The sequence below is a fragment of the Varibaculum cambriense genome, assembly GCF_032557235.1.
GTDB lineage: Bacteria > Actinomycetota > Actinomycetes > Actinomycetales > Actinomycetaceae > Varibaculum > Varibaculum cambriense_C.
On the sequence record NZ_JAWGMB010000010.1, the window covers coordinates 1 to 57671 of the forward strand.

General features: G+C 53.6%; 53 protein-coding genes and 1 tRNA gene (1 of these 54 running past the window's edge). 39 read left to right on the forward strand and 15 right to left on the reverse strand.

Annotation, left to right across the window (positions count from 1 at the left end; translation table 11 throughout):
* Positions 1-442: rRNA adenine N-6-methyltransferase family protein (locus E6072_RS07660; protein WP_399335630.1), on the forward strand; the 442-nt coding region annotated here is incomplete at its 5' end.
* A gap of 70 nt (positions 443-512) precedes the next feature.
* On the opposite strand, the gene E6072_RS07665 is transcribed toward E6072_RS07660, so the two are convergent.
* The 3 genes from E6072_RS07665 to E6072_RS07675 form a co-directional block, all read right to left on the reverse strand.
* Entirely contained in the window at positions 513-866 is a 354-nt protein-coding gene (locus E6072_RS07665; protein WP_016423158.1) for a type IIL restriction-modification enzyme MmeI, read from the reverse strand.
* A gap of 672 nt (positions 867-1538) precedes the next feature.
* Positions 1539-1781: a hypothetical protein gene (locus E6072_RS07670; protein WP_316694878.1), complete on the reverse strand. Its 243-nt coding sequence runs from the start codon at positions 1779-1781 to the stop codon at positions 1539-1541.
* 2 nt (positions 1782-1783) lie between these two features.
* Positions 1784-2029, reverse strand: coding sequence for a ribbon-helix-helix domain-containing protein (locus tag E6072_RS07675; protein WP_288335782.1), 246 nt, complete (start codon positions 2027-2029; stop codon positions 1784-1786).
* 118 nt (positions 2030-2147) lie between these two features.
* On the opposite strand from E6072_RS07675, the gene E6072_RS07680 reads away from it, so the two are divergent.
* Positions 2148-2429, forward strand: a complete 282-nt coding sequence (locus tag E6072_RS07680) for a type II toxin-antitoxin system RelE/ParE family toxin (RefSeq protein ID WP_288291740.1) — start codon at positions 2148-2150, stop codon at positions 2427-2429.
* Complete coding sequence (locus E6072_RS07685; RefSeq protein ID WP_288291741.1) at positions 2416-2718, forward strand: HigA family addiction module antitoxin; 303 nt, start codon at positions 2416-2418, stop codon at positions 2716-2718. Before E6072_RS07680 ends, E6072_RS07685 begins: the two co-directional genes overlap by 14 nt.
* Positions 2719-2782: 64 nt before the next feature.
* Here E6072_RS07685 and E6072_RS07690 read toward each other — a convergent pair whose 3' ends face one another.
* Positions 2783-3070, reverse strand: coding sequence for a YciI family protein (locus E6072_RS07690; RefSeq protein ID WP_288291742.1), 288 nt, complete (start codon positions 3068-3070; stop codon positions 2783-2785).
* A gap of 122 nt (positions 3071-3192) precedes the next feature.
* Between E6072_RS07690 and xerD the strand changes: the two genes are divergently transcribed.
* The 8 genes from xerD to der all read left to right on the forward strand — a co-directional run bounded on the left by xerD (position 3193) and on the right by der (position 11311).
* Positions 3193-4146: a site-specific tyrosine recombinase XerD gene (gene xerD / locus E6072_RS07695; RefSeq protein WP_288291743.1), complete on the forward strand. Its 954-nt coding sequence runs from the start codon at positions 3193-3195 to the stop codon at positions 4144-4146.
* 518 nt (positions 4147-4664) lie between these two features.
* Positions 4665-5501 carry a ParA family protein gene (locus tag E6072_RS07700; protein WP_101930077.1) on the forward strand — a complete coding sequence of 279 codons (837 nt, stop codon included), beginning with the start codon at positions 4665-4667 and terminating at the stop codon, positions 5499-5501.
* On the forward strand, positions 5488-6369 hold the full coding sequence (locus E6072_RS07705) for a ScpA family protein (RefSeq protein WP_316694883.1): 882 nt from the start codon (positions 5488-5490) through the stop codon (positions 6367-6369). The genes E6072_RS07700 and E6072_RS07705 overlap by 14 nt, the downstream gene beginning before the upstream one ends.
* Complete coding sequence (scpB, locus tag E6072_RS07710; RefSeq protein WP_288291745.1) at positions 6362-6934, forward strand: SMC-Scp complex subunit ScpB; 573 nt, start codon at positions 6362-6364, stop codon at positions 6932-6934. The genes E6072_RS07705 and scpB overlap by 8 nt, the downstream gene beginning before the upstream one ends.
* A gap of 176 nt (positions 6935-7110) precedes the next feature.
* Entirely contained in the window at positions 7111-7860 is a 750-nt protein-coding gene (locus E6072_RS07715) for a pseudouridine synthase (protein ID WP_316694959.1), read from the forward strand.
* An 18-nt stretch (positions 7861-7878) separates the two neighbouring features.
* The gene (locus tag E6072_RS07720; RefSeq protein ID WP_399335669.1) at positions 7879-9000 is read left to right on the forward strand and encodes a prephenate dehydrogenase; all 1122 of its coding nucleotides are present in this window, start codon (positions 7879-7881) and stop codon (positions 8998-9000) included.
* Between the two features lie 122 nt (positions 9001-9122).
* A complete protein-coding gene (cmk, locus tag E6072_RS07725) occupies positions 9123-9833 on the forward strand; it encodes a (d)CMP kinase (RefSeq protein ID WP_316694886.1) in 711 nt (236 codons plus the stop codon).
* A 41-nt stretch (positions 9834-9874) separates the two neighbouring features.
* On the forward strand, positions 9875-11311 hold the full coding sequence (der, locus tag E6072_RS07730; RefSeq protein ID WP_316694887.1) for a ribosome biogenesis GTPase Der: 1437 nt from the start codon (positions 9875-9877) through the stop codon (positions 11309-11311).
* Between the two features lie 239 nt (positions 11312-11550).
* Here der and E6072_RS07735 read toward each other — a convergent pair.
* Positions 11551-11636: transfer RNA gene (locus tag E6072_RS07735), tRNA-Leu, on the reverse strand.
* Positions 11637-11685: 49 nt separating this feature from the next.
* Between E6072_RS07735 and E6072_RS07740 the strand changes: the two genes are divergently transcribed.
* The 8 genes from E6072_RS07740 to tgt all read left to right on the forward strand — a co-directional run bounded on the left by E6072_RS07740 (position 11686) and on the right by tgt (position 22069).
* Positions 11686-12294: a response regulator gene (locus E6072_RS07740; RefSeq protein WP_316694888.1), complete on the forward strand. Its 609-nt coding sequence runs from the start codon at positions 11686-11688 to the stop codon at positions 12292-12294.
* Between the two features lie 78 nt (positions 12295-12372).
* On the forward strand, positions 12373-15036 hold the full coding sequence (gene polA, locus E6072_RS07745) for a DNA polymerase I (protein ID WP_316694890.1): 2664 nt from the start codon (positions 12373-12375) through the stop codon (positions 15034-15036).
* 223 nt (positions 15037-15259) lie between these two features.
* Entirely contained in the window at positions 15260-16717 is a 1458-nt protein-coding gene (rpsA, locus tag E6072_RS07750; RefSeq protein ID WP_022865380.1) for a 30S ribosomal protein S1, read from the forward strand.
* A gap of 177 nt (positions 16718-16894) precedes the next feature.
* Positions 16895-17386, forward strand: coding sequence for a hypothetical protein (locus E6072_RS07755; RefSeq protein WP_316694891.1), 492 nt, complete (start codon positions 16895-16897; stop codon positions 17384-17386).
* Between the two features lie 29 nt (positions 17387-17415).
* Complete coding sequence (locus tag E6072_RS07760; RefSeq protein ID WP_316694893.1) at positions 17416-18975, forward strand: hypothetical protein; 1560 nt, start codon at positions 17416-17418, stop codon at positions 18973-18975.
* Positions 18976-19086: 111 nt separating this feature from the next.
* Positions 19087-19749, forward strand: a complete 663-nt coding sequence (gene coaE / locus E6072_RS07765; protein ID WP_316694895.1) for a dephospho-CoA kinase — start codon at positions 19087-19089, stop codon at positions 19747-19749.
* 366 nt (positions 19750-20115) lie between these two features.
* Positions 20116-20844 (forward strand): queuosine precursor transporter, encoded by a 729-nt coding sequence (locus E6072_RS07770; RefSeq protein ID WP_316694897.1) that lies wholly within the window; start codon positions 20116-20118, stop codon positions 20842-20844.
* Entirely contained in the window at positions 20831-22069 is a 1239-nt protein-coding gene (gene tgt / locus E6072_RS07775; protein WP_316694899.1) for a tRNA guanosine(34) transglycosylase Tgt, read from the forward strand. Before E6072_RS07770 ends, tgt begins: the two co-directional genes overlap by 14 nt.
* Positions 22070-22105: 36 nt before the next feature.
* On the opposite strand, the gene gluQRS is transcribed toward tgt, so the two are convergent.
* On the reverse strand, positions 22106-23059 hold the full coding sequence (gene gluQRS / locus E6072_RS07780) for a tRNA glutamyl-Q(34) synthetase GluQRS (protein ID WP_316694901.1): 954 nt from the start codon (positions 23057-23059) through the stop codon (positions 22106-22108).
* A gap of 77 nt (positions 23060-23136) precedes the next feature.
* Here gluQRS and thrS point away from each other — a divergent pair, with 77 nt between their 5' ends.
* From thrS to E6072_RS07860, 16 genes are all read left to right on the forward strand, one after another.
* The gene (gene thrS / locus E6072_RS07785; RefSeq protein ID WP_316694903.1) at positions 23137-25146 is read left to right on the forward strand and encodes a threonine--tRNA ligase; all 2010 of its coding nucleotides are present in this window, start codon (positions 23137-23139) and stop codon (positions 25144-25146) included.
* 3 nt (positions 25147-25149) lie between these two features.
* Positions 25150-25713 carry an HIT domain-containing protein gene (locus tag E6072_RS07790; protein ID WP_316694904.1) on the forward strand — a complete coding sequence of 188 codons (564 nt, stop codon included), beginning with the start codon at positions 25150-25152 and terminating at the stop codon, positions 25711-25713.
* Positions 25714-25727: 14 nt separating this feature from the next.
* Entirely contained in the window at positions 25728-26342 is a 615-nt protein-coding gene (pgsA, locus tag E6072_RS07795) for a phosphatidylinositol phosphate synthase (protein ID WP_316694908.1), read from the forward strand.
* Positions 26343-27293: a phosphatidylinositol mannoside acyltransferase gene (locus tag E6072_RS07800; RefSeq protein WP_316694910.1), complete on the forward strand. Its 951-nt coding sequence runs from the start codon at positions 26343-26345 to the stop codon at positions 27291-27293.
* On the forward strand, positions 27290-28417 hold the full coding sequence (locus tag E6072_RS07805) for a glycosyltransferase family 4 protein (RefSeq protein WP_316694912.1): 1128 nt from the start codon (positions 27290-27292) through the stop codon (positions 28415-28417). Before E6072_RS07800 ends, E6072_RS07805 begins: the two co-directional genes overlap by 4 nt.
* 77 nt (positions 28418-28494) lie before the next feature.
* The gene (locus tag E6072_RS07810; RefSeq protein ID WP_316694913.1) at positions 28495-29835 is read left to right on the forward strand and encodes a PrsW family intramembrane metalloprotease; all 1341 of its coding nucleotides are present in this window, start codon (positions 28495-28497) and stop codon (positions 29833-29835) included.
* 1 nt (position 29836) lies between these two features.
* On the forward strand, positions 29837-30424 hold the full coding sequence (locus E6072_RS07815; protein ID WP_316694915.1) for an NUDIX domain-containing protein: 588 nt from the start codon (positions 29837-29839) through the stop codon (positions 30422-30424).
* Positions 30425-30512: 88 nt separating this feature from the next.
* Positions 30513-31274 carry a YebC/PmpR family DNA-binding transcriptional regulator gene (locus tag E6072_RS07820; protein ID WP_316694916.1) on the forward strand — a complete coding sequence of 254 codons (762 nt, stop codon included), beginning with the start codon at positions 30513-30515 and terminating at the stop codon, positions 31272-31274.
* A 9-nt stretch (positions 31275-31283) separates the two neighbouring features.
* Entirely contained in the window at positions 31284-31922 is a 639-nt protein-coding gene (locus E6072_RS07825) for a crossover junction endodeoxyribonuclease RuvC (protein WP_316694917.1), read from the forward strand.
* A 39-nt stretch (positions 31923-31961) separates the two neighbouring features.
* The gene (gene ruvA, locus E6072_RS07830; RefSeq protein ID WP_316694918.1) at positions 31962-32561 is read left to right on the forward strand and encodes a Holliday junction branch migration protein RuvA; all 600 of its coding nucleotides are present in this window, start codon (positions 31962-31964) and stop codon (positions 32559-32561) included.
* A 9-nt stretch (positions 32562-32570) separates the two neighbouring features.
* A complete protein-coding gene (gene ruvB / locus E6072_RS07835; protein WP_316694919.1) occupies positions 32571-33695 on the forward strand; it encodes a Holliday junction branch migration DNA helicase RuvB in 1125 nt (374 codons plus the stop codon).
* Between the two features lie 47 nt (positions 33696-33742).
* Positions 33743-34183, forward strand: coding sequence for a preprotein translocase subunit YajC (gene yajC / locus E6072_RS07840; RefSeq protein ID WP_316694921.1), 441 nt, complete (start codon positions 33743-33745; stop codon positions 34181-34183).
* Between the two features lie 41 nt (positions 34184-34224).
* On the forward strand, positions 34225-36108 hold the full coding sequence (secD, locus tag E6072_RS07845; RefSeq protein WP_316694922.1) for a protein translocase subunit SecD: 1884 nt from the start codon (positions 34225-34227) through the stop codon (positions 36106-36108).
* Complete coding sequence (secF, locus tag E6072_RS07850) at positions 36105-37193, forward strand: protein translocase subunit SecF (protein WP_316694923.1); 1089 nt, start codon at positions 36105-36107, stop codon at positions 37191-37193. The genes secD and secF overlap by 4 nt, the downstream gene beginning before the upstream one ends.
* Positions 37190-37729, forward strand: coding sequence for an adenine phosphoribosyltransferase (locus E6072_RS07855; protein ID WP_316694924.1), 540 nt, complete (start codon positions 37190-37192; stop codon positions 37727-37729). Before secF ends, E6072_RS07855 begins: the two co-directional genes overlap by 4 nt.
* Before the next feature lie 83 nt (positions 37730-37812).
* The gene (locus E6072_RS07860; protein WP_316694926.1) at positions 37813-40140 is read left to right on the forward strand and encodes a bifunctional (p)ppGpp synthetase/guanosine-3',5'-bis(diphosphate) 3'-pyrophosphohydrolase; all 2328 of its coding nucleotides are present in this window, start codon (positions 37813-37815) and stop codon (positions 40138-40140) included.
* Here E6072_RS07860 and E6072_RS07865 read toward each other — a convergent pair.
* A complete protein-coding gene (locus tag E6072_RS07865) occupies positions 40084-40677 on the reverse strand; it encodes a hypothetical protein (protein WP_316694928.1) in 594 nt (197 codons plus the stop codon). The genes E6072_RS07860 and E6072_RS07865 overlap by 57 nt on opposite strands.
* 89 nt (positions 40678-40766) lie before the next feature.
* The gene (locus E6072_RS07870) at positions 40767-41522 is read right to left on the reverse strand and encodes an MBL fold metallo-hydrolase (RefSeq protein ID WP_316694929.1); all 756 of its coding nucleotides are present in this window, start codon (positions 41520-41522) and stop codon (positions 40767-40769) included.
* A 131-nt stretch (positions 41523-41653) separates the two neighbouring features.
* Between E6072_RS07870 and E6072_RS07875 the strand changes: the two genes are divergently transcribed.
* Together E6072_RS07875 and E6072_RS07880 are read left to right on the forward strand one after the other, a co-directional pair.
* Positions 41654-42994 (forward strand): DUF349 domain-containing protein, encoded by a 1341-nt coding sequence (locus tag E6072_RS07875; protein WP_316694930.1) that lies wholly within the window; start codon positions 41654-41656, stop codon positions 42992-42994.
* A gap of 28 nt (positions 42995-43022) precedes the next feature.
* Complete coding sequence (locus tag E6072_RS07880) at positions 43023-44402, forward strand: UTP--glucose-1-phosphate uridylyltransferase (RefSeq protein WP_316694931.1); 1380 nt, start codon at positions 43023-43025, stop codon at positions 44400-44402.
* Between the two features lie 123 nt (positions 44403-44525).
* Here the strand turns inward: E6072_RS07880 and E6072_RS07885 are convergent, their stop codons facing one another.
* Complete coding sequence (locus E6072_RS07885; RefSeq protein ID WP_316694933.1) at positions 44526-46403, reverse strand: DEAD/DEAH box helicase; 1878 nt, start codon at positions 46401-46403, stop codon at positions 44526-44528.
* Positions 46404-46568: 165 nt separating this feature from the next.
* On the opposite strand from E6072_RS07885, the gene aspS reads away from it, so the two are divergent.
* Positions 46569-48353 carry an aspartate--tRNA ligase gene (gene aspS / locus E6072_RS07890; RefSeq protein ID WP_316694961.1) on the forward strand — a complete coding sequence of 595 codons (1785 nt, stop codon included), beginning with the start codon at positions 46569-46571 and terminating at the stop codon, positions 48351-48353.
* Positions 48354-48443: 90 nt separating this feature from the next.
* Here the strand turns inward: aspS and E6072_RS07895 are convergent, their stop codons facing one another.
* The 3 genes from E6072_RS07895 to proC form a co-directional block, all read right to left on the reverse strand.
* A complete protein-coding gene (locus E6072_RS07895) occupies positions 48444-49412 on the reverse strand; it encodes a bile acid:sodium symporter family protein (protein ID WP_316694935.1) in 969 nt (322 codons plus the stop codon).
* A gap of 106 nt (positions 49413-49518) precedes the next feature.
* Complete coding sequence (locus E6072_RS07900) at positions 49519-49845, reverse strand: YciI family protein (RefSeq protein ID WP_316694938.1); 327 nt, start codon at positions 49843-49845, stop codon at positions 49519-49521.
* 94 nt (positions 49846-49939) lie between these two features.
* Positions 49940-50755 (reverse strand): pyrroline-5-carboxylate reductase, encoded by an 816-nt coding sequence (gene proC, locus E6072_RS07905; RefSeq protein ID WP_316694939.1) that lies wholly within the window; start codon positions 50753-50755, stop codon positions 49940-49942.
* Between the two features lie 283 nt (positions 50756-51038).
* On the opposite strand from proC, the gene ileS reads away from it, so the two are divergent.
* Positions 51039-54305 (forward strand): isoleucine--tRNA ligase, encoded by a 3267-nt coding sequence (gene ileS, locus E6072_RS07910; protein ID WP_316694940.1) that lies wholly within the window; start codon positions 51039-51041, stop codon positions 54303-54305.
* Positions 54306-54399: 94 nt separating this feature from the next.
* On the opposite strand, the gene E6072_RS07915 is transcribed toward ileS, so the two are convergent.
* The 3 genes in view from E6072_RS07915 to E6072_RS07925 are tightly spaced (at most 15 nt apart) and all read right to left on the reverse strand, a layout consistent with a single transcriptional unit that may run on beyond the window.
* The gene (locus E6072_RS07915; RefSeq protein WP_316694942.1) at positions 54400-55179 is read right to left on the reverse strand and encodes a DeoR/GlpR family DNA-binding transcription regulator; all 780 of its coding nucleotides are present in this window, start codon (positions 55177-55179) and stop codon (positions 54400-54402) included.
* Positions 55172-56218 (reverse strand): NAD(P)H-dependent glycerol-3-phosphate dehydrogenase, encoded by a 1047-nt coding sequence (locus E6072_RS07920; RefSeq protein ID WP_316694944.1) that lies wholly within the window; start codon positions 56216-56218, stop codon positions 55172-55174. The genes E6072_RS07915 and E6072_RS07920 overlap by 8 nt, the downstream gene beginning before the upstream one ends.
* A 15-nt stretch (positions 56219-56233) precedes the next feature.
* On the reverse strand, positions 56234-57671 hold the 3' portion of the coding sequence (locus E6072_RS07925; RefSeq protein ID WP_316694946.1) for an FGGY-family carbohydrate kinase. Its footprint extends 137 nt past the window's final position; only the last 1438 of its 1575 coding nucleotides appear in the window; its start codon lies off the right edge, out of view; its stop codon occupies positions 56234-56236.

A 57671-nucleotide genomic window follows, 5' to 3' on the forward strand; every position in this document is an offset into this window, starting at 1 on the left:
AGGTGCAAGCACGATGATGACAGCTCAGTGGTCCCCATGGTTCACGTTTCACCTTGGTTCCCGAGTACCAAGGTCTGCTTTCCGGCCACAGCCAAACGTTGACGGGGGGATCTTAGTGATCCGCCGGGTGGGTGACCCGAAGATCCCGATAGAGCAACGCAAAGCCTTTCAGGCGATGGTGCACACCGTTTTCACCGCCCGGGGACGCGGGATAGGGGAAATTCTCCGAAGGGCAGGGTTGTTTTCATCACGTTCAGAGACACAATCATGGTTGCGCTCGCGAGGAATCGACCCCGCAACCCTACCTCCCAGATTGCACACCAGCGACTGGATCGATCTCTTCCAGGTGACTGGTTCCTCTTCACCGCGCCATCGGCCCATTTCACAATCGGGAAGTAGTCAACGCCCTCCTCAACGGAAAAATCGAGGCCGGCGGCGGTAATCCCCCCACCACCAAAACCGAAATCCACCAGTAGTAGTGAACGACCCATGTTCGTCTACCGTGAGCCGCGTTATGGCAGTGACGTGTTCTCGTCGGGCACAGTCATAGTTCCCGGCGTTGCCAGCGACAGGGTTCTACACCCAGCAGCGGGACCGATCAAAATCACCCGCACGGGGAACGACCCTGCTGGTGGTTTCGATTTTGATGAAAGCGAGGAGACATAGCCCCTCGCCAACTCCCCGTAGCTGGCGAACAGTAGCTCCTGGCGCTGGCGCTCGTTGGTGAGTTTGCGTGCCACATCGAAAGCCTTATCGACTTCCCGGTCCAAGTTGTTGTGGGCCTTGAGCAGAATTGGGTCCATCGATAACGGGTTGTAGTGCTCCGCGAGTGACCGCTGGGGGTGCCGCTCGCGTGCCCGCAGCACCAACTGTCCAGCGTCGATGATTCGCTGCTGCGCCTTCTCATCTAGTTCACACAGAGCTGGTCCGCAGTTGTAGCTCCCGATGTACTCCGAAAAACGGAAAAAATAAATAGTGGGGATACATCAACCTTCCACTTTCCATTCTTCCGGCTCAGAGTATTGAGGGGTCTGGGACCGGGTCCGTAAACCCTTTATGTTTTTCGCGCACAGCGGTTTTTAGCGACGCACCCTATAGGTTTTCCGCAGAACCTATATGTGTTTCTGTGCACCCCCATATGTTGTCTGTTTCTAGCGGTATTTCGTTGTACTTTGCGCATCGAATAGTTATTTATCGACGACACTCCGTCGAATTCAAGTTTAACGTCTAGAGTCTGATGATTGATTTCTGTCCATTAGACGGGCATATAGATTCCTTTTGTCTACTTCGATCTTCGGGTTTTGCTGCACGTGGGGGAAATCGATTCTAGCTAGAAGGAGTTAAGCAGCGGTTTCTACCGTTGATTCTTGCTCAACGACCGCCGTTCACTTGGTTCGATTTAGGCAGAACCTCCAGGTAGTTCACCCGATGGGGGTATCTCGGCCACTTCTCTCTAATCGGACGCTTGATGTTCACGGAGGAGGGCGGGTTGTTGGATGGGAAAGAGGGACAAACGCGATGGAATTTATCCTTCGAGACTAATCGAGCAAGCTGCGGTACTGTCTGCGTGCCTTCATTGAGTGGATGATCGTTTCGGTGCCGTCATCCCAGATGAGAATAACGATTTCGAGCAGTCTCATCGAGCCGTCGAACCCGAGGCGCAATTCTCGCTGAGGGTGATCTTCGTCGAGTGGAGCCTTAAAAACGCAGCCTGATGTCGCCGCAGTGACTGAGTCTTCCGGATTGATGCCGTGTTTCGTGGCACTCCGACGTACATCCATTTCTAGATGGCATTCTTTAATACTTCGCGGATTGCCTGAGACCTTGACCATCCGTTGGCAGCCGCATACTTGTCGAGATTCGAGATCTCACTGGGAGAAAGCCGAATGGAGATAACCTTCGCAGCATCTTCGTTGCGAGGTTTCCTTCCTCTACGACGAAGCGTCTCTACGTCGTAGCCCTTTTCGGCTTCGGCTACCCATGCATCGATTTGCTCTTCGCAGACTGGTTGCCCGTTGATAGTTTTCATGTCCGTAATTGTAATACGAAATAAAGGTAGGGGCTAGGGGGAGGTTATTTCTTTCGAAAACCCGTTGAATTCAAATTTAACGTCTAGCGTTAATAACGGAGTGCGTTATACTGTTTAGATGATTCGATCGTTCGGGAACAAGGAAACGGAGCGGCTGTGGAATCGGCAGCCGGTACGTTCTCGTGGCCCGCGAATCCAGCTGACTGCGCTACGTAAACTACGTCAAGTTGGCGCTGCAGCTTGCCTAGAAGATTTGCGGGTTCCACCGGGAAATCGGTTAGAGGCTCTTAGAGGCGATCGGTCAGGACAATATAGCATCAGGATAAATGAACAGTGGAGGATATGTTTTGTATGGACGTCCTCCGGCCCCAAGGAGGTGGAGATTGTTGACTACCACTGAAAAGTTAGCCCCTATTCACCCCGGTGAAGTCCTCAGTGAAGACTTTCTTACTGAAATGGGGCTTAGCCAGAATAAACTAGCTGTCTCAATTGGGGTGCCGCCCCGGCGCATCAATGAAATTGTGCACGGCAAAAGAGGGATAAGTGCGGACACCGCCCTGCGTCTTTCACGCTTCTTTGGAACTTCTGCTGAGTTTTGGTTGAATCTGCAAACTCGCTACGAACTTGATCTTGCCAGTGACCGCTCGGGAGCTGAACTTGAACAGATAAAACCTCTGCAAGTGGCGTAGAGGGGCGGTGAGAGGGCACACCCTCAGCCTCTGCTAAATCCAGGCGTCGCTAACAGAGCTTTGACTAGGCGATTTCTCCGATGATTACGTTCCACTGGTGCACTTTGCGTTCGGTAATGAAACCGGCCAGGAAGAAGGGATCTTCAGCTAAAGCGGCGAGGGCGTCCTCGCCAGATTCGGCTTCCACTGCGATAAGCGCGCCCGGGTGGGGATCATCAACCCAAGATCCCACTAGTTTCACAATCCCTTGATCGTGCAGGCTGCGCAGATGCGCGCGGTGGTCAGGGCGCACCTCATCCATTTTTGCGGCGGCGGCAGGATCGTAAAAATATTCAATCGCGAATAAAGCCATAAAAGATCACTCCTAAAAATCAACGGTGCTTCTATTATCACCCTGGCGTGTCCCGGTGGGAAAAATAACTTTGCTACAGGTGGCAGTAAGGTAAAAACGAATGTGCCCTCTAAAATAACCCTATGGATGAAATCGAACAGGCGAGCGGGACATATCTAGATCACCTGGCGATTGAACGCGGACTATCAAATAACACTGTCGGCTCCTACCGGCGTGACTTGGCGCGTTACCACGAATATTTAGTCGGCGCCGGTGTTCATTCTCTAGCGGAAATCACCCCCGAAACTTTGCGGGCGTTCTTGCAGGCAGCCGCAGCCGGAGAAGACGGGAAAAACCCGTTGGCGGCCTCTTCTGTTGCGCGGTTAATGGCCTCTCTGCGCGGATTCCACGGCTTTATGTTAAACGAACGCTTGAGTAGCACTGACCCCACCGAAAGCCTAGAAAATCCCCGCCTGGCGCGACCGCTTCCCAAAGCACTCAGCATCACCCAGACTCGCGCCCTGCTGGAAGCCTTTAGCGGGGAAGACCCCGCTTCTTTGCGCTCGCGAGCACTGCTGGAGACCTTGTATGCGTCGGGAGCCCGGGTGAGTGAGGTGTGCGCCCTAGACGTGGATGATTTAGGAGTTTTAGCTGGTAGTGAGGTAGAGGAGTCGGAAGAAAACCCGATTACCCTAGTTACCGTAACCGGAAAAGGCAACAAGCAACGGCTAGTACCGCTAGGGGAATACGCGGTCCAGGCATTAGATGCCTATCTGGTACGCGCCCGCCCACAGCTTGCGCAAAAAGGCCGGGGTAGTTCCGCGCTGTTCTTGAATCTGCGGGGAGGACGGCTATCGCGGCAAAGCGCCTGGAATATTATTCGCGAGGCCGCGGAAAAAGCGGGGATAAAAACACCGGTTTCTCCCCACAGCCTGCGGCATTCCTTCGCCACCCATATGTTAGAGGGCGGAGCGGACGTTAGGGTAGTGCAAGAGCTGCTCGGTCACGTGAATGTAACTACCACCCAGATCTATACCAAGGTCACTGCGACTTTGTTGCGTGAGGTGTATCAAGAGACCCATCCGCGTGCTCGGTGAGTGTGAAGAGGTTTCGCGTGGTGATGCAGGGGAGTGCCTTGCGTGGGGGCTCAGATTTTTCCCATGGGCAGGGTAGTGCGGGGAAAATATTTTTCCTCCTGCCCAAAGTCTGCGAAAATACTGACGTATTTTCGCAGACTTTATGCCCACCGCACCTACTCGGATAAAATATTTTCCCCGCACAGGAGGTCACCGCAGCTACTCGGATAAAATCTGAGCCCCACGCACTAGAGCACCGCAGCTGGTCTGAAAAATATAATCTCCTCATTGTGTACCACTGCACGAATGAGGGCTTTATTCCACATTCCCGCCAGTTAGTTTAGGTAACTGGGGATTCATGACTACTTTCAAATCTCTATCTAGGTGGTTACTGTCGCCTGTGTTTTTTATATGCCAGTAGCAAGATGCAGATTTTACGATACCGAGCGAGGATAAAAGGCTACGGGAACGCCGCTTGGTAACATTTTTTCTCAGGTTGTCATATCGTTATAAGGGTGAGCGATATTCAACCAGGTTTGATGCCCCCGCCAACCCCGAAAGATGCGGAGTTTCCCGCGCCTGCGCCCCTAAAGTCTCATGGGCCCGCGCGGATTATTGCCATGTGCAACCAAAAAGGCGGGGTTGGTAAGACTACTACCACCATTAACTTGGCTGCTTCTTTGGCAGAGTATGGGCGCAAGGTGCTGATTGTAGATTTTGATCCCCAAGGTGCCGCGACTGCCGGACTGGGGGTAAACGGCAACGACCTGGACGCCACTATCTACAATGTGCTCCTGGATCGCAACGTTAATGTGGAGCAGGTTATTCATCCCACTGCGATCGAGGGTATGGATCTGGTGCCGGCCAATATCGATCTTTCCGCTGCCGAGATTCAAATGGTTAACGAGGTCGCCCGGGAAATGGCGCTCGCCCGCGCCCTCCACCCGGTTAGCGAAAAGTATGATGTGATTTTGATTGATTGCCAGCCGTCCCTGGGGTTGCTGACGGTGAATGCTCTGACTGCGGCGCACGGGGTAATGATCCCCATGGAAACCGAGTTTTTCGCCCTGCGCGGGGTAGCACTGCTGGTAGAAACCATTGAAAAAGTCCGTGACCGTCTCAATCCTAAACTGAAGATAGACGGGATTTTGGCGACTATGGTCGATACCCGCACCCTACATTCGCGAGAAGTAATGGAGCGCCTGCAAGAGGCATTCGGAGATCGGGTCTATCAGACGGTTATTCGCCGGACTGTAAAGTTCCCGGACGCCTCGGTAGCTACCGAACCGATCACTACTTTTGCGCCTTCCCATCCAGGAGCGGCAGCTTACCGGCAGTTGGCGCGCGAGGTTATTGCTCGTGGTGACGCCGCCTAACTCGCCGGCTACTGCGACTAATCTCCAAGCAGTAAATGAGGAAGGGGCAACGCTGTTTCCTCCTCAGCTAGGCGGAAAAACCGACCCGGAAAAAGTTCCCCCTTTTGAACTGGAACTAGAAGTATTTTCCGGGCCGCTAGATTTGCTGCTCACCTTGATCATCAAAAACAAACTCGATATTACCGAGGTGGCATTAGCGCAGGTAACCGATGATTTTATAGCCTATATGCAGGCGTTTCCGGATTTATCGCAAGCCTCCCAATTCCTAGAGATCGCGGCTACCTTGCTTAACATCAAGGCCAGTCAGCTGCTGCCCGGAGAAGAAACCGAGGAACTAGATCCCGAATATTTAGAGGTACGCGACCTGCTATTTTCTCGACTTTTGCAGTACCGCGCCTATAAGGAAGTCGCAGATTATTTACGCGTGCGCATCGGGGAAGGTGGAGCCTACTATCCGCGGGAAGTACCCCTGCCCGCCAAGTTCGCTCGCCTCTTGCCGCCGCTACGAGTGGATTTCACCCCCGAAGATTTAGCCCGCGCCGCCGCGGAGGCTTTTACCCGCCGTCCTCCTCAAGTTTCCCTGTCCCATCTACACCTGCCGCAAGCCTCCCTGGCAGAGCAAACCCAAATCGTGGTTGCCGAGTTAAAACGAAGTGGCAAAGCTAGCTTTAGCCAGCTGACCCGGTCTGCCAAAAACGCTACCGAAAGAGTCACCCGCTTCTTAGCTTTACTGGAACTCTACCGACATCGCTGCGTGGAATTTACCCAAGAAAGCGCACTGGAAGAACTTTATGTGACCTTAGATAGCAAGGAAATCCCAGACTTTAACAACTTTATTTTTGACGAATATGGAGCCACCGATGACTAACTCCGCCGATGAACAGCTACTGGCCGGCCTTGAGGCAATTTTGATTGTAGCCAGTGAGCCATTAAGCCCCGAGGAACTCGCGCCGCGCCTTAAAAGCAACCCCCAACAGGTAAAGGTAGCTTTAGAGCAATTGCGTGCCGAATATGCAGGCGAAACCGCTCGTCCTCACGGATTCGTATTACGCAACGTGGCGGGAGGGTGGCGGATCTATTCTGCCCCCGCGCAAGAAGAAGTAGTCTCCGATTTTCTCACCCAAGGGGGAACCTCCCATCTGTCCAACCCCGCTTTAGAAACCCTAGCCGTAATCGCTTACCGCCAGCCGGTCTCCCGCTCGGTAATCTCCAGTATTCGGGGAGTAAGTGTAGATGGGGTAGTACGTACCCTGTTAGCGCACGATTTAATTCGAGAAGTTGAGCGGGCAGATTCGGGGGCGATTCTTTACGGCACCACTACCAGTTTCTTAGAACGAATGGGGCTAGCCAGCCTGGATGAACTCCCGCCGCTGGCTCCGCATCTGCCGGGCAGTGAAGAACTAGACGAGTTAGAGGCCCGGCTCAAAGAATAATTTGGCGCCGCGATAGGATGAGGGCAGTTAAGAAATAAAACCCAATAGGAGAAGCCAAGTTGACTGATCTTAGTTCCTATCAGGAAAGCGATGAGGGTACCGACCGGCAGGGGCGGCCAGCTGACAAGATTCCCTTAGCCCCGATGCCTCCCCGGCGTCAAGACCCGCAGGTGCCGATGGCCAAACCGCAAGCAACTACCAAAAGCGGTAAAGAAGAACGACTGCAAAAAGTCTTGGCGGGTGCCGGGGTAGCATCCCGGCGTGCCTGTGAAAAACTGATCGTTTCCGGGCGGGTGAAAGTCAATGGCAAAGTGGTGCGCGAGCTAGGCAGCAAAGTTGATCCCGATCAGGTGATGTTGCATGTAGATGGGCAGCTAGTGATGATCGATGATTCCCGAGTCACGATCGCTCTCAATAAGCCCACCGGGGTGGAATCTTCCCTCCGTGGTGCCCCCCACGACCTCACCCAATTTTTGACCGACTACCGGGAACGACTGTTCCATGTGGGCAGGTTAGACGTGGATACTTCTGGGCTCTTGCTGCTAACTAACGATGGGGAACTGGCTAACCGCCTCACCCATCCCTCCTGGGAGGTGCCGAAAACTTATTTAGCGACTGTGAAAGGCAAATTTACCGGCAAGACTGCCCAGGAGCTGCGCTCCGGAATCATGCTGGAGGACGGGTTTGCGCAGGCTGACCGGGTATCAATAAAAGGTACTCACGGGGGGCTCACCTTGGTGGAAATTGAGCTGCATCTGGGACGAAACCGGATTGTGCGTCGCATGTTAGAGGAGGTAGGAGCCCCGGTGATGGAATTATCGCGGATTGCGCATGGCACCGTGAAACTGGGGACTTTGCCCCTGGGAGCAACCCGTCGCCTCTCAAAACCTGAGCTAAGCGTACTGATGCAAAGCGTCGGCCTTTAGGGTGAAGCTATGGCAAATATGCAATCGCCGCTTTCAGATAGCCAAGTAGGTACCACCGGGCCAGTATTGATTATTGGAGCGGGCCTGCTAGGAGCATCCCTGGGGATGCGCCTGAGCAAAATGGGAGTCCAAGTTTTTTTACGGGATATTTATCCGGTAGTTAGTGCCCTGGCCTGCGATATGGGAGCCGGTAGCAACTGGGAGAAAAACTCCCCCGAACCCGCGCTAGTAGTGGTAGCCACGCCCCCTGATGTGGCTGCCGACCAGGTAATCGCCGCGCTCAAAGAGTTCCCGAGTGCCCTAGTTACCGATGTGGCTTCGGTAAAAAGCGTGATTTTAGAGGAAGTTGCGCAGGCCGGGGCGGATCTGACCCGCTACGTGGGATCGCATCCTATGGCGGGCAGAGAGCGTTCCGGGACGGCGTTTGCCCGCGAAGACCTGTTCGAATCCCGCCCTTGGGTGATAGTTCCCAACCAGAAAACTGCGGCGGGGGCAGTTTTAGCGATGCGCAGCCTCGCTTTAGATGTAGGTTCCCTGCCGCTGCAACTGGATGCGGAAACTCATGACCAATCGGTGGCGCTAGTTTCCCATGTTCCCCAATTGGTATCTTCCCTCTTAGCCGCGCAACTCGCGAAAGCGATGCCGGAATCCCTAGGACTAGCGGGGCAAGGGCTGCGGGATACCACCCGGATTGCTTCTTCCGATCCCGCCCTGTGGGCAGCAATCATTGCAGGTAACGCTGATCATGTAGCTAAAGTATTGCGGGGATTTGCTGATGATATGCAGCAAGTTTTGCAAGCCCTAGAACATCCCGGAGCCAATATCCCATCCCCCAGCTTGGTAGGAGCCGTAACCTTAGCGATGCGACAAGGCAACTTAGGTGTGGCGCGTATCCCCGGCAAACACGGGGGAGCACCCCGACGCTACCAGGAAGTAATGGTTAAAGTGCCAGACGAGGCCGGTACCTTAGGCAGACTTTTCCAGGCGGTAGGAGAGACCGGTATCAATATTGAAGATTTGGAACTGGAGCACTCCCCAGGAGCGGCCTTCGGGATAGCCCGGTTGTCAATTGAACCTAACTCCGCGGCCTCGCTGGCGGAAAAACTGGAGATAAAAGGCTGGGAAATCGTGGCTTCTTAGTTTATTCGCTTTAGATATTAGCGAGGAAGCTATCCTAAACGGCTATAAATGGCATAGTATCGAAGGGTAGGGGACGCATTCGCGCGTTCCAGTAATAATGCTTTCAGAAGGGTTATAACGCTATGTCAGGTGACGGTTCGCAGTACGTTAGCCAGCAGATTCTTGGAGCCGGCTTGGTAATCGCAATTGATGGCCCCAGCGGGGCAGGCAAATCTACCATCGCGCGCCTATCTGCTGCGGAGCTAGGCACTAACTTTTTAAACACTGGCGCCATGTATCGCGCCCTCACCTGGTACGCGTTGCAGCAAGGAACAGATTTAAACGATCCGGCGGCGCTGACTATGCTGGCCGGTTCAATTCCGATGCAGGTAGAAGCGGTTGCCCATGCCCCGCGTGTCCTAATTGAGGGGCGTGATGTGACTCGTTTCCTGCACGGGGAGGAAGTAAATAGCGCTGTCTCCCAGGTTAGCGCGGTTCCCGGGGTGCGTGAACAGATGATTGCCCGCCAGCGGCAAATCATCCAAGCCGCCCAAGCATCCGGGCGGGGAATCGTAGCCGAAGGGCGCGATATTACTACCGTGGTGGCTCCGGATGCAGACGTTAAAATCTTGCTCACTGCCTCTCCCGAGGTGCGCGAGCAGCGCCGCGCCCAGCAGCCAGGAGCAGGTAGCGATGCAGTTGCCGCCCGTGACCTGGCCGACTCCCAAGTAAACAACTTCACGACTCCTGCTCCCGGGGTTGAACTGCTAGATTCTTCCGACCTGGATGAACAAGAAACTATGGAAGCGGTAGTGGAAATGGTCGGCCGGACTTTCCGGGCGCGTCAAGGATAAGGTTTCGCCAAAGCCACCTGGCCTCGCCTAAACTAAAAGGCGTGAGTGAAGACTTAAACCCCGCGGATTCTGCGAATCTGCTCAGTGAAATTGAGCTACAGGATGACGATCTGGAGCTACTTGAGGGCGACGCTACCTCTGCGCAAATGCCGGACAGCGGCGCCCTGCCGGTACTTGCGGTTATCGGGCGCCCAAACGTAGGTAAATCCACCCTGGTTAACCGAATTTTAGGGCGGCGCGCGGCCGTTGTACAAGACCAGCCGGGAGTAACCCGCGATCGGGTACGTTACCAAGCGCAGTGGGCAGGTAAAGATTTCCAATTGCTGGACACTGGTGGCTGGGAGCTGGGCGTAAAGGGTTTGGATCAGATGGTGGCGGCGCAAGCCGAAGCCTCGATCCAGCTTGCCGATGCGGTGCTATTTGTGACCGATGCCCAAGTGGGAGCCACCGAAACCGATATGCAGATTGCTCGGATTTTGCAGCGCTGCAATAAACCGGTGATTTTAGTAGCCAATAAGGTTGATTCCGAGCGGGTGGAAGCCGATGCGGCCGCGCTGTGGTCATTGGGGTTGGGAGAACCCTTCCCGCTGTCTGCCCTCCATGGGCGGGGCAGTGGTGATCTGTTGGATAAAGCGATTGGAATGCTGCCGGAAGAATCCCAGTATTCGCGGACGCTTCCGGAGGGCAGCCCGGGGCGCGTGGCGCTGATTGGTCGCCCTAATGTGGGTAAATCTTCGCTGCTTAACGCGCTTGCCGGTTCTCAGCGAGTAGTGGTCAACGAACTGGCAGGTACTACTCGTGATCCGGTAGATGAAGTAATCGAGATCGCTGGGGTTCCCTGGACATTCGTGGATACCGCCGGGATTCGCCGCCGGATGCTGAAGAGTCGGGGGGCTGACTTTTATGCTTCCTTGCGCACCCAGGCAGCGATTGAGGAAGCCGATGTGGCGATGGTGTTACTCGATGCCTCCCAGCCCTTGGCCAGCGCGGATATTAGGATCATTGAAGATGTTATTTCTGCGGGCAGAGCCCTGGTACTGGTAAACAATAAATGGGATTTGCTGGATGAGGAACGTCGCCACGATTTAGAACGCGAATGGGATTTGCAACTGTCCCACGTGGATTGGGCGCCCCGGATTAACCTTTCGGCGAAAACCGCCTGGCATACTAACCGCATCCAGGGGGCTTTAGCCCAGGCACTTGCAGGTTGGAATACCCGGATTACCACCAGTGAACTTAATACTTTCCTGGGGCGGTTGGTTGCTGAACATCCGCACCCGGTTAGGGGAGGAAAACAGCCGCGGATCATGTTCGCTACCCAGGTTTCGGCAGCTCCTCCCCGGTTTGTACTCTTTACCACCGGGTTCCTAGATCCGTCCTACCGCCGTTTTATCGAACATCGCCTGCGCGAAGAGTACGGTTTTATCGGCAGTCCCATCCAAATATCGGTACGGGTACGCGAACGCCGCAAGCGTTAGCAAGTGGGGCAGTAGGGTGCTGCAGGCCGTAAAAAGGCAAGGATGTCCTCGTGAGCATAGTTACTAAGAAAAATAGTTCCCATCCGGGAGGAATCTGTCTTAGTGAGGATTTTCATAAGTAACTTTTTTAGGGTGGATCCGGCGCAAAACCTAAAAGTAGCGCAGCCTTCCGGGGGAGAGATAATAGCTTAAAAACGAGCGGTGAAAACCCCGATACCTGGGGGTTACTCCCTGATCAGTACCTCGAGTGGGACTCGAACCCACATGTCCGGTGAAGGACGGCGGATTTTGAATCCGCTGCGTCTACCAATTCCGCCATCGAGGCTTTTTTGTAACGCTGTAAAGCGCGACGGGTTTCAGTCTAATATAGACACGTGGCAACTTCGAAATCTAACACCAAGAAAAATCAGACTGCTTCTCGTAAAGTGCTGGTAGCCGAGGATGAAACCCTGATCCGCCTGGATATTGTGGAAACTCTCACGGATGCCGGTTACGAAGTAGTAGCCGAGGCCGGAGATGGGGAAGCTGCCTATCAGGCAGCGATAGAAAACCATCCTGACCTGTGCGTAATGGATGTGAAGATGCCTAAAATGGACGGAATTACGGCTGCGGAAAAGATTATGAAAGAAATCTCTTGCGCAGTAGTGATGCTCACCGCATTTTCGCAAAAAGAATTGGTGGAACGGGCGCGAGATGCTGGTGCCATGGCCTATGTGGTTAAACCTTTCACTCCCGCTGAACTCTTGCCCGCGATCGAAATCGCGCTTTCACGACATGCAGAGATCCAATCGTTGGAAGGTGAAGTAGCTGACTTACAGGATCGTTTCGAGACTCGCAAAGTGGTGGATCGGGCTAAAGGGCTACTGATGGAAAACATGGAAATGAGTGAGCCGGATGCCTTCCGTTGGATCCAGACCACCTCCATGAATCGGCGCCTAACGATGCGAGAAGTCGCTGAAGCAGTGGTAGAACAGATCGGGTAAAACCGGTTTAAACAGCAGTTATAGCCCGCTGCTGTGGGGATAAGACCTTTCCTCTAGGATAGCTAATAGGAGGAAAACATGGCCGACAAGAAAACCCTGCTAGTAGTTGATGGGCATTCCGCAGCTTTTCGCGCGTTCTACGCCCTCGATCCCGCAAATTTTTGTACCCAAGAGGGGCAATACACTAACGCGGTGTTCGGGTTCTTGCGGATGCTAGTAAAAATGTTGCAGGATGAGCAACCCGACTATTTAGCGGTGGCTTTTGACGTTTCTCGCCATTCTTTCCGCACCGATCAATACCCTGAATACAAAGCCGGACGTAAACCTACTCCGCCCGAGTTTGCTGGACAAGTTGAACTCATCAAAGAGGCGCTAGCTCACCTGGGGGTCACCACTTTAGAACAAGAAAATATCGAGGCCGACGATATTTTAGCTACCCTAGCGAGCCGCGGCAGGGCCGCCGGGATCCGGGTACTGGTTGCTAGTGGGGATCGCGACACTTTCCAGTTATCAAACGAGCAAGTTACAGTGCTCTATCCTTCTCGCTCGATCACCGACCTCAAACGGATGACTCCCCAAGCGATTGAAGAAAAATATGGGGTGCCGCCACACCGTTATCCCGAGATTGCCGCCTTGGTGGGAGAAAAAGCCGATAATCTGCCCGGGGTTCCAGGAGTAGGCGAGAAAACCGCTGCTTCCTGGATTAATAAATATGACGGGTTAACTGGAGTAATCGCCCACGCCGCCGATATTGGTGGAAAACGTGGGGAAGACCTGCGCGCTCACCTAGAGGAGGTTAAACGCAACCGGAAACTGAATGCACTGCTGACTGATCTGGATTTAGGGGTTGAGGTTCCAGAACTCACCTTTGGGAAAGCTGATGCGGCAAAGCTAGAAAAACTGCTCGACAAATTGGAGATTGGGGAGGGTACCCGTCAGGCTCTAGCTAGTATTCCCGCATTCGCCCTCGGAGCAAAGCCTGAGGCAAAACGCCCAGAAGTCAAACTTATTTCCCCGGACAAAACAGCCGCCTGGATAAAGGAGGTGACAGGTCCGGTAGGGGTAGTAGTTGAGGGAATTACTACCCCCGGAAGTGGGGAAGCCACCCAGGTTACTTTGGCCAGTAACAATGAAGCTGCCAGTATTAGCTTGATAGAAGGAGACGTAGAAACCGTAGCGGCGCTGCGCCAGTGGCTACATAATCCTCAAGGCAGTGTTTTCCATAACTGGAAGAGCGCCTGGCACGCCCTCAAGGGGGCAGGAATCACGCTAGGTTTACCTGGCTGGGATAGTGAAATTGGTGGTTATCTGCTGGATCCTTCCGCCCGCTCCTATGATATTGAGGTTTTAAGCGGCAAGCTCTTGGGACGAGCTTTGGTGCTGGAAGAAAAAGAAGCCAGCGGACAGACCGCACTGGATTTTTCGGGTGTTTCTAACACTAAGACGGCGCAGATTGCGGCGGCGTTGCCTGAGATTGCCAGTGCAGAGCAAGGCCGGTTAGCTACTGGAGGCGCCGAACATTTATGGCTAGAGATGGAACGGCCGGTCGCTAAGATTCTTGCCCAGATGGAAGATACTGGGATCGCGGTCTCAGACCAGGTTTTAGGGGATCTCGAGAATGATTTAAGACGGCAAACCGAGGACGCTAAGCAGGCGGCTAGGAGCGAAGTAGATCGGCCACAGCTGAATCTATCCAGCCCCAAACAGTTACAAGAAGTTTTATTTGATCAGCTAGGGATGCCGAAAACGAAAAAAACTCGCACCGGATACACCACGAATGCGGATGCCCTGGAGTGGCTGTTTAGTAAAACCCAGCATCCATTCTTGCAGTATTTGCTGGCGCACCGGGATTCGATAAAACTTTTGCAGACCGTGGAAGGATTACAAAAGGCAGTTCATGATGATGGGCGGATCCACACCACCTTTAAGCAGACGGTGGCTGCTACCGGCCGGCTTTCCTCTGCCGATCCGAACTTGCAAAATATCCCGGTACGCTCCGAAACCGGGCAACGTATTCGGGAAGCCTTCGTTTGCGGATCCGGTTTTGAAAACTTGATGAGCGTGGATTATTCCCAGATTGAGATGCGGGTAATGGCGCATATGTCGGGGGATGAAGATCTGATCGCCGCCATTAAAACCGGTGAAGATCTACACCGCACTATGGCCGCCATGGTTTTCGAGATTCCATCCGAGCAAGTCGATGACCAGATGCGTTCGAAGGTAAAAGCTACTTCCTATGGTTTGGCTTACGGCTTGTCGGCATACGGTCTGGCCAATCAGTTGCGGATTGGCCAGAAGGAAGCCGAAAAGCTGATGGAAAGTTATTTTCAGCGTTTCGGCAAAGTTCGCGACTATTTGCAGCAAATCGTGGAGGAGGCGCGCGAGCGGGGTTATACCGAAACTATGCAGGGGCGGCGCCGGCAACTCCCCGATCTTAGAAGCTCCAATCACACTTTACGGCGCATGGCGGAGCGGGCAGCCCTTAATGCCCCCATTCAGGGAACGGCTGCAGATTTGATGAAGCAGGCCATGATCCGGGTAGATCAGGAACTGAAGGAACAAAAGTTGGCTTCTCGGGTGTTACTGCAGATTCACGACGAATTAATCCTGGAAGTAGCCACGGGGGAGGAAACGCAGCTGCGCGCCCTGGTAGAGGAAGCAATGTGTCATGCTGCGGAGCTCGCAGTACCCCTGGTAGTCGGGATTGGCGTGGGCACTAACTGGCGGAGCGCTGCCCATTAGCTAGATCTTTTTTGCGGCAGGGGTGGGCAATACCGGCGAACTGCCCCTCGCCCTCGCTCTAGTGACACTGTGTTATCGCATACATTTTGCCAAAATAGCCTCCGTAAGCGGTCTTTCGGCTGGAGTTGGACGGGTTTTTGCTGATAGGCTCGACAAGGTTTCTCTTGTGAGGAACCAAATTGTCCATATTGTCTATTAAGTCCGTTTTGGAGAAATTATCTCTATGACCACCTCTACTGAGCAGCTGGATCAAGTTGCCGTAAACGATATCGGTTCACAAGAAGAACTACTTGCTGCAATCGATAAAACTATTAAGTACTTTGGCGATGGCGACATCGTTACCGGTACTGTCGTGCGGGTCGACCGCGATGAAGTCCTCCTCGATATTGGTTACAAAACCGAGGGCGTTATCCTCTCCCGCGAGCTATCCATCAAACATGATGTGAGTCCCGAAGACGTTGTCCAGGTGGGCGACGAAATCGAAGCCCTGGTATTGCAGAAGGAAGACAAGGAGGGGCGCTTACTGCTTTCGAAGAAGCGTGCCCAATACGAGCGTGCCTGGGGCGACGTCCAGAAGGTCAAGGAAGCCGATGGCGTGGTCACCGGTACCGTGATCGAGGTGGTCAAGGGCGGTCTGATTTTGGATATCGGTCTGCGTGGTTTCTTGCCGGCTTCTCTGGTTGAGATGCGCCGGGTGCGTGACCTCGCTCCCTATATCGGTCGTGAGCTCGAAGCTAAGATTATTGAACTGGATGAGAACCGCAATAACGTGGTGCTTTCCCGTCGTGCCTGGTTGGAGCAAACCCAAGCGGAGGTACGCACCCAGTTCTTGGATACCTTACAAAAGGGTCAGATCCGTTCCGGCGTGGTTTCCTCCATCGTCAACTTTGGTGCCTTCGTGGACCTGGGCGGAGTAGACGGCCTGGTGCACGTATCCGAACTGTCCTGGAAGCATATTGATCACCCCTCCGAAGTGGTGGAAGTTGGCCAGGAAGTTTCGGTCGAAGTACTGGATGTGGATATGGATCGCGAACGGGTTTCGCTGTCCTTGAAGGCCACCCAGGAAGATCCTTGGCAGACGTTCGCCCGTACCCACGCTATCGGTCAAGTGGTGCCGGGCAAGGTAACCAAGCTGGTTCCCTTCGGCGCTTTTGTACGGGTCGAGGACGGAATCGAAGGTTTGGTACATATCTCTGAACTGGCGCAGCGTCACGTAGAGGTACCGGAGCAGGTCGTTAAAGTTGGCGAAGAAGTATTCGTTAAGGTTATCGACATTGATCTGGATCGTCGCCGGATTTCGCTGTCGCTTAAGCAGGCGAACGAGGGCGTTGATCCCAACACTACCGAGTTTGATCCTTCGCTGTATGGCATGACTGCTGAATACGATGAAGAGGGCAACTACAAGTACCCCGAAGGCTTCGATCCGGAAACCAATGAATGGATGGAAGGCTACGAGGCGCAGCGGGAAGCTTGGGAAGAAGAATACGCCCAGGCAGAAGCCCGTTGGAAGGCACACAAGGAGCAGGTGGCTAAGGCTCTGGAAGCCGACACTGAAGCCGCCGCTACTCGTCCGGATCCCGCCGAGAACGCTAGCTACTCCACCGAGAGTGAAGACTCGGCCGGTACTCTGGCTTCCGATGAAGCCCTAGCTGCTCTCCGCGAGAAGCTAACTGGCGAATAAACAGTTAATCGCAGTTCTACCTAGGAGCTGTGACGCTTAACTTTCAGGGTGGGCAGAAGCAGAAATGCTTCTGCCCACCCTGTTTTATTTCTAAAGGCAGAGCCTTGAAATGTGGATATTTGCTCTGATTTTTCTATCTGGCGCTTTCCGGGGATTAATGCCTGATAGCGTGAAGCTATGAAGCAGATGCCGGGCAGCGATAATGCGGACAAAAAAACTAGCTCCTTTCAGCCGGGTGCCCAACAATCTAGCCCTTATGGCTCGCCCGGCAAGATTCTGCCTGCTGGGAAGCCGGCAGCGCATGCTCCCTATCCTTATCTCCAGCCCCACCAGGGCGGGGGTGCTGCCTATCCGCAGCCGGCAGCCCCGCCTGCGCCAGTACCGGCAGAATTTCCTGCGGGGTATCAGCCCCCGGTGGCGGGACATGTCCCTAATCTGGCGGGCTCTGTTAACGCTAACTTGCCAGAACGCAGTAATCCGACCTTTACGAGATTACCGGTCGCGCTGTTAATCATCGGGATTGTTATCGCCACTGCCTATCTAGGGTTCTTGCTGTTGGTACTGGTAAAACCGGAGATTTTGGCGTTGCCTGCTGTGTTTTCACTGCCGGTTTCGACAATCGCTGACGCGGGTCAGCTGCTTGGTAGCAGCCCTATAGGGCTGTGGTAAATATCGGGTTATGAGTTAGGTAGATGACGATGTTAGCTTCCCCAGCTTCCAGTAACGCCGGTAATAAAGGCAGCTTGGTGCTGCGTCTGCTGGCGGTGCTGGTTACCTTGGTGCTGGTAGATTTGGTGTTGACCGTCTACGTGTTTGTGCTTTCCGATGGTAGCGGCAAACTGGGTGCGGGAGCAGCCAAGGAAAAAGCACCCACTGTTTCCACGGTGATTGAAGTACATAAACAGATAAAAACTGACTCTTTTACTCCCTATGTAGCTGCTGAATCCAGTCCGGCGGTGATGGTTAAAGAGAGCCTAGATATCTGGCTAATTTTTATTACGAGTGAAGGGGCTAGTGCTCAGCCACTATCTGGGGACGGGAAAGCTAAAGGGGAACCTTTTAGTTTGCCTGCCTGCGATAATGGGCTGGCGCAACCCTATGAGGCATTCGGGGGACAGATAGTTTGTAAGGGCGCGCTAGGGGAGAAGTATAAGCCGGCCTCGGATGCTGGCGCGAAAACTGGCGAGTGCACGGGGGAGGCAATCTACCAAGACAGTCAGGTTACGGTCTGCGCTGAGCCTAACGCAAAGCAGGCTAAAACGGTGCGCTATCTGCAAAAAGGTAAGACTATCTGGGAAACTGGTCTGCCGGGGCAACCGGCCATAGCCGCCAATAGTAAATCCATTTGGGCAACTCGCCTAACCGATAAGCAGGGCAAAATCAGTTACCAAAGATTTGATGTACCCGGGGCGCCTGATTCCGGTGCCCAAAAGCCTGCCGGCTGGGATGCGATTAAGAAGGTGGATTTTAACAATATTGATATAACTAATGCTTCGGGTGAGCCGCGAAAACTCACGGATGGCAGGTTCAAGTCTTCTTCAGACCCAGGCCGGGATATAGGCCTAGCCGTTGGTATCAGGCAGAACGACAAGGTCTATGCCGATATCAATGGTGATGGCTACCTGGATTTCGCCCAGGTTCTCTATTTGCAAACTGCTGGAGGAGAGATACCGGAAAGAGACGAGGGAGAACGTACTTTTCAAGGGCGAGTCGAACAGATACTGGTGTGGATTTGGGATCCCCAAAGTCAAAAGCCAAAGTTGATGGATTCGAAACTAATTCCTCCTAGCTATGGCCCTTTATGTGGAGGTGGTGATCATTCCGAGGCACTATTTGCTGTGGATTTGTCCGCAGCAGAGGGATATGGACTTGATGCTAAATACTTATTTAGTGAAATCGGGTGGAGCGACATGGTCTCCTCTGGTGCTAGCGATGTTCTTTTGACTGCCGTCACTCGGACTGAGCAGGCACAATATCGAGTTATTGCTAATGATGTAGTTAGATACCAAGATGGAATCTACTCAGCAGTGGTGCCCCCAGAAGGCTGCATTAACCCGATTGATTCCGATGATGACCCAGCAACGCTACCCGATCTGTTTCCTTTTCGTAATGCTCAAGCCTCACTGTCTTTTTCTGCCCAAGATCCTAAATACCGGGGATACTATTGGTTTGCAGTATGGGAAGATTCTCAAGGAAATATCCTTTGGTACGCGCTTGATGAGTCCAAAGAAAACTACGTGCTGGGCTGGTCAAAGTAAACGAGGTTATCGCCGGGAACTAGGTACTAATATCTTCTGGCCTCCATTGCTCGGGTATAGACAGAAAATTTTAGCTTGGGTGGAAGCAGTCCAGATAGATAGGCTGGCATCGTGAGTGAACTATTGATTTACCGTAACCCGGATCGAGGAGCCCGCTGGGCAGCGGCCTCGCCCACAAACGCCCTCTCCGTGGCGGTAACTGGAGGTATCGGTTCCGGTAAATCCACCGCGGTACAAACCTTGAAAGCGCTAGGGGCTAAGACTTGCAGCGCCGATGAACTGGCAGGGCAGGCATTGGTCGATTTAGCGCCCGATATTGCCCGCGCTTTTGATCATCCCGAGTGGGAAAGTGGCGTTGACCGCCGCGCCCTCGCCGCGATCGTGTTTAATAATCCCGAGGCTCGCCGCCTCCTAGAATCGATAACTCACCCCTATATTGCGTTTCTTTCCGACCGTTTCTTCGCGTCCCTAACCCCCGGAGACATCGGTATTTACGATATTCCGTTGCTGGCCGAAAACCCGAACGCGCGTGCTTTTGACGTGATCGTGGCAGTCAGCGCGCCCCTCAAACAGCGTTACCAGCGACTGCTGCAGCGATCCGGCTTAGAACCGGAACAAGTTGACGCCCGGATCGCCGCCCAAGCCAGTGAAGAACAACGCCGCGCCATTGCCAACTTTGAGCTGGTAAATGATAGTACCCGCGAAGATTTGCGGCGCACTATCGCCTCGGAGTTATGGCCGGAGCTGCGCCGCCTGGCCGATGGCGAAAACTAGGTAAGCACTGCCATTCACGTAGGAAATAGTTTTTGCGTTTTTTCAGGCTCGGCGCGGGCAGAGGTTTTTCCTCCCGCCCAAAAACTCGAAAAAGCCACCGGCATTTTTCGAGTTTTGCGCCCGCCTAGCCGACTCGGATAAAACCTCTGCCCGCGCCACTTGGTACCTGCGCAGGTAGTAAATATTCTTTGGTTCCCCTGGTGATAGGTATGGGCAGGAGGAAAAACCCTTGTCCGTGTGGCTGACTATCTACTCGACACAATACAATTATCTCCAGGCAGCATAAAAACAAGAACCTACAGTTGCGGTCGGGGGCTAACTGGACGAGTACCCCGGGGAGACTGCTAGATTAGGCAGGTGACAACTATGGCGAAATCTGAAGAATCTCTATCTCCGCAACCCCGCGACCTCGAAAAAAATGCTTCCACAGCAGCAAATGCCGCGATCTTTGCCCGCACGCCGCGCGGCCTTTTCGATATTTGCGTTATTTTCTTCGTGGCGTTCCTACTAATAGCCAATATTTGTGCCACTAAAGCGATTCAGATCGGGCCGATTGTTTTTGATGGGGGAGCTATTTTATTTCCCCTAACTTATGTTTTAGGTGACGTGATTAGTGAAGTCTGGGGACTAAAGGCGGCTAAACGCGCTATCCTCATGGGCTTCGTGATTTCCGTAATGGCCTCGCTGACTTTTTGGGTAGTGGGAATGCTCCCGCCGGAAGCCTCCTACCAAAATAACGAGGCATTCCAAAGCGTGCTCGGGTTTGTACCCCGCATCGTAATCGCCTCGATGGCCGGTTACGTGTTTGGCAACTGGCTTAATGCCTATGTGCTGGTCAAAATCAAAGAGCGCTGGGGCGAGAACAATCTTTGGGTGCGCCTAGTGACCTCCACCTTGGCGGGAGAACTGGTTGATTCCATTATTTTTTGTACTATCGCGTTTGGGGGAATCATGAGTTTCTCCCAGTTGCTGATCTATATTTTCCTCGGCGGATACCTGTATAAATGCGCGGTAGAAATCCTTTGTCTGCCCTTTACGTATCTGGTGATTGCCCGGGTAAAGAAACACGAAAGGTACGGCCTTGACGTTCACTAAAATTGCGGAGCTGCCCGGCAGGCGAGGACGAGCCGGCATTATTCATACCCCGCACGGCGATATCCCCACCCCGGCATTTATCCCGGTGGGTACCAAAGCGACGGTGAAAACGGTGCTGCCCGAGACTATGAAAGAGCTGGGTGCCGCCGCGATTCTATCGAACGCCTATCACCTCTATTTGCAACCCGGGCCGGAAGTTATTGACCAGGCAGGCGGGCTCGCTCGCTTTATGAACTGGAATGGTCCTACTTTTACTGACTCGGGCGGATTCCAGGTGCTCTCGCTAGGGTCGGGATACAAGAAAGTGCTCTCTGGAGAGTTCACCGGTTCGGGACGCGCCGATCATACGGTGGCAGCAAAAAAAGAGCGCCATGCGCATGTAGATGAGGAGGGCGTGACCTTCCGTTCCCACCTGGATGGTTCTCGGCATCGCTTTACTCCCGAAGTTTCGATGCAGATCCAGCACCAGCTGGGCGCCGATATTATGATGGCCTTCGATGAGCTCACTACTTTACTGAATTCACGCGAATACCAAGTGGAATCCCTAGAGCGTACCCGGCGCTGGGCGGAGCGTTGCCTGGCAGAACATGAGCGTCTCACCGTTGAGCGCGCCGATAAGCCCTATCAAATGCTGTATGGGGTTATCCAAGGGGCGCAATATGAAGATTTGCGACGTAAAGCCTCCCGCGATTTATCTGCGATGGAAGTGGCAGGGCGCAGCTTCGATGGTTTTGGAATCGGGGGCGCGTTCGAAAAAGAAAACTTGGCCACTATCGTGGATTGGGTTTGTGAAGAGCTTCCGGAGGAAAAACCCCGTCACCTGTTAGGTCTAAGTGAACCGGACGATATTTTTGCCGGGGTAGAGGCTGGGGCGGACACCTTTGATTGTGTAAATCCCTCTCGGATAGGACGCAACGGCGGTCTTTACGGACGTTATGGGCGCTTTAATCTGACCCGCTCCGAATTTAAACGCGATTTTCAGGCTCCAGTTGCCGGTTGTAACTGTTACACCTGCCAGAACTATTCCATTGCGTACCTACATCACCTGTTTAAAGCCAAAGAAATGTTGGGTTTTACCCTGGCAACCATCCACAACGAATACTTCACCGTCCAGCTGGTGCGGGGGATTAGACAATCAATTATTGAGGGCGAGTATCCGGCATATAAACAGCGCGTCCTCGGTGACTTTTATGGGGGGCAGCCGCTGCGTTCCCACTGGGGATAGTAGGCAGGGTAATACCTCTGTTCTATTTTTGCGTAGCTAAGGTTGCGCACTAAGTGGGACGGGCGCGGTAAATCGCCAATCCTCGCGGCTCATATGGTCTAAGTCAAAGTGCGCTAGGAACTCCTTAACAGTATTGGCAGGCGGGAACCCTAGGGAGGTCGCGAACATCCAGATCACTTGCGCGCTTTCTATCCCGCACTCTCGCAGCTGTTCTAAAGTGACGGCTCCATCGCGTTTCGCCAGGCGCTGACCCTTATCATTGAGCACTAAGGGAACATGCACCCATGTGGGCGGGGTGGATCCTAATAGCTGGTGCAGGTAGTTTTGCCGGGCAACCGAAGAAAGTAAATCCCTCCCGCGGCACACCTGGTTTACCCCTTGATAGGCGTCGTCAACCACGCAAACGAAGTTATAAGAAAACACTCCATCCGAGCGGCGCAACACGAAATCATCTACTATCCCGGTTTGCTGCCCATAAACCGCGTCAGTAAAGGTCAAAGTTTGCTCATTAGTGCGCAGGCGAAACGCTGGGCCGCGTCCTCTTGCCGCCAATTCTTCCCTTTTCCACGCACGCTCGGTGGGGGTGAGGTCGCGACAATGCCCGGGGTAGGCTCCGGGAGGAGTATGCGGGGCAGAAGCTATCTGTGATAACTCTCGGCGCGAACAGTAACATTCATAAACCATTCCCTCGGCTTCAAGCTGCGCAAACGCCTCCTCGTAGCGGCTGTGGCACTTTGACTGCACCAAAGGTTCCCCATCCCAATCAATCCCGAGAGTCGCTAAATCTGCCAGTTGCAGGCCGCGGAAAGGCCCCCGGGAGCGGGCATCTAAATCCTCAAAACGCAGCACAAAACGCCCGCCGCTTTGCCGAGCTAGCGCCCACCCGATCAGGGCGGTACGCAGATTCCCCAAATGCAAAGCGCCAGTCGGGCTAGGCGCATAACGACCAACGAGCGTGAAACTGCCCTCCGCTAGTAGGGTAAGTAGCAACCCTTACATTTTAATCGCAATGGCCTCGTAGGTAGAATAGCCAGGTAATTACTTATCCGTAACTAGGAGGATCGAACGTGGCAGCACAGGCAGCAGGACTGATTAACGTCCAGATTGCAGGAGAAATTCAAGAGGTAGCTGCCACTTGTACCGGCCTAGATCTGTGGGGCAAAGACCGCAGCGTGGTAGCTATGCGGGTCGCGGGTGAACCCTGGGACCTGGCGCGTACCCTTCCCGAGGGCGCCCAGGTAGAACCGATTACCGCTGACAGCGAAGCCGGGTTAGAAATTATTCGCCACTCCGCCACCCACGTCCTCGCCCAAGCGGTGCAACAGATTTACCCTGATGCCAACCTGGGAGTAGGTCCCTACATAACTGACGGTTTTTACTACGATTTTGGCAATATCGATCCGGTAACCCCCGAGCTGTTAAAAGACTTGGAAAAACGGATGAAGAAAATCGTCAAAAGCGGGCAGCGTTTTGTGCGTCGGGAAGTAGGTGACGAGGAAGCCCGCCGCGAACTAGCCGATCAACCCTACAAGCTGGAACTGATTGAATCCAAAGGTCACGGCTCGGATCAGGCGGAAGGAGCCAGCGTAGAAGTCGGAGCAGGTCAGCTTACCATTTATGACAATGTAGACCGCAACGGGCAGCGCGCCTGGAAAGATCTGTGCCGCGGGCCGCATGTGCCTAATACCCGCTATATCGGTAACGGCTTCGCCCTCACCAAGTCTTCCGCAGCCTATTGGAAAGGTGATCAAGCAAATGATCACCTGCAGCGTATTTACGGCACTGCCTGGGCCAGCAAAGATGATCTAGTTGCTTATCAAACCCGTACGCGTGAAGCCGAACGGCGCGACCACCGTAAACTGGGACGCGAACTGGATCTGTTCTCTTTCCCGGACGAGATTGGTTCCGGTCTGCCGGTATTCCACCCCAAAGGCGCGGTTATCCGCAACGAAATGGAAGAATACTCCCGTAAGCGGCATATCGAATCCGGATATTCCTTTGTGTACAGTCCCCACATCACCAAAGCAGACCTGTTCAAAACCTCTGGTCACCTAGATTGGTATGCAGATGGCATGTATCCGCCCATGCACCTGGACGAAGAGCACGACCAGGCAGGCAATATCACCAAACAGGGGCAAGACTACTACCTGAAACCCATGAATTGCCCCATGCATAACCTGATTTTCGCTTCTAAAGGGCGTTCTTACCGCGAGTTGCCGCTGCGTCTTTTCGAGTTCGGTACCGTCTACCGCTACGAAAAATCCGGGGTGGTGCACGGACTAACCCGCGCGCGCGGATTCACGCAAGATGATTCCCACATTTACTGCACTCGCGAGCAGATGCGAGACGAGCTGGCCAGTCTACTGACTTTCGTTCTTGATTTGCTGAAAGATTTCGGTCTCGAGGATTTCTATTTAGAACTGTCCACTAAGAATCCCGCTAAGTTTGTAGGCGACGATGATACTTGGGAAGAAGCTACTCGCACTCTGGAAGAGGTAGCGACTGCTTCCGGTCTGAAACTGGTACCCGATCCGGGTGGGGCTGCCTTCTACGGGCCAAAAATCTCGGTACAAGCTAAGGACGCGATCGGACGTACCTGGCAAATGTCAACTATCCAGTTGGACTTTAACCTGCCGGAACGTTTCGACCTCACTTATACGGCCGCCGATGGCTCCCGCCAGCGTCCGGTTATGATTCACCGTGCCTTGTTTGGCTCCATCGAACGTTTCTTCGGGGTGCTGCTAGAACACTACGCGGGCGCTTTCCCGGCTTGGCTCTCTCCGGTACAGGTACGCTGCGTACCGGTAGCCGAAGCCTTTAATGATTACCTATTCGAGGTTGCTGACCAGCTACGCAAACAAGGAGTCCGGGTAGAGGTTGATACCTCCGATGACCGCTTCGGTAAGAAAATCCGTAACGCCTCTAAAGATAAAATCCCCTTTACCCTAATTGCGGGGGGAGAGGACGCCGAGGCGGGAGCGGTTTCCTTCCGTTACCGGGACGGTAGTCAAGAAAACGGGGTGCCGATCGAGCAAGCAATCACCAAGATCACTGCTGCGATTGCAGAACGGAAATAGCAGATGACGTCGCTGGATTCGACTTCGCTACCAACAGAGGATTCGCGCGCTTTCGGGGCTGTTCCCGATGCGTTCCAACGCCTGTGGACTCCCCACCGTCAGGTATATATTTCGGGTGAAGAACGCCCGCAGACTAAGAAGAGCGAAGACTGTCCGTTTTGCGCCGCCCCGCATCGCAGTGACGAGGACGCCCTCATCGTGTATAGAGGCGAAAAAGTTTTCGCCCTTATGAACCTGTTCCCCTATAACTCGGGACATATGTTGATCTGTCCCTACCGGCATATCTCTGAATATATCGAGCTTGAAGAAGACGAGCGCGCCGAATTTGGGGAAGTAACTACGAGGGCGATTAGAACCTTGAAAAAGGTAGCGAACCCGGACGGTTTTAACCTGGGGATGAATCAAGGCGAAGTTGCCGGAGCGGGCATCGCTGGACACCTGCACCAACATATTGTTCCTCGCTGGGCAGGAGACGCTAATTTCTTCCCCCTGATTGCCCGTACTAAGGCAGTGCCGCAGCTTTTAGGGCAGGCACGCGAGCAACTAGCCAGTGGCTGGCAGGAGTAGACAAGGGGTAGTTAATGCTTGGAAACCATGGAAGAGGTCTCGCCCGCGCTATTTTTACTTCCCCCGCTAAGCTCTTAGCCAAAGCGGGGGTAACCCCGAATATGGTGACTGTTGCCGGTACCGTAATCAATATGGCGCTCGCAATAGGGCTGCTGGCACGGGGGTATTTAGCACTAGGGGGAATCTTGATTGGGATAACCGCTTTCGCGGATTCCCTTGATGGGGTACTCGCGCGCCTCACCAAGCAAACCAGTGAATTTGGGGCGTTCCTTGATTCCTCTTTAGATCGCCTAGCTGACGGCGCTATTTTTGGTTCCCTGCTTTATTGGGCGATTAGCGGAATGGCTCCGGGAGGAATCCGCACCGGCACCATAATCGCCGGTATTTGCGCCCTGGTGGGAGCAGGCGCGGTTCCCTATGTGCGGGCTCGCGGCGAATCCTTCGGGGTAGTCGCCAAAGTGGGAATCGGGGAGCGCACCGATCGCCTAGTAGTCGCCTTAGTGGGGGCAGGTATTACTGATCTGGGGGCTCCCTTGGTTTGTTTTCCGGTTGCTCTTTCCTGGGTGGCTATCGCTAGTTTCATAACCGTGGGGCAAAGAATTTTTTACGTCAGAAAGCACCTTAAATAAGTGAAAACTGGTATTTTTTCGAACGAGCACCTTGCGCGCTCAGGCTTAAAACTGCTGTCGCAGGTGCCGTTGCCTCTTGCCCAGGGGATCGGGAATTTGATCGGGGAAGTGCTCTACCGGATAAATACTTCTGGCGCTCAGCAATATCGGAAAAACCTGCTGCACTTGGGGATCGCCGACAACAAAATCGAAGAAACTGTGCGCCAGGGTCTAAAAGGATATATGCGGTTATTTTCCGAAACCGCTTTATTGGGAAACTTTTCTGACTCCCAGCTGCTGTCTCGGGTGCGGATCGGCGGGGATCGGGAATCATTACTGGAAGACTGCGGGCGCGGCAATGTTTGCTTAGCGCTTACCCATTCCGGAAACTGGGATTTAGCGGGTTACTTTGCAAGTAAAGAAGTAATCCCGGTACTTACGGTAGCCGAAAAAGTAAAACCGGAAGCTCTATTCCAAGCTTTTACTCGAGTGCGCCGCCAAGCTAATATGCGGATAATTGCGGTGGAAAAGGGCGAAAAGCCGTTCCCTAAGCTAGTGGCGGCTGCCGGCGAAAAAAACTACCTGATTCCTTTGCTGGCTGATCGCGATATTACCGGTCGCGGGATCGAAGTTACTATCGGGAAAACTAAAGCTCTGGTCGCAGCGGGGCCAGCGGCGCTTGCCACAAAGATTAACGCCCCGCTTTACTGCGGACATATCGCTTTGGAAAAGTTAGGGCGCGCCCGCTCGGGAGCAGCCGGTTCCCGCTGGGGAATAGTGATAAACATTTCCGGGCCAATAAAGCCAGATAGAGTAGAAAATATGACTAAGGATTGGGCTAGCCGGGTTGGGGAAATGATTAGGGAATCCCCCGAGTCCTGGTTCATGCTACAAAAATTGTTTGTACCTGATCTCGATCCGGAGCGTTTAGCGCGAGCTCGCGAACGCGCAAAGCAGGAGACGCAGCTATGAAAATAGGAATCGTTTGTCCCTATGCTTATGACGTTCCGGGGGGAGTGCAGTTTCATGTGCGCGACCAGGCGCAGGAGTTGCGTAAACGCGGACATGAAGTTTCAGTATTTGCCCCGGTAGAAACGGATTATAGCGAGGATGGATTCATAAATGCCGGAAAAACTTTCGCGATTCCCTATAACGGTTCTATTGCTCGCCTGGCATTTGGGCCGCGGGTGGCGGCTCGCACTCGCCAATGGGTTACCACCAGTGATTTCGATATTTTGCATGTGCACGAACCAGCCACGCCCTCGGTATCTCTAATTGCATTGCAACATGCGCGCTGTCCGGTAGTGGGTACCTTCCATGCTGCCCTGGAAAGATCACTGCTCTATACCCTGGGCAAACCGGTGGTGCAATCGGTAAAAGAGAAGCTCAGTGCGCAAATCGCGGTATCAGAGGAAGCAAGGCGCACTTTGCAACGCTATCAAGATGGGGATGCCACGGTGATTCCCAATGGGGTTGACTTCCAGGCGTTCGCTGGGGCAAGTCCCAGCCCAAAGTGGCAACAAAGTGAAGAATCGCCAGTGTTTTGTTTCTTAGGGCGCCTAGATGAACCCCGAAAAGGCCTGTCGATCCTAGTGGAAGCCATCCCGAAGGTGCTAGAAAAATACCCTGCCGCCCGCTTCTTAATTGCCGGTCCGGGCACGGGAAGTAAAGCACGCGCTGCCCTTGAGCCTTTTGGGAAAAGCGTAGAGTTTTTGGGTGTGCTTAGTGAGGAGGAAAAAAAGTCGCTTTTTAAATCCGCTACCGCCTATATTGCTCCCCAAACCGGGGGAGAATCCTTCGGGATTGTACTGGTAGAAGCAATGGCAGCTAATTGTCTGGTCGTTGCTTCCTCAATTCCCGCTTTCTCTGCGGTACTTCAAGAGGGCAGGCTTGGGGAAATTTTTACTTCCGAGGACGCAAATTCGCTGGCTGAAAAGTTGCTAGCAGTGTGTGAGAATAGACAAGCAGCCTCCCGACTAGCTAGTTGCGGACATCAAGGGGCGCAGCGTTATGACTGGTCAATCGTAACTGACCAAGTTCTAGCAGTCTATGAACGCTGTCGGGAAGATAAAAAAGACAGCGGGCGTGGCCGCTAGTAAGTTTTGTCAGTGCAAAGAAGAGAAAAACTAATCTTCCAGTTTAGACTAGAGGTAGCTCCAGAAAGGAGGAACAGGTGAGCCAATCGAATCCCGAATATCTGCCGGATTCCCCCGTTAAGGCGGAAATGGGCACCAACTATCCTCCGGTAACCGAACAGCTAGTTGCCAGTTACAGTTTTGATGCTCTCAGTTTACCTGCGGATCCTCTGATTCCTCATCCTGCTGTCTCCCAGCGGGTATCTGCTCAGCCACTACTGGTCGATCCTGGAGCGGAAAAAGCCAACAGACGTTCGCGCCTGCGCTCGTTCCCCTGGCTAGAATTAGCGTGTTTGCTGGCTGCCGGGGGCGGACTTACCTATTTGGCACTTTTTATTTCTTCAGAAGAATCAATAACCACCACTATCGGGGCGGTATTTGCCGCGTTGCTGCCGATGGCGGTGGTGGTCATTGTGATGGTGTGGCTAGATCGCTGGGCGCCAAAACCCTGGTGGTTACTAGTAATCGCGTTCCTTTGGGGGGCAGGGATCGCCTCCGTATGTGCGTTGGGGCTTAACACTATGTCCGGGAAAGCCCTGCAGTCAGTAGATGTGGGGCCTACTCCTTTTCAATCTTTTGGACTGCTAGCCACCATTGTGGCTCCCATAGTTGAAGAGTCTTTAAAAGGTCTCGGGGTAGTCATCATCATGTTGGCCAGGCGCCGCTCAGTGAAAAGTCCGCTAGATGGGGTAGTGATAGCCGGAATCCTCGCTGCTGGCTTTGCTTTCACCGAAAATGTGCTTTACTTTGCGAGGTTTTACGAACAACTCCCGGTAGTTTTCTTTATGCGGGCAATGCTGGGACCTTTTGGTCACACCGTTTACACTTCGATTTTTGGTCTGGCAGTGGGAATGGCGCTTACCCGGATCGCCTCGCCAAAAATGCGTTTCATTCTTCCTGCTTCTGGTCTGGTTTCTGCTATCTGCCTGCACGCTGCCTGGAACGGATTGGCAACCTATTCGGCGCTGCTTTTCGTGGTTTCCTATGTGTTTTTCTGGGGGCCGATGTTCATCACTTGGCTAATAATTAACCTGGTGGTGTCGGTACGTCAACGTAATGCCATCGAAAGTGGTCTCCAGGCATACATTGGCGCTGGTTGGATCGATGTGCGTGAAGCACAAATGCTCTGTTCACTGTCTGGCAGGCGTCGGGCTCGACGGTCGGCGCGTACTATCTCGCCTGCTGCTCGCCGCGCATTGTCAGAATTCCAACAGGCGGCTACGGTCTTGGCGCTTAACTATGTCGCCAGTTCTCACCGCGGACTCTCAGAGGGAATCGAAAAAGAGAACGAGGAAGCCGTGAAGCAGCTACTGGCGGCGCGGAGACATTTTGCTGTTGCCTGTACTGCGGTCGGAGCATACCGGATGGGGCGTTCCTAGAGTGAACTCCGGTTTTCATCTGTCGCGTCCCCTCCCAAATCCTTTTCCGCCTAACGGAGGAAATCCTCTCGGCTCAGACTGGGTGGTCGATGCCGATGGCTACCCGGGACGCCACGCTGCCAGGGTAGTGGTCATTGATTCCTTAGAGCGCCTCCTCTTAATCAGTGGCCATGATTTTTCTGACCCTACCCATCGCTGGTGGTTCACCCCCGGAGGTGGCATTGAGGACGGAGAAACTCGCGCGCAGGCTGCCTTGCGTGAACTCAAAGAGGAAACCGGGTTAGAGCTGAGGCCTGAGCAACTTCAAGGGCCGGTGCTTTACCGCGAATCCCTATTAAAATTTCGTAAACTATGGGCTATCCAGGCAGAACATTTTTTCTTAGTGCGTTTAAACGAGGAAGGTCCCCAGATTGTCACTGCTGATTGGACATCCTCGGAAAAACAGCTTTTAGAGGCGGTTCGCTGGATTCGGCTGGACGAACTGCCGTACTTGGCTAAGCGAGAAACTATTTACCCAAATTGCCTGCCAGCCTTAGCGCAGCAGTGGCTAAGCGGGTGGGATGGCCGCCTAGAGACCGTCTATGATTAAGCCTGTTTAGACGGTTAGGGTGCAAAAGCGCTAAAATCAGGCTTGGTATTTCGAAAACTAATTGTGCTAGCGGGAATAAGGAGAGCGAATGTCGGGTCACTCAAAGTGGGCTACCACCAAACATAAGAAAGCGGCAATCGACGCTAAACGGGGAAAACTATTTGCCCGTTTGATTAAGAATATCGAGGTAGCAGCCCGTACTGGCGGCGGGGATCCGGCGGGAAACCCCACCTTATTTGATGCGATCCAAAAGGCGAAAAAGAACTCGGTACCGGCCGATAACATCAAACGGGCAGTTAACCGTGGTTCTGGTGCAGAAGCAGGTGGGGCGGACTGGCAAACCATCTCTTATGAAGGTTATGGCCCTGGCGGGGTAGCAATGCTGGTCGAGTGTCTTACCGACAACAAGAACCGCGCTGCGGCCGATGTGCGTACAGCCTTTAGTAAGAACGGCGGCAACCTGGCTGATCCTGGTTCCGTTTCCTACCTATTCAACCGGATCGGAGCTATCGAGGTAGCTAAGGCCGAGGGCGTAGACGAAGATACCATTTTGATGGCGGTTCTAGATGCAGGCGCCGAAGAGGTAGAGGAAGGTGCGGAAACCTTCACAATCGTTTGTGATCCCACAAATCTAGTTGAGGTGCGCAAGGCCTTGCAAGATGCCGGCATTGACTACGACTCGGCTGAAACCCAGTGGAAAGCTACCACGCAAGCAGAGCTGGATCTGGCGAAATATCGCCAAGTAATGCGGCTTATTGATGCCCTAGAAGACAGTGATGACGTACAGGACGTATTCACGAATCTCTCGGTAAGCCCCGAGGTACAAGCCCAATACGAGGAAGAAGAATAGGCTGCATCTTTGCGGATTATCGGGATTGACCCCGGTCTTACTCGCTGCGGGATCGGGATCATTGATATGGATTCGCAGCGGCGCGCCCAGCTGGTACATGTCGAGGTCGCCCGGTCTCCGCAAAATATGGCTTCCCATTTCCGCCTAGATAGGATTCGTCGCCGGATTGCAGCAGCTATCGAAGAGCATCATCCGGAAGTCATGTCGATTGAGCGGGTATTTGCGCAAGACAATGTGCAATCAGTTACCTCCACCATGTGGGTGATGGGGATAGCTATGAGCGAAGCCGCCGCCCACAAATTACCGCTAGCTATCCACACCCCCTCGGAGGTCAAAGCCGCAGTTACCGGCTCGGGGGTAGCTGATAAAGCTCAAGTGCAGCATATGGTGCAACGGATTTTACGGATGGATAAAGTGGTACGGCCTGCCGATGCTGCCGATGCTTTAGCGATCGCGATTTGTCATGGTTGGCGTCAAGACGGCCTGCAGGGAGCGAGTCGGGATGGTACCGTTAACGTTTCCTTATCGGGCAAGATTTCTGCCCGCGGAGCTCTCACCCCCGCCCAAAAACTCTGGGCACAGGCGCAGGCAGCAAGCCGACGTACCGGGGCGGTTGATCCGCGGCTTAGGCGAAATAAGAGCCAGTAGGATAGCGTTTATTACGTAGCCAGCTAGCGGAGATTCTATATGATTACGCATTTATCAGGAACCATTGAGGAAGTAAGGCTAGATAAAGCCACTATTGACGTGTCCGGTGTAGGCTATAGTTTCTTTGCCACTCCCGCCACTTTGTCGACCTTGACCGCGGGACAAGAGACAAAAATCTTAACCCACTTGGTGGTGAGGGAAGATGCCTGGCTACTTTTCGGCTTTGCGGGAAGCGACGAACGTGATATTTTCTCTACTCTAATCACGGTTTCTGGGATCGGCCCAAAGTTGGCATTGGCGGCTCTGGCGGTATTTAGTCCCGATGAATTGCGGGCAGCAGTTTCCCGCGGTGACCTGGCGGCGCTCACCCAGATTCCGGGGGTGGGTAAGAAATCTGCGCAAAGAATCCTGGTAGAAATTGGGGATAAATTGGGCGAACCTGCCGCAGAAGCGGCCGGCTCTACCGGCGGTATTGGCAGCGCCGAACGCGAAGAGGTTTGCCATGCCCTAGAACAGCTAGGCTGGCGAACCCCACTGGCACAAAAGGCGGTTAAAGAAGCGGCTGAAGCTAATTCGAGGGCCCAAGTCCCAGAGCTTTTACGGGCGGCCTTACAATTGCTGGGTAAGCATCACGCATAGGGGAAAAAGGTGGAAGAAACAAACGAATGGGCGATTAGCTCACCGGTAGGGCCGGGAGCAGATGAGGTCGAACGAGCTGCCGAGGCAGCGTTGCGTCCGAAAGATCTGGACTCTTTCGTAGGGCAAGAAAAAATCCGCCGCCAGTTAGATTTGGTGCTAAAAGCAGCTATCGGGCGGGGAGCTACCCCTGATCATGTACTTTTAGCCGGGCCGCCTGGTTTAGGAAAAACTACCCTGGCGATGATTATTGCCCACGAGACCGGAACTTCCCTTCGGCTAACCTCCGGGCCGGCGATTCAACACGCGGGCGATTTAGCTGCGATTCTTTCCGCTCTGCAAGAGGGAGACGTGCTGTTTATCGACGAGATCCACCGCTTGGCGCGCACCGCCGAAGAAATGCTCTACCTGGCGATGGAAGATTTTCGCGTCGATGTAGTGGTGGGTAAAGGCCCGGGTGCGACCTCGATTCCCTTGACTCTGCCCCCGTTTACAGTGGTGGGCGCTACTACTCGTTCTGGATTGCTACCTGCGCCTTTGCGGGATCGTTTTGGTTTTACTGCCCATTTGGACTATTACAGCACCGCCGAATTAGAACAAGTTTTAACCCGATCAGCGCGCTTGATGGAGGCGGAACTAGATCCGCGGGCAGCCTCAGAAATGGCGGCACGTTCGCGAGGAACCCCCCGAATTGCTAACCGTTTGCTCCGCCGAGTAATCGACTATGCCCAGGTACATGGAGACGGTACCCTCTCTTTGGAAGCCGCTAAAGCCGCCCTCGACCTGTTCGAGGTAGACCCGGCCGGTTTAGATCGTTTGGATCGTTCGGTCTTAGAGGCTCTGTGCAAACGCTTTGCTGGCGGACCGGTGGGGCTGACCACTTTGGCTGTTTCCGTGGGGGAGGAACCCGAAACCGTAGAAACTGTTTCGGAGCCTTACCTGGTGCGGGAAGGCTTCATTGCGCGGACTCCTCGCGGGAGAGTTGCTACCGATAATGCGTTTACTCACCTGGGGATCACTGCCCCAAACCGAGGCGCGGAAGCCTCACTTTTTGACTTGCCGGGAAGCGAATCAGGGGGCAACTGGTCACAAAACCGGCCAAAACCGGCTACGAAAGATGAAACAGACGTCCTTTAACGCTTAGAATCATTAAGGTTAAAGAATTTTAGACTGGAAGGTTAACAATGGGAAGTGGAGTACTTCTAGCCGTCATCGGCGCATTCTTATTGATGATGATTTTTTCTTCACGCAATGCCAAGAAGAAACAAGCAGAGCAGCGTGACAAACTAGCTAACGATATGGTGCCCGGCGCCTGGGTGATGACCACTTCAGGTTTTTATGGACGCTATGTAGACACCGATGGGGACGTAATCGTGCTAGAGACCTCGGATGGAACCGAAACTCTGTGGACATCCCGGGCGATTGTCAGCGTAGGAAACCCCCCGTTCGCTCCCGATACCGCGGATACTAACGCCGAGGACGCCGGGGACGCCAGCGCAGATAAAGCAGATAGCAACGAAGAGGCTAAGGATCCGGCGGTAGAATCCTCGACAGAAGAAACTCCAGTTGACGAGGAAAAAAACGAGGGTGCATCCTCTGATAGCGAATCAAGCGAAAATAACTAAATAGCGAAGAATAATCACCGTAGATAACGGAAAGAACAACATTGGCGAAGAAAAAATATCACGCCGGGCGCACACTGGCGTTTTTCCTGGTACTTGTGCTGGCTTTAACAGGGACCTTGCTGGTGGGGGTGCTCACTAAGAAGGCTAAACCGACTCCCTCTCTAGCTCTAGATTTGGAGGGGGGTACTCAGCTGATCCTCACCCCGAAAGCTAACGCTGCTTCCGGAGCGAAACGCGCGGTTACGGCTGAGGATATTACGCAAGCGATTGAGGTTATTCGGCAGCGTGTCGATGCTTCCGGAGTTTCCGAAGCGGAGATTACCTCTCAGGGGAACTCCAATATTTTGGTGTCCTTACCCGGTAACCCTTCGAAAGAAACTTTGGATTTGGTGCGCCAGTCTGCCGAGTTGTATTTCCGGGCGGTGCTTCGCTCGGCTCCGGGGGTTCCCCAATCGGTGATTGCTCAGCAGGCACAGCAGCAACAAGCTGGCAAGAAGCAGGCACAATCGGCAAATATCGATCCGCAAGCTTTCGCTAAAGAATTGGCTGATCTAAACCATGACGGCAAGATCAGCGATCAGCCTACCAGTCAGCCGAAAGATAATTCGGATGATGCCTGGATTACCGAAAAAGTCTTGGAAGAATTCTATGCCAAAGATTGTCAGCAAAAGAGTTCTTTGGAGGGCGGCTCTTCCGGAGATATTAAAAAACCGCTGGTAGCCTGCTCTAGCGAAGGACAGGAAAAATATATTCTTTCGCCGGCAGAGGTATCAGGTGCTCGGATTTCCTCTGCAGAATCTGGTATGGGTACCGGGGCTTCCGGACAATCCACCGGACAGTGGATTGTAAGCCTGTCTTTTGATAAGCAGGGGGCTTCCAAATTCGCCGATATCACCACCCGGATGATGAAGTACCGTCAGCAACCGGTTCCAGGAGAAAACGGTTTACCGGCGGGGCAAACCAATGACAAGAACCGCTTCGCCATCGTGCTGGATGGACTGGTGGTTTCAGCTCCCGGAGTAAACAACGCGATTACTAACGGTAAAGCGGAAATTTCGGGATCTTTCACTCGCTCATCTTCGACTGCCTTAGCTAACCAGTTAAAGTTCGGTTCGTTGCCACTTAACTTCGATGTGCAATCCGAGCAGCAGGTATCAGCAACTTTAGGTTCTGACCAGCTACGTTATGGGGTTATCGCCGGTATTATTGGTCTGATTTTGGTGGTGTTCTACCTGATCTGGCAATACCGCGGCCTAGCAGTTGTAGCAGTAGGCTCCCTGGTGAGCGCAGGGGTACTGCTTTATCTGACTTTGACTTTATTGTCCTGGGGGATGGGCTACCGCCTCTCCCTGGCCGGTATTGCCGGCGTGATCGTGTCTATCGGTACCACCGCGGACTCCTTCATTATCTACTTCGAGAGGATTCGCGACGAGGTACGCGATGGCAAAGCGCTATCTAGCGCGGTCAGCGTGGGTTGGGATCGGGCGAAACGCACGATCGTTACCTCCGACTTGGTGAACGTGCTAGCCGCTTGCGTACTCTACTTCCTGGCCGTGGGCGGGGTGCAGGGCTTCGCCTTCACCCTCGGGATCACTACCTTGATTGACTTGGCGTTAATCTTTATCTTCACTCACCCGATGATGGTGTGGCTGCTGCGCTTTAAGTTCTACGGTGAGGGTCATAAACTATCTGGTCTTGATCCGGAACACTTGGGGGCTCAGCGGGGAACCTATCGCTATGTAGGCGCGGGGCAAGTCCGTAAGATCCGCTCTGTTTACAAAACTAAGCCGGAAGAAGATTCAAACCAGCCCGCTGAGAGCAAAGCTGAGCAGTCAGAAGCGGCAAACGAGGATTCCAACCAGGATGATGCTGCCACAGATGAGTTAGCGTCAGTATCCGCGACGGACCAGGAGGAAGAAAAGTGAGTTTCGCAAGTTGGGGTAACGCCCTCTATTCTGGTCGCAAATCGTACCGGTTCATTGGCAACCGTAAATACCTGCTGATTGCGGGGGTGGCGCTAATGCTGATTTCAGTACTGGCTATGTCGGTACTGGGGTTGGAGCGTTCCATTGATTTTAAGGGCGGAACCGAGTTTACGGTTTCTTCAGTAGCCGGTCGAGATCAGGCTCCGGCGCAAAAAGTAGTAAATACGAATCCTAAATTGAAGGGGTCTTCGGTTAATTCGGTGGGAGCTTCTTCGATTCGGGTGCAATCTGTTTCGCTAGATATCACTTCTAAACGCCAGGTGGTATCGGATCTAGCGAAAGCCTACAACGTGCCAGAAGCTAAGGTAGCGGCGACTACGATTGGCCCGTCTTGGGGCGCAGACGTGACCTTTAAGGCACTGCAATCTTTGGTGATTTTCTTTGTCCTGGTAGCCCTGATGTTGTGGGCATATTTTAGAACCTGGACGATGGCATTCTCGGCGTTGTTCGCGCTGTGTCATGACGTGCTAATCACCGGTCTGGTTTTGGCACTGACTCGGGTAGAGATTTCCCCGGCCACCATTATTGGGGTGCTCACCATTTTGGGTTACTCCCTCTATGACACCGTGGTGGTCTTCGATAAAGTTCGTGAGCTTTCAGTTGATTTCGAGCAGCAAACCCGCTCGACTTACGGTGAGATCGTTAACCTGGCCATTAACCAGACGCTGGTGCGTTCGATCAATACCTCGGTAGTAGCGCTGCTGCCGGTGACCTCGATCCTGTTGATTTCCTGGATCACTCTCGGGGGCGGCACTCTGCGTGATATCTCGCTAGCGTTATTTGTGGGGATGATCGCCGGTACTTTATCTTCGATTCTGATTGCTCCCTCTATGCTGATGGTGCTGCGTTCTCGCACCGAAAAGATTTCCAGCCACACCCAAAAGGTACTGGCGAAACGGGCTGGCGGCAGTGAGCAAGTTGAGGGCAAGGAGACCGAGCTTTCCCGGGTGGCGCAGCCTTTGAAAGCTGGACATCACCAGGGACAACAGGCACAACCCAAACGCACACCCAGGAGCAAACGATGATAAACCCCAAACTCGCTCCCTTAGGAAAAATTATTCGCGATAATCTGCGCGATGTACCGGATTTTCCGCAAACCGGGGTACTCTTTAGGGATATTTCTCCGCTATTGGCTAACGGGGAAGCGTTTTCTCAGCTCGTGAAAGGACTAGCCAACTTTTATCGAGGTCGGGTCGATTTAGTTGCCGGCTTAGAGTCTCGCGGATTCCTGATTGCGGCTCCGGTAGCGGTCGAACTGGGTCTAGGTACCTTAATGATTCGCAAAGCCGGCAAACTTCCCGGTCCGGTAATCGGGATCGACTACGGCCTCGAGTACGGCAAATCTCGAATGGAACTGCAGCCGGATTCGATTAACGAGGGCGCGCGGGTCTTGGTACTCGATGACGTTTTGGCTACTGGTGGCACCGTAAATGCTTCGGCGGCGCTGATTAAACGGGCGGGTGGAATCGTAGAATCGGTGTGCGTCTTGATGGAGCTGGAAGAACTAGAGGGTCGCGCGCATATCGGCGATCTAGAATGTGAAGCCCTGACTCTGATCTAGCGTATTTACCTCTCCTTTCCTTTCCATTGGCATATTTAACTGGCGAATTGGGGAAATGACTGGTGGGTCACTAAACTATATGCATGAGTTCTATCACTCCCGATGAGGGCGCCAGCGCAGTTCCGTCCTCGCGGGTACGTGCTTCCTTGGCCTGGTTAACTGGGCGTTCAAAGAACATCGATCCCCATATTCAAGCCTTGGTGCGGGCTCTACGTGCCAATCATCCTAAAGCCGATATTTCCTTGATTGAACGCGCCTATCAGACGGCCTCACGCTGCCATGAAGGACAGTTTCGTAAATCTGGGGAGCCCTATATTACCCATCCGGTAGCGGTGTCCACTATTTTGGCAGAAATTGGGATGACCAGCACCACTTTGGCGGCGGCGCTCCTGCATGACACGGTAGAGGACACCGACTATACCCTGGAGCAACTGACCAGTGATTTTGGGGAAGAAATTGCCCTCCTGGTTGATGGGGTAACTAAACTCGACAAAGTTACCTACGGGCAGGCGGCGCAGTCCGAAACTGTGCGCAAAATGATCATCTCTATGTCCCGTGATATTCGGGTACTGGTGATAAAACTGGGCGACCGCCTCCACAATGCCCGCACCTGGAAATATGTTTCTCCCAAGTCGGCGCAAAACAAGGCGCGGGAAACCCTAGAGATTTTTGCCCCCCTCGCGCATCGCCTGGGGATGAACACCATCAAATGGGAGTTAGAAGATCTGGCCTTCAAAACTCTCTACCCAGACCTGTATGAAGAAATCGATAACCTGGTGCATGAACGCGCCCCAGAGCGAGAAAAATATCTGCGGGAAGTAATCGACAAGATCAAAGAAGACCTGCGGGTAAATAAGATTGCGGGACAAGTAACTGGCCGTCCCAAACATCACTATTCCATCTATCAAAAGATGATTGTGCGTGGCCGCGACTTTGACGATATTTATGATCTAGTTGGGGTGCGAGTACTGGTAGATACGGTGCGGGATTGCTATGCGGTTCTTGGGGAAATGCATGCCCGGTGGAACCCGATCCCCGGGCGTTTCAAAGACTATATTGCAATGCCTAAATTTAATCTTTATCAGTCGCTACATACTACGGTGGTAGGACCTGGGGGCAAACCGGTAGAAATCCAGATTCGTACCTGGGAGATGCATCGCAGCGCAGAATACGGAATCGCAGCTCATTGGCGCTACAAAGAAAACCCCAACGCTAAATCAGCCGGTGATACCAAAGGGGTATTGGCTGATAGTGGCGAAATGGGTTGGCTGCGCCAATTGGTGGATTGGCAAAAGGAAACCCAAGACCCGGGCGAGTTTTTGGATTCGCTGCGCTATGAAATGTCCGGTTCCCGGGTATATGTGTTCACCCCGGCCGGGGAAGTTAAAGAGCTACCCGCTGGGGCTACACCGGTAGATTTTGCATACGCGGTACATACCGAGGTTGGCAATCGCACCGTGGGGGCGAAAGTTGGCGGAAAACTGGTTCCTCTAGATACCAAATTGGAAAATGGGGATAGCGTTGAGGTGCTAACTTCCCGCTCTCCTAACTCCGGGCCTTCACGGGATTGGTTAAAGTTTGTGGCCAGTCCGCGTGCGCGCAATAAAATTAAGGCCTGGTTCTCTAAAGAACGTCGCGAAGAGGCTATCGAGGCAGGTCAAGGTCTTATCTCGTCCTATATGCGCAAGCAAAACCTACCGTTGCAGCGCCTGATGAGTCATGACACTATGACCGCCCTCGCCTCCGGGATGGGATATTCCGATATTTCTGCGCTTTATGCGGCTGTCGGTAGCCACCATGTTTCGCCAGCGCATGTGGTTGAAAAACTCATGGAAAGTGCCGGGGGAGAAGACGGCGCGGAAGAAACCCTGTCCGAGGCCGTGCTTCCCGAACAAGTAGAGGCGCGCCCTAGCGGTGGTAACGAAGGTACCGGGATCCAAGTAGAAGGGATGAAACAGGGAGAAATCTGGACGAAGATTGCCCGCTGCTGTAACCCCCTGCCAGGCGATAAAATCGTGGGGTTTGTTACCCGGGGTCACGGGGTTTCCGTCCATCGGGAGGAGTGTTCTAACGCTCAAAACCTGATGGCTCATCCCGAGCGGGTGGTGCCAGTTTCTTGGGCAGAGCATCCGACTGCAAAGTTCCAGGTTGAAATTGAGATCCAGGCACTTGATCGTGAGGGACTAATTAATGATGTTACCCAGGTATTGGCGGATTATCGCGCTAATATCTTGGCGGCTTCAATGAACACTTCTTCAGATCGGGTAGCTACTTCCCGTTACACCTTCGAAGTGGCAGATTCTCGTTACCTGCACGCGATTTTGAATGATATCCAAAAGATCCCGGGGGTGTTTTTAGCGAAACGCACCACCGGTACTTTGCGGAAACAATCGGTCAGCCAAAGCCAATAGGAGGGCGCGGTTCCAACAGTCCTTACCGGCCAGGTGGGGGTGTTGATCACAATAGTTCAGAGCAGCTGGCGGGCTAAGCAGATTGACTTTCCCTATGCGCACAAAATCATTAGTTGCGCCCAGGCTAGACCTAGCCGGTTGACTGTTTAAGTCGCCGCCGCCTCCTCTATTGCACCCGATTACGTAAATTCCCTGTTGCTTCAGGCGCAGCTGCGAGGGCGCATCTAGTTGGATCCAGTAGCGACAATCAGCTGCGCGCCGGGGACGGCGAAAACTTGCGATATAAATCGTCTGTGGGGGATGGGAGTATCCGGCCCAAACCCAGGCGGCAGAGTGAGCCGACAGGAAACAACCCCTAGGAACCAGGGGAGCCAAAAATAGGGCACGCCCATAGATGGATGCCAAAGTAACCGGCTCCGCCAGTAAATCAACCGCTCCGCAATGACTATGAATAAACCGACTACCGCGCAGTAGTGAGGATCGCGCTGCCCCTTGCAGCGACTGGTTCCCCAAGGCATCAACCAGGATTGCTTCCATGGACTTAGCGTTGCGGCACGAGCAACCTGAAACAAAGCTGCCAGCGCCTGGTAAGGAAAACGAAAACCTATTGCGGCTGTGGAAAACTGTTATCCCTGGTATCTAGCCTGCGCCAAGAAGGGGTTGTGGGCTTTTTCCAACCCAAATACCGTTGCCGATCCGTGTCCGGGAAGTAGCAGGGTATCCGGATGAATCACATTTTGTAGGGTGCGCAAAGTATGCAGCATTTGCTGGGAATCACCCCCGGGTAGATCAGTGCGACCTACCGAGCCGGCAAAGATCACGTCTCCTGATAAAGCCAGCTGGCGAGGAGGGTGTTTTTCCTGTCCCGATTCGCCCAGCCACTGATCGTAAATAGCGTCCATTTCCTGCTTTGCATTGCCGGACAGGGTCTCGGCTTCGAAAAGGAATAGTGTGGATCCTTCCGTATGCCCGGGAGCTGGAACTGCTCGCATAAAAATTCCCGGCGCAAGTTCTGCCCCTTCGCTGGTAGCTACCCCTGGCAATACCTGCAAATTTTCAGGTTCTTTCCAAGGAGAGAGCGATAGCTCATGCTCGGTACGTTCGCGAGGATCCAGTTTTTCGGGGTGGAAACGGTACTCATCGGGAGCCGGTATATAGACCGGAGCCTTGCCCGCAATAGCGTGGGCATCCCAAATATGGTCAGCGTGTCCATGAGTACACAGCACCGCCGCCACGGTTACCTCTAGGCGCTGCAGCGTAACTTGCAGCTGATCCAAGGCGCCAGATCCAGGGTCTACCACCAGGGCTTCCCGACTGCCGGGAGCTAAGAGTAAATAGGGGTTTTCACCATAGTAGGGTGCATAAAACTTTTCGATCCGCATAGGTTTATCTTAAAGGATGTGCGTCCTTGGTGGTTTAGTTGCTCTAAGGCATAATATGGTTAAGGAGCAATAAGCTCCGCGCGCAGGCGGCTAATCCTAGCCGCTAAAATAACTGATTTAAGGAAAAATTAGTGACTGAACAGCCCGATATCGCTCCGAAGCCCAAGCCCGTACCCACCCCGGGGAAGATTCACTTAGCGAAAGATAACCTACCGGTAAAGCCGGTAAGAACCCCTGATTTTTCTGCAGCCTTGCCTTTTGGGCGCGTTGATGACGAAGGACGTGTCTGGGTCAAAGACGGTGAAGCAGAACGCCAGATAGGACAGTTCCCGGCAGAGGTTCCCGACAACCCCCTTAATATCTATGTGCGGCGCTACCTGGATATAGCCGCCCAAGTGTCACTGTTTGCCGAGCGGCTCCCCAGACTAGCTGAACGCGAGATAGACCAGACCATGAAGTCACTGCGCGAACAGGTTAGTGAGCCGGCTGCAGTGGGTGATCTGCCGGCATTGCGGGAAAAAGTTGCGCAGCTACAGGAAAAAGCCGATCAGCGTAAAGAAGAGGCTGCCGCGCAACGGGCTGAAGCGAAAGAAGAAGCCCGTAAAAACCGCGAAAAAGTAGTAACGCGAGCCGAAGAAATCGCAGCGCAAGATTCTGCTCGCACCCAGTGGAAAAATTCCGGAAAAGAGCTCCGTGATCTGCTGGACGAGTGGAAACGCTTGCAGCATGCCGGTCCGCGGATTGATCGGGGCGTAGAAGATGAACTCTGGAAACGCTTTGCCAGTGCTCGATCCACCTTTGATAAGAAACGCCGCGCCTTCTTCACCGAGTTAGATGCCACCCAGGCGCAGGCCAAGGCCGCGAAAGAAGAATTAATCGCAGAGGCCGAAGCGCTCTCGGATTCTACAAACTGGGGTGAGACAGCTCGCGCTTACCGGGATTTGATGCAGCGTTGGAAGAGCGCGGGACGAGCTTCCCGCCGTGATGATGATGCCCTTTGGCAACGATTCCACCGGGCGCAGCAAAAGTTCTTTGACGCACGTAATGCCCAAAATGAAGCCGTCAATGCGCTAGAAGGGGAGAATCTGGCGAAGAAAGAAGCTCTGTTGCTAAAGGCGGAAGCCCTCAAAGAGCTCACCGACGTAGAAGAGATCAAGTCTCGCCTGCGACCTTTACAAGAGCAGTGGGACGAGATCGGCCATGTGCCGCGCGGCGATATCGATCGTGTGGAACGGCGAATGCGAGCAGTCGAGGATCACCTTCGCGACTTGGAAGAGGAAATCTGGCGTAAATCCAACCCGGAAACCAAGGCGCGCGCCGCAGGCATGGCGGGACAGCTTAAAGATCTTATCGACCAGATTAAGACAGAGATTGCCCAGGCAGAAGCTTACGGGGATACTAAAAAAGCGGCAGAGCTACAAGAATCCCTGAAAGCTCGGGAAGCTTGGCTAAAGCAAGTGGAGTCCTTTTAGAGGTAAAACGAAAACAAAGAGGTTTTAGATGAGCAAGTCAGGATTATCTCAGGCGAAACAAAAAATGGAGAAAGCTGGGGTTAGTCCGGCAGCAATCTCTGTTTTTTCTCACTACTACCAGGTGTTAGAAGATGGACACACCGGTTTTATTCCCGAGGAAACAATTTCTCCGCTGACCAGCGTTGATCGTCTGGAAGATAATCAAGTCACCCCGCAGCAGGCGCAGGCTGCGCTAGCTAAAACCGTGATGATTAAACTCAATGGGGGATTAGGTACCTCCATGGGAATGGATAAAGCTAAGTCCTTGTTACCGGTGCGCGAGGGGCTAACTTTTCTAGATATCATCTGTCAACAGGTGCTCGCTGCCCGTAAAGAGTACGGGGTAAGCCTGCCGCTGATTTTTATGAATTCTTTCCGTACTCAAGCGGATACCTTGGCAGCCTTGACGCGCTACCCGGACATTGAAGTTGCTGGTTTACCCCTGGACTTCTTGCAAAATCAAGAACCGAAACTGCGAGCCGATGATTTGACCCCGGTTGCTTGGGAAAAAGATCCCTCTTTAGAGTGGTGTCCGCCTGGTCACGGTGATATCTATACCGCTCTGTATGGTTCTGGATTGTTAGATAAACTCATTGAAGCGGGTTATCGCTATGCGATGACTTCGAACTCCGACAATTTGGGGGCTACCCCGAATGCGGAAATCGCAGGCTGGTTCGCGGCTAGTAGTGCCCCTTATGCAGCAGAGCTTTGCGTGCGTACTATTAATGATCGCAAAGGCGGGCATTTAGCGATCCGTAAGGCAGATGGACAATTGATTTTACGGGATACCGCCCAGACTCCGCCCGAGCAGATGGATTACTTTACCGACGAGCATCGCCATCCGTTCTTCCATACCAATAATCTCTGGTTTGACCTGGTGAAGCTGCGGGATGCCTTGGTAGAAAGAAACGCGGTATTGGGGCTGCCCCTGATCGCCAACCACAAGACGGTTGATCCTTCCGATCCAAAGAGCCCCGCGGTGATCCAAATGGAAACCGCGATGGGGGCAGCAATCGCTTCCTTTAAAGGCGCAACCGCCATTTTGGTACCCCGCAGCCGCTTCCTCCCGGTAAAAACCACTAATGAATTAGCTTTGTTACGTTCGGATATTTACGATCTTGACGAGGACTATCACCTGCGTAAAGTCAATGAACAAGATGTAGCAGTGGATTTGGATTCCCATTACTTTAAGAAGATCTCTGATTTTGAGGCGCGCTTCCCCCAGGGAGTGCCCTCCTTGCGGCAGGCTACCGGTTTTAAAGTTACCGGGCCGTTTAGCTTTGGTAAGGATGTAAAAGTTAAGGGACAGGTTAGTTTGGAAACCGCGGAAGAACAACTGGTGTCTTCTGGCAGCTGCCTGGCTGGATAAGGCTTTAGTCTCCAGGCATAGTCCAGCCTTGTAGACCCGGCGAGCCGAAACCCACTGCGTCCCAAAGCGTACCTCACCTGCAGCGCGGCTTAACCGAGACTATGCTTTTAATACCGTCAGTATCTAGCCTCGGCGCTTCCGTTTAAAATCACGTTTTTTCCCGTGCTTTTTACCGCTATGTTTACCTGGACCTTCGTCCTCGCGCATCCGGAGGGTGCGCCCCGATACCCGGGCTTTGGCAATCTTACGGATAGTTTCGGGGGAAAGCGGGCGAGCCATCTCTACTAGCGAGAAACTCTGCAAAATATCGATATGCCCCACGTCACCACCTTTTAGACCACCTTCTCCGGTGATTGCTCCCACAATAGCTCCGGGTTTTACTCGATCCCGGCGTCCTACCTCCACTCGATAGCGCCGAGAAGAACTGGAGGAGAAGTGTCGGCGGGCGGCTCCCTTTCCTCCAGCACTCTTGCCTGCTTCTTTTTCACGGCCTTCTTCGAAACTGGCGGAGATGAAGCGCCCTAATTCGTCTACCTTCTCCTCCCGGCGAACCCGGAATTCCAGTTTGCGTTTCTTGGGTCCAAAATCCCCGCTTGCTAAGGCCAACAATGCGGCGGCTGCGTCCCCAATATCCATTCCTTTAGCCACTACCAGATCTTGGATAGCGTCATAGTAGACTTCCATTTCGCCTTTTTCGAGGCGCCGGTCAATCTGTTCGGTCATCCGATTCGCTCGTGCCTGCGCTACTTGGTCGGGAGAAGGAATAAATACTTCGGTCATTTCTTCACCGGTAAGTTTTTCAATTATGCGTTTTCGAGGGCGCTCCCGCGGAGTAAAGAAGGTTAGGGAAGTTCCTTCGCGTCCAGCTCTTCCGGTGCGGCCAATGCGATGCACATAGGCTTCGGGTTCGCGTGGTACGTCATAGTTAACTACTAATCCGATGCGTTCGACATCCAGGCCGCGAGCAGCTACATCGGTGGCCACCAATACATCTAAGGTGCCTTCTCTCAGGCGCGATACAATCCGTTCGCGCTCTGCTTGGGCTACATCTCCGCTGATAGCCGCCGCCAAGAATCCGGCGTTTTGAAGCTCTGCTCCCACCTGTTCGGCGTCGATCCGGGTGCGCACAAACACAATGGAAGCCTCGGCATCACTGAGGGCTAGTACGCGGCATAGAGCCTCGGATTTGAATTTGAAAGGCACTACCGCATAGGTCTGATTTACCGTTTCAACTGTCGATGACTGCGGCGCGATCGAAATCTCTACGGGATCGGACAGGTGACGCTCCGCGATTCGTTTGATTGCGGGAGGCATAGTGGCAGAAAAGAGGGCGCGAATGGCATCCCGGTTAGCGCCACTAGCAATTTGGTCCACGTCCTCGGAAAATCCCATGCGCAGCATCTCATCTGCTTCATCCAGGACGAAGAATTTGAGCGCCGATAAATCTAGTTCCCCGCGTTCCATTAAATCTATAATCCGTCCGGGAGTGCCGACCACGATTTGTGCCCCGTCACGCAAAGCCGCAATCTGCGGGCCATAGGAGGCGCCCCCATAAACCGGCACTATTTTTAGTTTTAATCCGCGCGCAAAGTCGGTGAGCGCGTTAGCGGACTGGGCAGCTAACTCGCGGGTAGGAGCCAGAATTAAGGCCTGTACCTGCGGAGTTTTATTGCAGGCGGTCAAAATCGGCAGTCCAAAGGCCGCGGTTTTCCCGGTTCCAGTTTGCGCAATCCCGACTACGTCCCGCCCGGACATCAAGGGTGGGATACCTTGCCGCTGGATCGGGGTGGGCTCGGTAAATCCCATATCGTTTAAAGAATCTAAAATAATTTTCGGTAACCCCAGGTCAGAAAAGAAAGTGGTTTCCTCCGGGGCTTCCTGTTCTTTAGCGGCGTCTGCTTCGTAGGTATCGAAGCTGCCCTCTAGGTCTAGTTCCCCGGTTTCAAAGTCGGGATTAGTTTCAAAAGAGGGCGCACTCGCCCCCGCGGCTATTTCGCTCATTTTTATGCCTGTCTGCTTAAATGTTATTCGCTTTAACGTTACCGGAGGTAGCAGGCAAGTGAAGAAATCCCAGCCAGTGAAACGCGACACCAACCCCGGCGGGAAATCCCTCCCACTCGCGCGGGAGGCTAAACTATTAACAGTTAGATGAGGAAAGGAATAGCATTGCTCAGAACGCATGACGCGGGAAGTCTAAACCGCGACCTGGTGGGACAAACAGTAGAACTTGCGGGATGGCTCGATCGCCGCCGCGATCACGGAGGCGTTTGCTTCATTGATTTACGAGACGCTTCCGGCGTGGCGCAGGTAGTTATCCATGACGAAAAAATCGCTCATGAGCTGCGCAGCGAATATGTTCTGCGGATCAAAGGCGAGGTACATCCCCGCCCGGAGGGCAACGAGAATCCGGAACTGCCTACCGGCGAAATTGAGGTTTACGCCGATGAAGTTGAGGTATTGAACCCGGCAGCGGCTCTACCTTTCCAGGTTTCGGTACATGCGGAGGATTCTGGCAAAGTTGGTGAGGACGCCCGCCTGAAATACCGTTACCTGGATTTGCGGCGCCCCGAAATGCAAAAGCGTTTGCGCCTGCGCTCTCAGGTTTCTAAAGTCACTCGCGATACTTTAGATTCTCTAGGTTTCGTGGAGATTGAAACCCCGACTTTGACCCGGTCTACTCCCGAGGGAGCGCGGGACTTCTTGGTTCCAGCTCGCCTGGCCCCGGGCTCTTGGTATGCTCTGCCGCAGTCTCCCCAGCTATTTAAACAGCTACTGATGGTGGCGGGAATGGAACGTTACTATCAGATTGCCCGCTGTTACCGCGACGAAGACTTCCGTGCTGATCGCCAGCCAGAGTTTACTCAGCTGGACGTGGAAATGAGTTTCGTTAAGCAAGAGGACGTTATTGAAGTAGCTGAACAGGTACTCACTAACATCTTCAAACTGATTGATGTCAATATCGAAACCCCGATTCCCCATATGACTTACGCCGATGCGATGGCGCGGTTCGGCACTGACAAACCAGATTTACGTTTCGGTCTGGAACTAACTGACCTGACTGAATACTTCAAAGACACCCCCTTTAGGGTGTTTGCCAATGCCGACTACGTGGGCGCAGTAGTGATGCCAGGTGGCGCCTCCCAGCCGCGGCGGACTTTCGATAAATGGCAAGATTGGGCGCGTTCGCGCGGCGGTAAAGGACTGGCCTACGTAAAGGTAGAAGATGACGGAACTCTGTCTGGGCCGGTAGCCAAGAATCTAACCGACACTGAGCGGGAAGGCCTAGCTGCGGCGACCGGTGCTAAACCGGGGGATTGCATTTTCTTTGGCGCCGGCAAGATCGATGAAGCCCGCGCCCTCCTGGGGGCAGCCCGCCTGGAAATCGGCGCCCGCTGCAACCTGCTAGACCCGAATGAATGGAAATTCGTGTGGGTGGTTGACGCTCCGCTATTTAAGCCTTCCGCGGCCGCGAAAGCGGAAGGGGATGTGGCGCTGGGAGGTTCTGCCTGGACCGCGGTACACCACGCCTTTACTTCTCCTAAACCAGAATGGCTTGACCGCTTCGAGGAAGATCCGGGTAATGCCCTGGCCTACGCCTACGATATTGTGCTTAACGGTAACGAAATCGGAGGCGGCTCGATCCGTATCCACCGCCGTGATGTACAGGAACGTATTTTCCAGGTGATGGGATTGTCGCCGGAGGCAGCTCAAGAAAAGTTTGGGTTCTTACTGAATGCCTTCAAATATGGGGCTCCTCCCCACGGCGGAATCGCTTTTGGTTGGGATCGGATCGTCGCTTTGATGACCCACGCGGATTCGATTCGCGACGTGATTGCTTTCCCCAAGTCCGGGGGTGGCTACGATCCGCTAACCGATGCTCCGGCACCAATTACGCCCGAGCAGCGTAAAGAGAGCGGGGTTGACTTCGTACCAGAGGACGAAGAAGACTAACTTCGATAAAAACTTGGAAGCCGCCCCCTACCTGGTTTCGATCTGGTAGGGGGCGGCTTGGTTTATGTACTACCCGCCTTGCAGCTTAGATTAGGCGGGTTTAGCAGCCAGACGGCGCGCCAAAACTGCACACACCAGTAACTGAAATTGGTGAAATACAATCACCGGGATAGTCACCGCCGCTACGGTAGCGGGCGGGAAAATAATGGCTGCCATGGGCAGGCCAGTAGCCAGGGATTTTTTGGATCCGCACATCAGTAGCACAATCCGGTCGCGACGTTCTAAGGATAGCCAGCGTCCCAGATTCCAGGTGAGGGTGAGCATAATTGCCAGAACTACCAGGCATTGCGCCAGCAGTAATCCTACTTGGGGGGCCGAGATTTTTTGCCAAAGGCCGCCGGCAGTGGCTCCGCAAACTGAAGAGGCTACGATCGCCAAAATGGTACCGTTATCGGTGGCTTTGGTAAGCGCGCGATGCTCATTTAACCACTTTCCGATATAGCGGTGCACTAGCTGCCCTAAAACAAAAGGTAGTAACAGTTGCAACAGTACGTTTACTACCCGTGCGGCCTCGATGCCGCTGGATCTACCCATCACCACGAACACTAGGGCGGGGGTGAGAATAATGCCGGCGATATTAGAGATGGTGGCAGAGCAAACGGCTCCCGCGATGTTTCCGCCCGCAATAGAAGTAAAAGTCACCGAAGACTGTACCGTGGAGGGGAGCAATGTTAGATAGAGGGTTCCCAGGGCGAAAACCGGTCCCAGTAGCTTCAGATCTAGCGGGTGCATTACCACCCCCAGTAACGGGAAAAGCACGAAGGTAGACAGAGCAACTGCGCCTTGCAAGCGCCAATTCTTTAACCCTTCCCAGATTTCTTTAGTAGAAAGCCGCGCCCCGTATAGAAAAAACAGCAACACGATCAAGGCGTTTCCCAAATAGCTCAGGGCGCTAACCATCACCGCAGGTACGGGAATCAGAATCCCCAACACCAAAATCGCCAGGATGGAAAGGATAAAGGGATCTAGGAATCGGCTTAACCGTTGCTTTGCGCTCACACAACCAAGATACCGGGGGAGAGCGCAGGTATTCTAACCTAGCTCAAAGGTTGGGGGCTCGCCTGATAGCCAGAGAACGTAAAGGACGGTCGGTGTTAAGTGGGGATTAGCGATCGGCGAACGTGCCTACCACCGGAAACCAGTCCCGCACCGCGATGTTTTTTACCATCCCTGACTGCACATAGGGGTCGTCGTCTAAGATCTGCTTAGCTTCTTCGGCGTCGCGAGCTAGCATAATGGTCAGCGAGCCCTGATCATTCAAGCTGGTGGTTCTGCCGGTAGAAAGTACCATACCCAGGCTGTTTAGTCGGTGCATAAAGGCACGATGTTCGGCGCGAATCTCGTTTTTAAGTCCCACCAGCTTGGGATCATAGTCATAGAGGACTATGTAAAGACTCATTCCCTGATTGTCTTCGTGTCCTGGAGTGGTCATCGTTACCTCCCTATAGCGCCGTGGTATCCGAAAGTAGCCTTTAAATACCAACTGCTTCTACTTTACCGCAGGTTTTACCTTAAGGGGTGGATTGTTAGGACGCGGATAGTTCTTGATCGCGGGCTACCGCCGCATTTACCGCGGCACGGGCAGCTGCCGAAAAACCGGCATCCTCCATAGCTAATAGGCCGGCTACGGTAGTGCCCGCCGGGGAGCACACCTGATCCACTAACGCCTGGGGATTTAAACCTTGGGGCAGATTTTCGAGGACGTTTTGTGCTGAACCAGCTACTGCCTGCGCCACTATCCGGGTAGCTTCCTCTTTCTTAAAGCCGTGGGCAACCCCGGCCTGTGCGAGGGCATCAATGAAACGGTAGATCCAGGCAGGCGAACACCCGGCAAGTGCGGCAAAAGCGGCGAAATGATCCTCCGGTACCAGCGCGGTTTTACCGATGGCATCAAACATGGCGCGCACTTGTGCTAAGGCTTCGTCGCTAACGTACTGGTTGGCAGCAATCCCGGACATAGACTGGTTGATTTGCGCATTCACATTCGGCATTACCCGCACCAGAGGGGTTTGTGCCGGTAGATGCGCTTCGATGGCGGCTAGCGGTTTCCCGGCAGCCACCGAGATCACTACCGGTTTAGCGGCGAGGGCGTCGCCCAGTTCATCCAGTAAAGGTGCAATCATATAGGGTTTTACTCCGAGAAGTAGGTATTTTGCCTGCCTAGCTACGGTGGCGGCGTCCGGGGCTATGGGGAGGGAAAACTCGTCCTCGAGAGAACGCATGCGTTCGCGGGTACGGTTGAACGCTAAAATATCTGCTGCCTGCATCTTTCCGGAGGATAGTAGGCCGCGCACAATCGCGCCCCCCATAGCGCCAACCCCGATAACCCCTAACTTCGCCATGCGTCCTCCTAAAAAAGTGATTTTAAATAACTGTTCTTATCCTAGCGCGGACAAAATTTAAAGAAATACCTAAACGGGTTATGCTGTGGGAAGTGGCGTTGATCCGGCAATCACCGAGGAGCCTCTGGAAGAACCCTCGATAGCAGGTAATAGAACCAGACGGGTAAGCCCGTAATAGCAGTTAATGAGGCCCATATTTTGGGTGAAGCGGGGTGGTACCGCGGGGCTGGAAAGCCTTCGTCCCGGCACTGGCAATAACAGCTCGAAATAGGTGAGGTTTAACGTGGGCTACTATCCGCGGCATAAAGATGGCGATGTTTCCGCCAATCCGTCTTTCCCCCAGCTAGAGGAAGAGACTTTGAAATATTGGAAGCAGAACGACACTTTCCGCAAGTCAATTGCCCAAAGAGAGGCCGGAGACGCGGGAGCTAACGAGTTTGTGTTTTATGACGGCCCGCCTTTTGCTAACGGCTTGCCCCACTATGGGCATTTGCTGACCGGATACGTAAAAGATGTGGTGGGACGCTTCCAGACCATGCAAGGCCACCGGGTGGAGCGGCGTTTTGGCTGGGACACTCACGGTCTGCCGGCAGAGTTAGAAGCAGAACGTATCCTGGAGATTGAAGACAAATCTGAGATCGAAGGCCCGGACGGTACCGGGATTGAAAAGTTTAACCAGACCTGTCGGGAATCAGTGCTGCGCTACACCAAAGAGTGGGAAGAATACGTTACCCGCCAGGCACGCTGGGTAGATTTCGATAACGACTACAAGACCCTAGACGTTAACTATATGGAGTCCGTGATCTGGGCGTTTAAACAGCTATACGATAAGGGCTTGGCCTACGAGGGTTTTAGGGTATTGCCCTATTGCTGGAATGACCAGACTCCGCTGTCTAACCATGAATTGAAAATGGATGACGATATCTATCAGGATCGTCAAGACAATACCGTGACTGTGGGACTGCGCCTGGAAACTGGGGAACTGGCGCTGGTTTGGACCACTACCCCTTGGACGCTGCCCTCTAACTTGGCAATCGCGGTCGGCCCAGAGATTACTTACGTAACCGTGCAGGTAGACCCGGATCTAGAATCACCAGTTGCCGGGGAAAAAGTTATTATCGCGCGTGATCTTTTGTCTGCTTATGCCAAGGAGCTGGGCGAAGATCCGCAAATCGTGGCAGAGTACCCCGGTTCTAAGCTGGTGGGACGCTCCTATGAACCGATTTTTGATTACTTTAAGGGGCAACTGGGTGAGGGCGAAACCCCTGGGGCTAAGGCCTATCATGTGCTGGCGGCGGACTTTGTAACCACCACTGACGGTACCGGGCTGGTACATCAGGCTCCCTACGGCGAGGACGATATGATCCTGCTAACCGCCAACGGGATTAACGCCGTGACCCCGGTAGATGATGCCGGGCTATTCACCGCGGAGGTTCCCGACTATCAAGGGATGCAGATTTTTGACGCCAATAAACAGATTATTCGCGACTTCCGGCTGGGTAACGAGGACGACCAAGGCCCCTTGGCGCGTACCCCGAAAGAAAAACGGGCAGTGCTGGTGCGCCAGCAGTCCTTTGTCCACTCTTATCCGCACTGTTGGCGTTGCCGCAAACCCCTAATCTATAAACCCGTTTCCTCTTGGTTCGTAAAAGTCACTGACTTCCGCGACCGGATGGTGGAACTAAACCAGCAGATCGACTGGGTACCTGACCATATTAAGGATGGGCAGTTCGGTAAATGGCTTGAGGGCGCTCGCGACTGGTCGATTTCGCGTAACCGTTTCTGGGGCAGCCCCATTCCGGTATGGAAATCTGATAATCCGGCTTATCCGCGCGTAGATGTTTACGGTTCACTGGAGGAACTAGAAAAAGATTTCGGGGTAGAAGTTAAAGATCTGCACCGACCATTTATTGATACTTTGGTGCGGCCTAACCCGGATGATCCCACCGGTAAATCCATGATGCGGCGGATTCCGGACGTGTTGGACTGCTGGTTCGATTCCGGTTCAATGCCCTATGCGCAGGTGCATTACCCCTTCGAGAATCAGCAATGGTTCGAGGATCACTATCCCGGTGATTTCATTGTGGAATATATCGGGCAGACCCGCGGCTGGTTCTACCTGCTGCACGTGCTCGCCACGGCGCTGTTCGATCGTCCGGCTTTCACTTCCTGTGTTTCCCACGGGATTGTGCTCGGCGATGATGGCCGTAAAATGTCGAAGTCGCTACGTAACTATCCGGATGTTAATGAGGTATTCGACACCTACGGCTCGGATGCAATGCGTTGGTTTCTAATGTCCTCCCCGGTGGTGCGGGGAGGGAACCTGGTGGTAAAGAGCGAGGGGATCCGCGACACGGTGCGCCACGTGATTTTGCCGCTATGGAATATCTATTATTTCTTCGCCCTCTACGCTGGTTCTTGTAATAAAGGTGCCGGTTATCAGGCGAAAGCCTTGGATCTAGCGGATCCCCAGACCCGGGAGCAGCTGGGAGTAATGGATCGGTATCTGTTGGCACGTACCCGCAACTTGGCGTTAAACGTCAAGGAACTATTGGATAGTTACGATATTCCGGGAGCTTGCGAGGCAGTTAGCGAGTATCTGGATTTGATGACTAACTGGTATGTGCGTACCTCTCGTGATCGCTTCTGGAACGAGGAGGCCGCAGCTTACGACACGCTGTACACCTGTCTAGAGGTTTTGATGCGAGTGATGGCACCGCTAGCTCCGCTAGTGAGTGAAGAAATCTGGCGGGGACTGACCGGGGGAGAATCGGTACATCTGTGCGACTACCCGGTAATCCCGGATACGGTGGATGACCCGGCTTTGGTGTCGGCTATGGATATGGTGCGCGAAGTGGTTTCGGCGGCGCATTCGCTGCGTAAAACCCATGGTTTGCGGGTGCGGCAACCGTTGCAGTCCCTAACGGTTGTGGATGATGGTAGCCAAAAACTGGCGGACTTTTCCGATCTGATCGCCGGGGAAGTAAACGTGAAACAGGTGGTGTTGCAGGTTTCTAGGGAATCGGGTTTGCAGCTGCAGCGGCAATTGAAACTGAATCCCAAAGCTTTCGCTCCCGAGATTCGCAAAGCCACTTCCCAATTGTTTAAGGCGCAAAAGACTGGCGAGTGGCACGAAGAGGGCGAAACGGTAATATTCCCCGAAGTGCTCATTGCCGGTAAGCCGGTTACCTTGAGTGGAGACCAGTTCTCGCTGTCTACTACGGTAGAGGTAGAAGCAGGCCAGGTGGCCACGGTGCTAGGCGATGGGGCAGTGGTGGTACTCGATACTGAAATCACCCCCGAGCTGGAAGCGGAAGGCTATGCCCGCGACTTGGTGCGCTCTATTCAAGATGAGCGTAAATCTCAGGATCTACATGTTTCTGACCGTATCGAGTTAATACTGGAAGTTCCCGCGGATAAAGTCCAAAGCGTTGAGGCTCATGCGCCGATGATCGCCCATGAGGTCTTGGCCACGGAGCTTAAGGTTCAGGCCGGCGCGGATGATGCGGTGAAGATTAACATCACCGAGGTACATCCGGTAAAGGCATAAATGGATATGAACCTTAAATAAAGGGTTGTTACAGTAATCGGTTTCCGCCGGCAACTACAGGTTGCCGGCGGAAACCAATTGCAGAGCATGCGGATTAACCGGCGACTAACACCTCTAATCCGCTGTCTTTGAGTTCGGTGTGAGCCCAATCCGGGGTATCGCTATCGATAATTGCAGTGTCGAAGTCGCTGAGGGGACCTACTTTAAATAGGGCGGAACGGCGGAACTTTGAAGCATCTGCGACCAGGATTTTCCGCCGCGAAGCGGCCAGGAGGGCGCGTTTAAATTTGGTTACCTGTTGATCGGGGTGGAAACAATAGCCATGATTAATCGCGGTGGCTGACATGATGCAGATATCGATGTTTAACTGGCTCACAGCGAGCTCAGTTAAATCCCCGAAATACGAATCTGCCCAAGCCTCATAGGTTCCTCCCAGCAAGATTAGACGTATCCCCTTTTGCTCCCGTACCCGTTGCGCCAAGAACTCGGCGTTAGTAATTACGGTAAGCGGAGCTAGGGACTCCAAATTTTCTATTAGCGGAAGATTGGTTGAGGAATCATCTAGCGCCACGGACATGCCACTGCGTAAAAACTGCCTGGATAGCCGGGAAATCTCGTTCTTTGTAGCGGCGTTGGTTGCGATTCTTAGACGTGCAGAGGCCTCTATAAGTGAAGATTCGGCGGCAGTTATTTCTTTGCGGTTTAGCTGTACTAAATCGCTTTTTTCTAGCTCCGCAATATCGCGGTAGACCGTCATTTCTGACACGCCTAGCTTTGCTGCCAGCTCTTCTACCCGCACCGAACCGCCTCGCGCCACCTGTTGTAAGATCAGCTGCTGACGCGAGGCGGGAGTGGACTTAGTGCTCTCAGGCACGAGGCAGCACGGCTTTCGCTACTACGTCCTTAACCGATAGATCCTCAGATTCTAGAATCTGGTTCACTGCTGCCAACAGTGGCAACTGATCTTTAATATCGGCGGCGTGTTGCTCCACAAACTTGGCGGCCAACGCGGCTGCCGGAACTCCTTCGACGGTTTGCTCCAGGCGATCCATTTCCGCGAGCGCCTCTTTCGGGTTCTCGCCTCTCCCGAGCCGTACTCCGTAGACTTTGTTACGCCCCGACAGGCCGGTAACTTCCAGGTCACCTACCCCGGGCAAACCGAAAGCGGTTTCCATCTTGGCGCCTTGAGACTGCCCCAGCAGGGACATTTCTTTGACCGCCTGGGTGAAAGTAGCGGCTTTCAGGTTGTGGTGGGGGATGCCGGTAGCTTCTTCTAGACCGTCAGCTATCCCGAGGGCGATTGCATACACGTTCTTCATCGGGGCGCAAATCTCGACTCCGACTTCATCATCACTGTATTCGATAGCGTAGTTTTCGGTGCATGCTTCGGTGGCATATTTCTTGGATACCGCCAGATCCTTACAACCAAAAATGGTGGCTGTGGGCTTGCGGCCGGCGCATTCATTGGCCTTAACTGGTCCGGCAATCGCTACGATCGGGGGGAGCTTTTCGTAGCCATTTTCTTTTCCAATCCGGCGAATAGCGGTAGGTAGCTGCTCGATAATCCCATTTTTATCGGGGCAGAATCCTTTAGAAGTAAGCCAGATGGCATCGGCCTTGGCCATTCCTGCCAGCGCCATCTCGCAAATCTTGGGTACCCCGACAGAGGCCACCGACATGACAACCACGTTAGCGCCCTCTAAAGCTGCTGCTAGCTGGTCGCTACGATAGGTTTTGACTCCTTTAGCCAAGGGTTCCTTGGTGCGTGGATGAGGCTTTCCGGCCTCAACCGCATCCAGTAGATGGTCATCTAGCCAAGTACCCCACAGACGCACCTCCCAGCCCGCATCCGCAACTGGTGTACACAGGGCAGAGCCCATAGCGCCCGCACCTAGAACAGTAATAACACTCATTGTTTCTCTTTTCTCTTATAGCTCGGCCGCTGGGGACTCGGGCTTTGTGGATGGATACTTGCGCGATAAATCATGCAAATCTTCAAAAATATCTTGTAGGCGGGGGTAGAGTTTTCGCTGCACGCTGGCTACCTCCTGGTAACGCTGGTGTAGCTGCATATTCGGTTCAATGGTTTCCCCATAGTGCGCCATCTTCTTCGCGGCGGTGGCGACATCATTGCTGCCGTAAACCCCGGTGGAGGCCATAGCTAGTACCGCAGCCCCCAGGGCTGAAATTTCATCTTCGAGGCAAACGGTGATCGGCAATCCGGTGCAATCTGACATGATCTGGCGCCATAGTTTCGAGCGGGTACCCCCGCCCATGGCGCGCAATCCTTCAAGTTTGACGCCGGTACCCTTTTCGATCGAATCCAGGTTCAAACGCATTTCAAAGCCGATCGACTCCAAAATCGAACGATACATATGGGCACGCGAGTGGGTGCCGCGCCAGCCAACTACTGCTCCGCGGGCTACTGAATCCCAGTAGGGGCTTTGTACTGCGTTCCAATAAGGCAAGGTAATCAAGCCTTCACAGCCGGGCGGAATCTGGGAGGCGGCATCGTCGAGGGCAGGATCTGGCTCGCCTAATAGTTTGGGATCGCCAAGCGCTTCCCTGAACCAACCGGCCAGGTAGGATCCAGAAGACTGGAGTACTTCGAACACATAGTTTCCGGGGATTCCAGACACGTGGGTGCGGAATACGGGGTCATAGCGATATTCAGGGGATTCCACGCCGGCGTTTACCGCGGTGCCCAGGTTGAGGAACGCCACTTCGGGGCTGGTAGCGGCCGCCCCGATCCCGGCGGCTTGACCATCGCCCAGGCCGGCGATAATCGGGACTTCTTTAATGCCCCATTCGGCTGCTAGATCCGGCAGCAGGGTTCCCATAGGTTTGGAGGGTTCTACCAGATCGGCCATCTGGTCCCGGGTGACCCCGGCAATCTCCAAAAGTTCAGGGGCATAGTCGCGTTTTTGGACATCGAATAGGCCCAGGGAATCGGTGGCGGCTTGCGAGGATACCCATTTACCGATGAGGCGGAAGGCAATATAGCCGTGGACTTCCACCACTTTGTGGGCTTTTTTGAAAACTTCGGGTTCGTTTTCTTTAACCCAAGCCATCTTGTAGATGCCGGGAGTAACCCCGGCCGGTTTTCCGGATAGTTGATGAATGTGTTCATTTCCGTATTTGCGGATCTGATCGGTGGCGCGCCCATCTAGCCACAAAATCCCGTTTCTTAAGGGACGGCCATCTTTGTCGAAGGGGGCGAAAGATTCGCGCTGGTGGGTGATTCCGATGGCAGCAACCCGTTCGCGGTCTTTAGCGCTAATCTTGGAGAGCACTTCGCCGATTACGGCGTAAACACTTTCCCACCAGCGTAAAGGATTGTGTTCATAGTGATCCATAGCGGGGGTG

Bases quoted from the DNA above. Each gene is read 5' to 3' on its own strand.
- cmk (WP_316694886.1), top strand. From the start codon at position 9,123: ATGTCAGGTGACGGTTCGCAGTACGTTAGCCAGCAGATTCTTGGAGCC.
- E6072_RS07690 (WP_288291742.1), bottom strand. From the start codon at position 3,070: ATGGCTTTATTCGCGATTGAATATTTTTACGATCCTGCCGCCGCCGCA.
- pgsA (WP_316694908.1), top strand. From the start codon at position 25,728: ATGCTTGGAAACCATGGAAGAGGTCTCGCCCGCGCTATTTTTACTTCC.
- E6072_RS07855 (WP_316694924.1), top strand. From the start codon at position 37,190: ATGATAAACCCCAAACTCGCTCCCTTAGGAAAAATTATTCGCGATAAT.
- polA (WP_316694890.1), top strand. From the start codon at position 12,373: ATGGCCGACAAGAAAACCCTGCTAGTAGTTGATGGGCATTCCGCAGCT.
- proC (WP_316694939.1), bottom strand. From the start codon at position 50,755: ATGGCGAAGTTAGGGGTTATCGGGGTTGGCGCTATGGGGGGCGCGATT.
- E6072_RS07715 (WP_316694959.1), top strand. From the start codon at position 7,111: ATGGCCAAACCGCAAGCAACTACCAAAAGCGGTAAAGAAGAACGACTG.
- E6072_RS07680 (WP_288291740.1), top strand. From the start codon at position 2,148: ATGATTCGATCGTTCGGGAACAAGGAAACGGAGCGGCTGTGGAATCGG.
- E6072_RS07670 (WP_316694878.1), bottom strand. From the start codon at position 1,781: ATGGATGTACGTCGGAGTGCCACGAAACACGGCATCAATCCGGAAGAC.
- E6072_RS07675 (WP_288335782.1), bottom strand. From the start codon at position 2,029: ATGAAAACTATCAACGGGCAACCAGTCTGCGAAGAGCAAATCGATGCA.
- xerD (WP_288291743.1), top strand. From the start codon at position 3,193: ATGGATGAAATCGAACAGGCGAGCGGGACATATCTAGATCACCTGGCG.
- E6072_RS07860 (WP_316694926.1), top strand. From the start codon at position 37,813: ATGAGTTCTATCACTCCCGATGAGGGCGCCAGCGCAGTTCCGTCCTCG.
- E6072_RS07865 (WP_316694928.1), bottom strand. From the start codon at position 40,677: ATGGAAGCAATCCTGGTTGATGCCTTGGGGAACCAGTCGCTGCAAGGG.
- E6072_RS07700 (WP_101930077.1), top strand. From the start codon at position 4,665: ATGCCCCCGCCAACCCCGAAAGATGCGGAGTTTCCCGCGCCTGCGCCC.
- E6072_RS07920 (WP_316694944.1), bottom strand. From the start codon at position 56,218: ATGAGTGTTATTACTGTTCTAGGTGCGGGCGCTATGGGCTCTGCCCTG.
- E6072_RS07880 (WP_316694931.1), top strand. From the start codon at position 43,023: ATGAGCAAGTCAGGATTATCTCAGGCGAAACAAAAAATGGAGAAAGCT.
- yajC (WP_316694921.1), top strand. From the start codon at position 33,743: ATGGGAAGTGGAGTACTTCTAGCCGTCATCGGCGCATTCTTATTGATG.
- E6072_RS07820 (WP_316694916.1), top strand. From the start codon at position 30,513: ATGTCGGGTCACTCAAAGTGGGCTACCACCAAACATAAGAAAGCGGCA.
- ruvA (WP_316694918.1), top strand. From the start codon at position 31,962: ATGATTACGCATTTATCAGGAACCATTGAGGAAGTAAGGCTAGATAAA.
- E6072_RS07770 (WP_316694897.1), top strand. From the start codon at position 20,116: ATGGCGAAATCTGAAGAATCTCTATCTCCGCAACCCCGCGACCTCGAA.
- E6072_RS07790 (WP_316694904.1), top strand. From the start codon at position 25,150: ATGACGTCGCTGGATTCGACTTCGCTACCAACAGAGGATTCGCGCGCT.
- E6072_RS07755 (WP_316694891.1), top strand. From the start codon at position 16,895: ATGAAGCAGATGCCGGGCAGCGATAATGCGGACAAAAAAACTAGCTCC.
- E6072_RS07870 (WP_316694929.1), bottom strand. From the start codon at position 41,522: ATGCGGATCGAAAAGTTTTATGCACCCTACTATGGTGAAAACCCCTAT.
- scpB (WP_288291745.1), top strand. From the start codon at position 6,362: ATGACTAACTCCGCCGATGAACAGCTACTGGCCGGCCTTGAGGCAATT.
- E6072_RS07900 (WP_316694938.1), bottom strand. From the start codon at position 49,845: ATGACCACTCCAGGACACGAAGACAATCAGGGAATGAGTCTTTACATA.
- E6072_RS07760 (WP_316694893.1), top strand. From the start codon at position 17,416: ATGTTAGCTTCCCCAGCTTCCAGTAACGCCGGTAATAAAGGCAGCTTG.
- E6072_RS07885 (WP_316694933.1), bottom strand. From the start codon at position 46,403: ATGAGCGAAATAGCCGCGGGGGCGAGTGCGCCCTCTTTTGAAACTAAT.
- E6072_RS07720 (WP_399335669.1), top strand. From the start codon at position 7,879: ATGCAATCGCCGCTTTCAGATAGCCAAGTAGGTACCACCGGGCCAGTA.
- E6072_RS07805 (WP_316694912.1), top strand. From the start codon at position 27,290: ATGAAAATAGGAATCGTTTGTCCCTATGCTTATGACGTTCCGGGGGGA.
- rpsA (WP_022865380.1), top strand. From the start codon at position 15,260: ATGACCACCTCTACTGAGCAGCTGGATCAAGTTGCCGTAAACGATATC.